This is a genomic window from Arthrobacter sp. SAFR-179 (assembly GCF_059414945.1).
Genome location: NZ_JBPFDM010000006.1, coordinates 1 through 57671, shown reverse-complemented (window position 1 = coordinate 57671; position 57671 = coordinate 1). Strand labels below are relative to the sequence as shown.

Sequence of the window (57671 nt, the reverse complement as noted above, 5' to 3'; positions counted from 1 at the left end):
GTCATAGGCGAAGGCCAAACGCTCGGCTTTGCGCTGGTTCCGGGTGGTGACGTCGGAGCGGGTCAGGCGGTGCAGCCGTTCCAGCAGCGGGCCGGCGTCGGTCACATACCGGCGGACGGCGGAATCGCTCCAGCCCGCATCGCCGTAGCCGTAGAAGCGCATATGGAGCTCCACCAACCGTGCAACGGCCTTGATGGTGTCATTGTCGAACCGCAGCGCCTTCATCCTCTTGCTGGTGAGCTTGGCACCCACCATGTCGTGATGGCGGAAGCTCACCGCGCCGCCCGGTTCGAAGCGGCGCGTCGCCGGCTTCCCGACGTCGTGCATCAATGCTGCGAAACGCAGCACGAAGTCCGGGCCGGGCACGGGCCCCTCCGCGTCGGTTTCAAGCTCTGCCGCCTGTTCCAGGACCTGGAGGGAGTGCTGGTAGACGTCCTTGTGCCGGTGGTGCTCATCGGATTCGAGCCGCAGGGCGGAAACCTCGGGCAGCACATGCTCAGCCAGCCCGGTGTCCACCAGCAGGTCAATCCCCACGCGTGGCCGGGCTCCGCAAACCAGCTTGACCAGTTCATCCCGCACGCGCTCGGCGGAAATGATCCTGATCCGGTCCGCCATGCCCGTCATGGCCTCCCGGACGTCGTCGGAGACCGAAACTCCCAGCTGCGCGGCGAACCTGGCGGCCCGCATCATCCGGAGGGGGTCATCGGAGAAGGACGCTTCCGGCGCGCCCGGGGTAGCCAGCACGGAGGCGTGGAGGTCGCGGACGCCGCCGAAGGGGTCCACCAGCTCCATGGAAGGCAGCTTCAAGGCCATGGCGTTAATGGTGAAGTCGCGGCGCAGCAGGTCATCGGTCAGGGAGGAACCGAAGGCCACCACGGGCTTGCGGGAGTCGGGATCGTACGCCTCGGCCCGGTAGGTGGTGATTTCGATCTGGAAGCCGGCCTTACGCATGCCGATGGTGCCGAAGGCCCGGCCGATCTCCCAGAAGTTGTCCGCCCACTTCTTGATCAGCGCCACGGTCTGGTCCGGGGTGGCATCGGTGGTGAAGTCCAAGTCGGGGGAGGTCCGGCCAAGGAACAGGTCGCGCACCGGACCGCCCACCAGGGACAACTCGTGGCCGGCGTCCACGAAGCGCTGCCCGAGCTCCAGGACCACCGGGTCCACCTTGAAGTCGACAGTGTGGGAATCAATCTTGTGATGTGCGTGCGACATAGTTCCTTAAGCTTGGCAGAAACCAGCGCCGCGGCAGTCCAAAAAAGCGTCACGATCCGCGCGGATTGAGGTTCCCCGCCGGAAAGTGCGTCATATCCCGTCCATGTTGGTGTCATGTTCCGGTCATCACGGGAGGGCAACAGTCGTTAGAGTGGACTCCATGGCCCATCCAGTACCGAGCGCTCCCGGCAGGAGGACGAACGCACCATTGCCGTCGGCAATTGGGGCGCACGTTGCCCCTGCCCAGCAATCGGCACCGGCGTCGCTGCCCACAGTGGAGGAAGTTTCGGCCGGCGGCGTTGTGGTGGATACGTCCGACGCCGAATTGAGGGTTGCGATCATCGCCCGCCTTAACAGGGGCGGACGGCTCGAGTGGTGCCTGCCCAAGGGGCATCCGGAGGGCAAGGAAAACAACGAAGAGGCCGCGGTCCGGGAAATTGCCGAGGAGACCGGCATCGAGGGCACCATCCTGGCGCCGCTTGGCAGTATCGACTACTGGTTCACCGTCAGCGGGCACCGGGTCCACAAGACCGTGCACCATTACCTCCTGCGTGCCACGGGCGGCGAACTCACCATCGAGAACGATCCCGACCAGGAAGCCGTGGATGTGGCGTGGGTGCCCATCCAGGAACTTGCGCGGAAGCTGTCCTTCCCCAACGAACGCCGCATCGCCGACCTCGCCCGCGAGGTCCTGCCCGGGCACCTCTAAGCCCGGACGCCGCCGTCGCCATTGCGGCGTTAAGTGCCGGTGGGTGAGACGATGAAGTCGATGTCAGCTACCAACTTTCCTTCAGACCGGTCCGGCCGGCCCGATGACGCCGCACCCGACGGGGTGCCTCCGGAGCCGGCGGCTCCGGACCTGGCCCAGCCCGCAGCAGCGGGGGCCAGTGAGACCCGTTCCAGCGCCATCATGGCTGCCGGGACCCTGGTGTCTCGTTTCCTGGGCTTCGGCAAGACCTGGATGCTCGGTACCGCCCTGGGCCTGGGCTCAACGGTCAATGACACGTTCATCAACGCCAACAACCTGCCCAACCTGATCTTCCTCCTGGTGGCCGGCGGCGTTTTCAACGCCGTACTGGTCCCGCAGATCATCAAGGCCAGCAAGGCCCCGGACAGGGGAGCGGACTACATCAGCCGGTTGCTGACGCTGGCTGTCCTGCTCCTGTTCGGCCTGACGGCGCTGGTCACGCTGGCGGCCCCGGGCGTGATTGAACTGACCACCCAGGGGTATTCACCCCAGCAGAAGGCCCTGGCTGTGGCCTTCGCGTTCTGGTGCCTGCCGCAGATCTTTTTCTATGGCCTCTATGCCCTGCTCACCCAGGTCCTGAACGCCAACGGAGCCTTTGGCCCAGCCATGTGGGCTCCCATCCTGAACAACCTGGTGGCCATCGCCGGCCTGGGCATGTTCATCTGGATCTTCGGCGAGAACAAGGTGAACCCCCACACCCTGGACAACTGGGGCCCCACCCAAACGCTCCTGGTGGCCGGGTTCTCCACCATCGGCGTGCTGTCCCAGACCGCCATCCTGCTGGTGCCGGTCTTCCGGCTCAAACTCGGCCTCCGTCCCCGGTTCGGGTGGCGGGGCGTGGGACTGGGCCACGCAGCCAAACTGAGCGTATGGACGCTGCTGACGGCCGCCGTCGGGCAGCTGGCCTTCCTGTACGTCATGCGCATCGCCACCATCCCCGGTGCCGAACGTATCCGGCTGCAGCAGGCCGGCGACGCCTCCGCTGACACCCTCCCCGGCAACGCGGTCCTGGAGGTGGCCAGCCAGCTGTACCTGCTGCCGCACTCGATCATCGCGCTGTCCCTGGCCACCGTGCTCTTCAACCGCATGACCAGGGCGTCCCAGGACGGCAACCGCGCTGAACTGCGCGACGCCCTCTCCCACGGCCTGCGGACCATGGCCGTAGCCACCGTCTTCGGCGCCCTGGCGCTGTTTGCCCTCGCCGGTCCGCTGGGGATGTTCTTCTCCGGCGGCTCGCGGCAGGACGGCGTCATGCTGGCCCAGACGCTGACCATCCTGGCCCTCAGCACCCCGTTCATGAGTGCCAACTTCATGATGTCCCGCGTGTTCTACGCCAACGAGGACGCCCGCACGCCGTTCTACGTCCAGCTGCTGCTCGCGGTGGTGTACGTGGCCGGCGCCTTTGCCATCCAGTTCCTGCCGGTGGGCCAGATCATCTACGCCATCGCCGTCCTCTACATGGTGGGCAACATCCTCTCCGTGGTCATCAGCGCGTTCTTCCTGCGGCGCATGCTGGGCCACCTTGACGGCCCGCGGATTGCCAACTCGTACATTCGGATGGGGTACGCGGCCCTTGGCTCGGCAATCGCCGGTGCGGGCGCCCTGTGGCTCATGGGCAGCTACAACCCGGACGGTTTCGCCTGGCAGAACCGGCTCACCGCGCTGGTAACCGTCGTTGTGGTGGGCCCCGTCATGCTGGTGGTCTATTTCTTCCTGCTCAAGCTGTTCCGGGTCTCGGAGCTCACCGACATGCTCCGGCCCCTGCTGGGCAGGTTTGGCCGCGGCGGCCAGGCCGCTGCTCCGGAAGCCGGGGACACGCCGTCGCCCGCTCACGGTGAAGGTGCTGAGGGGGAGCGCAGCCACCGCCCGGAGCGTGCCACCACGTCCGTTGACACCGGCCTTATCCCACGGATTTCAGGCGAATTTGACGCCGTCTCCTTCCGTGCCGGCCCCGATCCGGAGCACGGTTCCCGGCGGCAGGAAACGTACGACGACGGCGCGCGGCAAGGTGCCGAAGGCGCCTACCTGCCGGGTGAGGACCAACCGGGCACCGCCCGGGGCGGCCTGCTCAAGGAGCAGATCCCGCTTCCCGGCCGCCGCACCTACCAAGGCAAGCCCGGCGAGAACCCGTATTTCAAGACCCGGCGCAAGCGGAAAAAGTGAGCCCCATCCGGTCCGGCTCACGTCTTCTCCACGGCCGTTTGGGGCGGATCGGCTAGGATCGAACAGGTACAGGGGTAGTTGCATTCGGGGTTTTGCCATGCGCGGCACCCGAACGGCGGTTGCGTCACCAGACCGGCAATCCCGGACAGTCTAGGAGGAACACGTGTCCAACCCGATCGATGTCGGATCAGTACTGGGCGGCCGCTACAAGGTCACCGCCACAGTGTTGGCCTCGCACGACCACGATCTGGTGCTGGACGGTGTGGACCAGGTCCTCAACCGCCCGGTCAGTATCCTGGTAGCCGGACCGGAAAACACCGAACAGGTTGCCCAGAGTGCCCGCGAAGTCGCCACGGGCGAACGCCCCGGCACCGTGCAGGTACTGGACCTTGGCGTCACCGAGGACGCCACCTACCTCATCACCAACCACACTTCTGCCGCAGACCTGCTGGACCTGGCAGTGGCGCCCAACCCGCCCTATGTGGAACCGTTCTTCACGGACACCCTGGGCAGTGAGATCTTCGGCCAGCCGCGGTCGCACGAACCCGAGCCGTACGACGAGGAAGACCACGTCGACGCCGGATACATCAACTACGCCGATGCGCACCCCAGCCAGGTTGATCCCTACCGTTCCGCTCCCGCAGTACCGCCTAGGCCTCCTGCCCGCCCCGAGTCCCAGCAGCCCGCTGCGCCCGGACGCAACGGCGCAGCCGCTGCGGGTTCCGGTAAAGGTTCCGGTGTCGGGACCGCCGCTGCCGGTGGGGCCGCTGCCGGTGGTGCGGGTGCTGCAGGTGCGGCCGCTGCTGGTGCGGCGGCTGCTGGTGCGGCGGCCTCGAAGGCGGGTGGCGGGGCCTCCCGGATCGATCCGGATGCCACTGCCGCACAGCCTGTCGCCCCTCATGACCCATCCCTGCAGGCGCGCGCCGGCTCCGCGGACGCAGATACGGGTCCCAACGATACGGCTGCCACGAGCACACCCCAGCCGCGGGTCCAGCCCTCCGAAGAGGACCGCACGCCAAAGGTTTCCCTGTGGTCCGATGACGACTATGCGCAGGCAGAGGACAAGGACCACTACGAGGACACTCACGAATCCCCGCGGGAACAGCCTCCCGCAACGGGCAAGCCGGCCTTCTTCGCCCGTGCGGCGGCACCCGCTGCCGCCGGCGTGGCGTTCGCCGACCGTGACGATGACGACGATGACCGTGATGAGTCCGAAAACCAGCCCCGTTCAATGCGCTGGTTGGTTGGCGGCCTCCTGGCCGTCGTGCTGATCGCAGGCCTGATCTTCGCCGTAACCAACCTCGGCAGCCTCTTCACCTCCGAGCCGCAGGCCAAGCCGACAGCCGCCCCGGCGACCACCAGTTCCCAGGCGTCAGCACCTGCAACGCAGGCAGCACCGTCTGCCCCGCCTGCAGTTCCTCCGGCCATCGAGAGTGTCAGCCGGCAGGGGAACTTCGACTTTGCCGCAACCTTCGACCGCGATCTGGTCAAGGCCTACGACGGCAACGCCGCCAGCTACTGGTCCGACATGGAATTCGCCACCGAGAACTGGGGTGGCTTGGCGCCGCAGGGCGTTCCCCTCGTGGTGAAGCTCAAGGGGACTGCCACTGTCTCTTCCATCACGCTCTCCCAGCTTGGCGGGTCGGGCGGCAACATCACCGTCTACACCAATGACCGGCCTTCCATGGACGGAGCCAAGGCGGTAGGAACCAACAGCTTCACCTCCACTGACCTGAACATGCCGCTCCCGGAACCGGTCCAGGCACAGTACGTGATTGTCTCCATCAATTCACTCCCCAAGCTGGCGGCTCCCAAGACCCGCTACGGCTACGGCCTCCGGTTGGCGGAGATCAAGGTCCAGTAGCAAAGATCTCACCAGCAAGGGCCGTAACACGCGTCGTTACGGCCCTGGGTGTTACTGCTGCTGTTACTGCTGCCCGCCGCGCAGCCGCAACGGGAAGGTAGTCTGGAAAAAGCGCCCTGTGACGGCTGGTCTCCCGTCTTCCCCGATGGTTCACCTTGCCCGGGCGCTGGAATATTCAGCACGCGCGCACAGTTGTGCCATGTGGCCGGCCTCCACCGGGAGGCGAGTCGAACAAGGAAGAGGTTCACGGTCCAGTGACCATCGAAGAGAAGACGGCGTCCGACGTTCGCGACGTCATCATTGTGGGCTCAGGCCCGGCGGGCTACACGGCAGCCGTCTATACAGCCCGGGCGAACCTCAAGCCTCTGCTGCTAGCAGGATCGGTCACCGCCGGCGGTGAGTTGATGAACACCACCGACGTGGAAAACTACCCCGGCTTTCCTGAAGGGATCATGGGGCCGGACCTCATGGAAAACTTCGAGAAGCAGGCGGCGCGCTTCGGGACCGAGATTCAGTTTGAGGACGTCACTGCACTGGAGCTCGAGGGTCCGGTCAAGACAGTGACCATCGCCACGGGGGAGACCTTCCAGGCGAAAGCCGTCATCCTCTCCACTGGCTCTGCCTACAGGGAACTTGGTCTGCCTAACGAGAAGCGTCTCTCGGGCCATGGTGTTAGCTGGTGTGCAACCTGCGATGGTTTCTTTTTCAAGGACCGGGACATTGCGGTTATCGGCGGCGGTGACTCGGCCATGGAAGAGGCCCTGTTCCTCACCAAGTTCGCGAAATCAGTAACGGTTGTCCACCGCCGTGATTCGCTGAAGGCCTCCAAAATCATGGCGGACCGCGCACTCGCCCACGAGAAGATCAAGTTCGTCTGGAACAGCACCGTGGACGATGTCCTGGGAACCGATAAAGTGAGAGGTCTTCGGTTGAAGAACCTGTTGGATGGTTCGCTCTCGGAGCTCGCAGTCACCGGTGTCTTCGTCGCTATCGGCAATGATCCCCGTACCGACCTCGTCAAGGATGTCCTCGAGTTGACCCCCGAGGGAACCATCGCCGTGGAAGGTCGCAGTTCCAGGACAAGCCTCCCCGGCGTATTCGCAGCAGGTGATGTCGTGGACCCCACGTACCGTCAGGCCATCACTGCTTCCGGTTCCGGCTGCGTGGCGGCCATTGACGTCGAACACTACCTCGCAGACCTGCCGGCATAATCTGCGCCCATTGATATCCGAAGAGAAAGATAAGGTTATGAGCAACGCTAAAGATGTAACTGACGCAAGTTTCGGCAACGACGTCCTGTCCGCCGATAAGCCGGTAATCGTGGATTTCTGGGCCGAGTGGTGCGGTCCCTGCCGCAAGCTCGGCCCCATTCTGGACGAAATCTCTGTCGAGTACAGCGAAAAGGTGGACGTCGTCAAAGTAAATGTTGATGACAACCCTGCCATTGCCGCTGAATACGGAATCACCTCTATCCCGGCCGTCTACCTCTTTCAGGGCGGCGAAGTGAAAAGCACTGTCATCGGTGCCAAGCCGAAGCAGTTCTTTGAGAAGGAATTCTCTGACGTTCTTTCGTAAGTGATTGACCCTGGTACGAAGCAGGGGAGTGTGACATAGAAGAATGGCCACCGCCCCGCAGCGGTGGCCATTCTTGTTTCTGCCATGCGCGCGCTCGGTTGCCAGTGATGTTTCACGTGAAACTAGCGCGGCCTTTAGCCTTCTCCCTACTTCGAGTTGGCAGAACCTGTGTTTCTCGTCCGAGCTAAGGCCACCAACACGGTCAATGGGGAACGGGCGCTGCCTGGGGTGAAGAATGGGATGAGTGTCAGCCCCATCCGACCCCGGGAAACTAGCCGAAGGATCAAGGCAAGTGGCACGAGCTACTCAGATTCTCGATCGATATCTACTCCGGCCGCGCTACTACGTGGCCTGCGGTTGGTTTTGCCGGGCTAAAGCTCCAACAAAGCGATCGGGGATGGCATCGCTGTCGGAATGGTTTCACGTGAAACAATGCCCACCGCGTCCAATCGGAACGGGGAGCCGGTCCGCTCTGTAGCTCGTGGTTCGCAAGGCATGCTCCGTGAGAATGATAAGAAGAGGACACAAAGGGAAAGCACCCTAATCCACGGTCAGCTGCCCATCAAGCCAGTGTACAGGCAATTGCGGTTCGGCATGCCACACGCATAGGCTCGAAACCATGGGCCTCGGCAAGCCAGGGAGTCCCGGGCTAGCGCCGCTGGCTGGCCATGGAGGTAGCGGACGCGTGGGGATGACTATTTCAGCCGCTGCTCCGCAACGTTGTCCGGCACACCTTTTACCGCCTGACGTGGGTGCCTTGGCTGTCCGGGAACCTGCGGTGGACCAAAGTCGATGTGGAGGAAATCGAGACGACGGAGGATCTATGCCGACAACTCTCTTTTATGGAGACCACGGACTGCTGCAGTGTCTTGACGCGCCAGGAAACGTCGTGCCTACGATGCTGGGCGCAGCCGAATTCGGCAGGGACCAAGGCCACTCCACATACTCTTTCAGCCATTGATGCGGAGGTTGTCCCATGAACTTCCCCACGGCCAATAGCCAATTCTAAGTGGACAGTTGGCATGCACAGTCTGACGTGCGGTAAGCGATGAAGGGCTTGGCGCCAGCAAGCCATAGTCCGCGCGGATGCCGAGGCGTTTGGGGGAGGACGTCCTCCTGGCCTCGACGTTTGCCTCTGTGCTTCGTCAGCGCGCTACCCGCCATCCCGATCATCGGCCGTTTCACGTGAAACATCGACGCCTAACGACATGTTTCACGTGAAACGCTCGCGATGGATTGTAGCGCCGATACGGCGGAGCCCAAGCGCCTTCCCTCAGCGGCCACCCACCACAGGCTATACCAATAGCTCCCGGCAACCCCATGGGGAAGAAGGACATGCCCACTTCCAAGCGGGGCACGTCATGAAATTCCGCATAAGGACAACCCTGCGCGGTGCAATGACGAGGGGTATGTCTTTTCCGCAACACACATACCGGTGCGGGCAAAGGCGCGAGATCTGCAGCTAAGAAGGAAGCTTGCAGGATCCCGCGGCCCTCAGCTGATCTATGACACGAGGGTCTCAGGGCAAGGCCAGCACTGCTGACGCCGATTGAATGAATAGAGGTTTGGAGGCCGCTACATGATCCCGCCATCCGTCCAGAGGGATATGCGGGTCTTCCCAGGGACGTGCAATGAAGCTCGACGCTTCTCGAACTGTAGGCTTCGGGATGGTCCTTTAGGATCAAGGACGCATCTACCGGTATCCCCTAGCCGGCCCCGTCCACTTCGAAGGAGCACCGACTATGGCCGGGATGGCAATCCATATCCACACCGTTATCCACACTGCAGCGTAAAGATGTCCACAGACTTATCCACATACTGCCGCAGCAGGCCGTCATTGTGGCTACGTTGAAGCTTTGGCAGAAATCCGAACAGCACCAGACACTCGGTGGACAGTGGAAGACGTTGCTCGGTGATCAGTGCCACACCAATTGGTCACCTCAACCTATTCCGGCCCGAGAAACGCCCATTTGCGGTTGCGTCGAAGCCGAGGAGCACCCTGCGCTGTGCCTGCAATCGCGTTTCACGTGAAACGTCGCGTCGGTTGGAACATCACGGAGTACCCGCACGCGACAGCGCTGCGCTCATAGCGGCCGAGGGCGGTCGGTCCTTTGACGCGTGCGTTGGGTGTTATGCACATCCTTGTCCACAGCACTATCCACAGGGATATCCACTGGTGACATTGCACACGCGTCCGGCGCTTCGGGGTGCTCGCATACTCATGAACGCATGTCCAGGGAGGGGAACCAGACGTTGCGTCCCCTAAACCCACCGACAATCTTCTACAGCTGCGTCCGCTGCTTTCAAGCCCGGACCTGATGAGGTCGACGCCGCCCACGGGAGATCAGGCCGAAGCACACTAGCACCAACTACGCCGTTGGCTGCTCACTGGACAGAGTCACTACCACCTCCCTGCCCTCTGCGCCTCGCAGTTCGATTACGCGGTGGACCGATGCAAACGAAGGTGTCGCTGCACGACGCAGCCACTTGGCTGCCACAGTCGCCGGACATGGCGCATACCCGGCGAGGAATCATGCTCTGCTGCCACACGACCGCCAACCGCGGTCCCACCGCAAGCGAAGGTCTCGCACCATCGAGGCCAGCTGCCGGCCCAACACCTTTATCAGGGGCTGCTAAACCAGGGGACAGGCGAATGGATGAGCAAACCTTCTGTGGCTGGGATGTAAGAGAGCACGACAAGCGCCGGACAAGCCGAGAGCTATAGTCGCGATGGAATCAAGTGCATCAAGCTACTGAGAAAATCTTCCTTGCCCACCAAGCAATCCCTCCCGTTCAAGATCACCATCGCAGTACACGCCGTTTCACGTGAAACAATTGCCAGTCCCGACGAACGCGCCACCGATTGCTTCGGCTATCGCAAGTGTGGAAAGCCGCTCTCGGCATCGTCGTTTCACGTGAAACGAGAGTCTGCGGGCCGGATTCGCCGGGCGCCGGTATCTTTGCCGGTACCAGCGCCCGCGCCGCGGTGATCATCGTCAGTAAAGGCCCACATCTCTTCTGGCTCTGCGGCAAGCCGTAAATCGATCCTACGAACGTGCCATAGCCGATCATTCGGACCCCGGTCATCTGCACCTCGGGCGCAGAGGTGAGTCGGCTTAGTGATTACTTGTACCAACAGGACCTGAGCATCAGTGTAGATCCAAGGGAATCGCGGACACGTCGGAGCACAGCGTCGGGAACAACAGCCCCGTCACACGGAGGCGGGAAGTTCTCCAGTGCCCGTCCCCTTCAGCCACACATGTCATCGACTGCCAAACCTGCGCCAGTTAGTTAGCCCGCAGGACCCTCAATCGCCTCCGTATGCACCTGGTGCGCCCGGGAGCGCTATGTCGCCCTGGCCCTGCGAGTAGGTGTTAGAACGGCGCGCACGCCTGTGAGAAGGCAAGAATAGATGCAGCATTCGCAGCGCGGGCAGAAGATGAAGGCTGTGTGGGGCGTATTTGCGATACAGATGAAGTCTTGGTCAAGCCCCTTGCCGAAGCATCAATACGCCGAGGCCCGTTCTGATTTGGGTACCAGCACGGACTGATCCCATCGGCTTGGCCAAATGCCGGGGAATGACACATCGATCCCGCTGCCGCCGTCTGCCTGGGGTGTCCAGGACATTGGTTTCACGTGAAACAGGAACCACACACGTTGGTCCTAGCGGGCTGCTCTGGACTGCAACTATAGAGGCGTGACCATAAAGCAGGCCGTAAATCCATCATAGGGGATGGTCAAGCTCTGATATGAAGAGGCCGCGCAGGTATAAGATCAGTGCCGACGGCCACGGAAGCGGCAGTGAGGACCGCTCATTGGCCAAAGCGAGGCATTCTGAACGCACCCGTTGTCTAGTTGAGGCTGCCCGATAGAGCCTGGAACCCAAAGGTTCCACGGACGAAGACGCGTAGTTGACCAAGGTTTCGTTGTTCGACACGGATGCCGGCCCAAGGAACTACACGAGCGTGGCAAGAACACGACACCAGCGGCACTCGGACGGGCTTGGTGACAACACCAAAAGAAAAAGACCCGATTCATAATGAATCGGGTCTTTCGCGGGGGAGTTAGTTGGTGGAACCAGGTGCAAGTACATCCATGATTCGGTTTAGGTCCTCGACGCTGGCAAACTCAATGCTGACTTTCCCCTTCCTCACCCCGAGGGAAATCTTGACATTGGTATCAAGGCGGTCAGAGAGCGATGATGCGAGGTAGTCCAGGCGCTCATGCCGTGCACCGGGCCTCGGAATGTTGTTCTTTGCCGGCTTGGCAGGATCCTGGTAGAGGGTCACCGCCTCCTCCGTGGCGCGGACAGACATCCCCTCGGCAACAATCTTCTGCGCAAGACGCTCCATGGCAGCAGCATCCGGTAGGGAGAGCAAAGCCCGGGCGTGGCCCGCTGACAGCACACCTGCAGCAACACGCCGCTGCACCAGCGGCGGAAGCTTCAACAGCCGGAGCGTGTTCGATACCTGGGGACGGGAACGCCCGATGCGGTCTGCCAGCTGCTCATGGGTGGTGCCGAAGTCCTCCAGGAGTTGCTGGTAGGCAGCAGCCTCTTCGAGGGGATTCAGCTGGCTGCGGTGAAGGTTCTCAAGCAGCGCATCCCGCAGGAGATCGTCATCCGTCGTATCGCGGATGATGGCAGGAATGGTATCCAGCCCCGCTGCCTGCACGGCGCGCCAGCGGCGCTCACCCATGACAAGTTCGTACGGTTCACTATCGTTTTCGGTTGATGTGCGAACAACAATCGGCTGTAGGACACCGATCTCGCGGACAGAGTGCACCAGCTCAGCCATGTCATCTTCATCGAAGACATTTCGGGGCTGTTTGCGGTTCGGATGGATATCGGACACGGGAATCTCTGCGAACCGCGCACCGGGAACCTCCACCAGCTCAACGCCGGAGTCTGACCGCGTGTCCGCAGGGTCGGTCTTGGCAGGCTTCCGGTTCTCTGCCGCAGGAGCCCCGTTCACCTCGGTGGCAGCGGCGGATTCCACGTCAGGGGAGGGTTCAGGCTTCTCCTTGGAGCCCGCAGTGGCCTTCCTGGCAGGAGCCTTCTTCGCCGGAGCCTCATCAACTGCAGGAGCGGACTTCTTATCGTTACTAGTCTTGTCCGAATCCGGCTTGGCAGAAGCTGCTTCAGCTGCGGACGACGGTCGCGTCCCCGCGGCAGCGACGTCCTTGTCCTGTACGTTGGCGCTGTTGACTGCAGGTTCTTCCAGCGGCTCGGTCTTCTTACGGCCTTCCGGAAAGAACAAATCCACAGGCCGGGATACCGCACCACCGTTGCCGGCCCCATTAGTTGCGGCGGAACTCGGAATCAGCGCGCCAAGACCGCGGCCTAGGCCCCGTCGCTTCTCGCTCATGGGTAAATCCCTCCAGTGGTAGAGCCCCGGACCAGCCTGGCTCCGTGCGTTGCGGTAATGAAGATTTTAGCGTTCCGCTATTTCAGCAGCGGCTTCCAGGTAGGACAGTGCACCACTCGAGGACGGATCGTATGTCATGACCGTCTGCTGGTAACTGGGCGCCTCAGAAATGCGCACCGACCGCGGAACCACGGCCGAAAGAACCTGGTCGGGGAAGTGCTGCCGTACCTCCGCAGCGACTTGTGCCGCAAGGTTGGTGCGGCCGTCATACATCGTCAGAAGGATGGTGGAAACAACGAGGTCAGCGTTGAGGTGCTTCTGGATCATCTCGATGTTCTTGAGGAGCTGGCTCAGGCCTTCCAAGGCGTAGTACTCGCACTGGATGGGAATCAGCACTTCACTGGCTGCACAGAACGCGTTGACCGTCAGCAGGCCCAGGCTGGGCGGGCAGTCAATGAACACGTAGTCCAGGCGCTCTTCACCGTTCTTCTCGCGGGTCTTCGCGTAGACGTCGATAGCGCGGCGCAAGCGCTGTTCGCGGGCCACGAGCGACACCAGTTCGATCTCGGCACCCGCAAGGTGGATGGTGGCCGGGGCGCAGATGAGCTTCCCTATATCGGGGCACGGGGCAACAACATCGGCCAGCGGGACGTCATTGATCAAAACATCGTAGATGCTGTCCACGTCGGCATGGTGTTCGATTCCCAACGCGGTGGAAGCGTTGCCCTGCGGGTCGATATCGATAACCAGAACGTTCAGTCCAGCCGCCGCCAGTGCCGCGGCAATGTTCACGGTTGTGGTGGTCTTGCCGACGCCGCCCTTTTGGTTTGAAACGGTGAAGATCCGCGTTTTATCGGGCCGGGGCAGTTGGCGGCCCACCAGCCGTTCGCGGCGCTTGGTCTCGTGTGCAAGTTCGCGCGCGATGGGGCTTGAGTCATCAATGGCATCAATAACGTTTGAACGAGCGCCAGAGGTTGTTTCACGTGAAACTGCTCCAGCAGAGGCGGCTGAACCAACCGTTTTAGGGTGATTTCCGCCGCGTCCGGGAGCCATGGCACTCCCCGCCAACCCCGACCCAGCGACAGAACGTGCCGACCCCAAAGACACAAACGGTGGGATCCGTTGTGCGGAGGCTTCACTACTGGTCACTGGGGCACACTCACTCTCGTTCAGCCAATTTTGCTGCCGTTGTCTAGCCTAACCGCTCCGGCCTGCTGACAGCCGTCAGCAGGCCCGCATTAGGACTTCTTTTGGGACTTGTTCACCACGATGCGGACCACCGTGGTGGGCTCCTCCAGGAGATGGTCGCCGACGGTCAGCACGGAGGTCTCGACACCACCCAGCTTGCGGATGGTCTTGGCCGCCTTTTCGATCTCCTCGCCCGCACTCCGGCCCTTGATGGCCACCACTTCACCGTGGCCGCCAAGAAGCGGGATGGTCAGGCCGGCAAGGTTGGACAAAGCGGATACGGCCCGGGCCGTCACCACGTCAGCCTCCACCTGCCCGACCGCCAGCTCAGCACGAGTGCGCATCACGGTGACATTGTCCAGGCCGAGATCATCGACCACTTCCTGGAGCCAGATCACGCGGCGCTCCAGCGGTTCGATGAGCGTCAGCTCAAGGTCGGGACGGGCGATGGCAAGGCAAAGCCCCGGCAGTCCGGCGCCGCTTCCGACGTCGGCAACGTGGCTTCCCTGGGCAATCTCGCTTTCAATGACAGCACAATTGAGCACGTGGCGGCTCCACAGGCGCGGAACCTCACGCGGCCCAATCAGGCCGCGCTCCGTCCCGGACGTGGCCAGGTGCTCCACGTAGCGCTTGGCCAGTTCCAGGCGGTCGCCGAAGATCTTCTCAGCAGCGCGAAGCTCTGCTGCCGTGATGTCAACCATGGTTATCGGGTCAGCATTCTCTAGTCTGCGGAAACAACAATGTGGCGTCCGGCGCCTTCGCCCTCGGACTCACTCACGAAGCCGAGGTCGGCTACGGCGTCGTGCACGATCTTGCGTTCGTAGGCGCTCATCGGTTCCAGCGCCACAGACTTGCCGGTCTCCTTGACAGACGCTGCAGCATCCTCGGCGATCTTCTGCAGATGGCCGGTGCGTTCCTGCCGGTAGCCGTTGATGTCCAGGACAAGCCGGGAACGGTTCTCCGTGGCGGACAGGACAGCCAGCCGGGTGAGCTCCTGGAGGGCCTCAAGGACCTCGCCGTCTTCGCCAACCAGGCCTTCGAGCCCAACGGACTCCTCTTCGGCCACGATGGAGATGTACGTCCTGCCGTTGCGGACCTCAATGTCGATGTCGCCGTCGATGTCGGCGATGTCCAGCAGTTCCTCCAGGTAGTCTGCAGCCACGTCCCCCTCTTCCTCGAGGCGGCTGGCGGCGGAGCCCTTGGGGGACGAAGCATCCTGGTTCACGGACTCGTCCTGATCTTCGATCTCTTCAGAGAAGGCGTGCTCGGTGCTCTCGGCTGACATTACTTCTTCTTCCTGTTCTTGCGCTGGGGCTGGACGCGCTGTCCCTTGATCTCAACTGCGGAGGAGCCAGCGGTGTCGGCTGCTTCGTCCCGCTTGCCGGTAAGGACGGACAGGGCCGGCAGGCCCTTGGCGGCACGGCGTTCGGCGAGGGCCTTGGCTGCGGGGGATCCCGGCGTCGGCATGCGGCGGATGACGAAGAACTGCTGGCCCATGGTCCAGAGGTTAGTGGTGGTCCAGTAGATGAGGACACCGATGGGGAAGTTGATGCCACCCACGCCGAAGACGAGGGGCAGGATGTAGAGCATCATCTTCTGCTGGCGCATGAAGGGGCTGGCCATGGCCTCTTCGGACATGTTCTTTGCCATGATCTGCTTCTGGGTGATGAACTGCGACGCCGTCATGGCCAGGATCATGATGATCGAGAGGATCCACACAGCAACCTGGTTACCGCCGCCACCATGCAACAGGGATGCGGAGAGTGGGGCGCCGAAAATGCTGGATTCATCGAACTGCACCACCTGCTCGTGGCTCATGGCACCGATGCCTGCACCAGTCTGGCGCGCTGCAGTGATTCCTGACAACACCTGGAACAGTGCGAAGAAGAACGGCATCTGGATCAGCATGGGCAGGCAGGCCGAGAACGGGTTGGTCCCGTGCTTCTTGTACATGGCCATCTGTTCCTGGGCCATGGCCTGGCGGGACAGTTGGTCGGTCTTGCCCTTGTACTTGTCCTGGAGCTTCTTCAGGTCCGGCTGCAGCAGCTGCATGCCACGCTGGGCCTTGATTTGCTTGACGAATACCGGAATCAGTGCGGCACGGATCACCAGCACGAGTCCAATGATGGACAGCGTCCAGGTCCAGCCGTTCGCAGCAGGCATCCCGATGGCGCTCAGGCCATCGTGGAATCCGATCATGATGATGGAAACCAGCCACTTGAACGGGGCCATGATTGTTCCAAAGAAGTCCATACTTATCCCTATTCGTCAGGCCGCACTGCGGCCTTCTTCATCAGTCCGAGCAATCAGGTACCTGTCCGGATTGTTCAGCACAACAATTTTGGGGGTCTGGCCTGCGGGCCATTCCCTGTGGCCGGCGGGGACGTGGTCCACTCCGCCGGCGTTCCATGGATGGCAGTGGCCCAGGCGCCGGACCGCGAGCCAGCTGCCCTTGACGGCTCCATGGACGGTGACCGCTTCAAGGGCATAGGCCGAGCATGAAGGGAAGAATCGGCAGACCGGCCCGTACAAGGGAGAAACCACCTTGCGGTAAGCCATCAGCAGAAGGATGAGGATGTTCCGGGGCAGGTTCCAGAAGAACCTCCCGACGGCGGCGGCCAGGTTGCGGAAAAGGGCGACGACGGCGGTGGCGTTAGGCACGCGTTGTCCCCTTCTGTGTTGTACCGGCTGAACCTGTCGCGGCAGCCCGTGGAGGGCGGCCAGCCAGCCGGTTCAGCGTAGATTCCAGTGCAGCGTTGTAGTCCGACAACAGCTGGTCCCAACTGGCGGACGCGGACGCCGGAAGCGCCCGGACCACGATAGCCAGTCCCGTACGGTGCTCGCCCAAGGAGGCAGCAGCTGCTTCTCTCAGTCTCCTCTTAACGAGGTTCCTGACCACAGCGTTCCCTACACTTTTGGAAACAATGAACCCGATCCGGCTGGGTTCGTCGGCAGCAATGGCTGCCGCATATAACACTACGTTCCGGCGCCCATTGCGGACACCGGAACGTACAGTTGTTGAAAAATCGGTTGAGGTCCTCAAGCGGTTGCGGGCGGCCAGCACCTTAAACTCGCAAAGGGATGTCTACCGACAAGCCAGTTATTTAGGCCGACAGTTCGGTGCGGCCCTTGCCACGACGGGCTGCCAGGATGGCACGGCCGGCACGGGTACGCATACGAAGGCGGAAGCCGTGCTTCTTGGCTCGACGGCGGTTATTCGGCTGAAAAGTCCGCTTGCTCACGTTAGTTACTCCAGTGGATCAAAGGTGCGCCCACCCGATCAGTATGGGGAAGAACTGGCCGACGCTAAGTTTTGTATATGCACGCTTCCCCCGGCTGCCCTGACGCACTGCGCCTGGGGAGTTCAGATGGGGCCAAAAAGCGGACACAAAGGACTTCACAACGTTAGGGCAATTTACGGCCCCGAGTCAAACCCGAAGGGTCCTCCCGGGCTGTCCCCAGCTGTGCCTAAGTATCCCCAACAGCCTGTGGATGAAGTGGCTCACAGGGCCGTTTGAAGAACCACACTGGTGTAATTATCCACAGCCGGATCCCCAGCTATCTTCTAGGCTTTTCATCCCCTAGAGTGTCCCAGTAGCCGATTATCCACGCACTGTGCATAACCCTGTGGATTAAGTGGGGCCAGCACCCTGGTTCCGGACTTGGGCTGCAGGCAATGCAGGCAAAGCAAGTTTTGAGGGAACCGATTGATGACAGTAGACGAAGCCAACCACGCCAATACTGTCGGAAGTTCCTGGCGCCGGGTTGTCAGCCTGCTGGAACAGGACCACCGTGTATCCCCACGCCAAAGGGGCTTTGTCATCCTCGCCCAGGCACAGGGCCTCATCGGTTCCACCCTCCTGGTTGCCGTCCCCAACGAACTCACCAGGGAAGTGCTGCAGACCCAGGTCAAGGACGCCCTGGACGATGCCCTGCACAACGTGTTCTCCGAGGACATCCGCTGCGCGATCGACGTCGACACCGATCTGGTTCCCATCCACGAAGAGCCCGAGCCCGTCGTCGAACCGGCTTACGCGCCTGACCAGCTGATCGAGCAGAAGCCGCAACCCATGCTGCCCAGCACTTCGCATGAATTCGGCCGGCTGAACCCCAAATACGTCTTCGATACCTTCGTGATCGGTTCCTCGAACCGCTTTGCGCACGCCGCCGCCGTCGCCGTCGCCGAAGCGCCGGCCAAGGCCTACAACCCGCTGTTCATCTACGGTGACTCCGGGCTGGGCAAGACCCACCTGCTGCACGCGATCGGCCACTACGCCCGGCGGCTCTACAGCGGAATCCGGGTCCGCTACGTCAACTCCGAAGAATTCACCAACGACTTCATCAACTCCATCCGTGATGACGAGGGCGCCAGCTTCAAGACCACGTACCGGAATGTGGATGTGCTGCTCATTGATGACATCCAGTTCCTGGCCGGCAAGGACCGGACGCTGGAGGAGTTCTTCCACACCTTCAACTCGCTGCATAACAACAACAAGCAGGTGGTTATCACCTCGGACCAGCCGCCCAAGCTGCTGGCAGGCTTCGAAGACCGCATGAAGTCCCGGTTCGAATGGGGCCTGCTGACAGACATCCAGCCGCCGGAACTCGAAACCCGTATCGCCATCCTCCGCAAGAAGGCGCTGAGCGAGGGCTTGTCGGCACCGGATGATGCCCTGGAGTACATCGCTTCCAAGATTTCAAGCAACATCCGCGAACTTGAAGGCGCGCTGATCCGGGTGACGGCCTTCGCAAGCCTGAACCGCCAGCCCGTGGATGTAGCCCTTGCGGAGATGGTCCTGAAGGATCTGATCACCGACGACGGCGCACAGGAGATCACATCCGCCCAGATCCTCCAGCAGACCGCTGACTACTTCAAGCTCAGCATGGAAGAACTGTGCAGCAAGTCCCGGACCCGGACGCTGGTTACCGCACGGCAGATCGCCATGTACCTCTGCCGGGAGCTGACTGACATGTCGCTTCCCAAGATCGGACAGGAACTTGGCGGCCGCGACCACACCACCGTGATCCACGCTGACCGCAAGATCCGCGAGCTGATGGCCGAGCGCCGTGTGATCTACAACCAGGTGACAGAGCTGACCAACCGGATCAAGCAGCAGCAGCGGGACTCCTGAATCCACATTGCGGCCGCCGCTCTATACCTTATTAACAGGAGCATGTGGATAAGCCTGTGGATACTTAAGGGGACAAGCGCGGTTAATGGGCTTAAAACCCTTAAGGCACCTGTGGATCGTTAAAAACCGTCCTTCACGTTGTCCCCATCCACACCCTGTTTAAAACCCAGTTAACGCACACTCCGTGAACAGGGCTTAACCGCGGAACGGTGGGGCAGGACCGGGTTATCCACAGTTTCCACAGCAGTTATTAACACTACGAATCCCAAAAAATTGAATTCCCTCAAACAACAAGATCGATGCGCGTGTTCGACCACGGGGCCTGAAGGCCCCAAAGCGGGCCGGGCCTGATCATGGGGGATGGGTTAATCCAGGATCTTCCGGCTAAGCTGTCAGCAGCGCTCCCATCCCTGGGTTTTTGTGTGGTTTCGGTCTGAACGGACCATGCACCAGCCAGGGTGCGCCCAACTTCTTCCGGAGTTTCCCCTCGAAATTCCCGGGTTTACATGGCAGCAGCAATGAAAGGCGGCACCCTTCCGTGAAGTTCAGAGTCGATCGGGACGTCCTGGCAGAAGCCGTCACCTGGACAGCCCGTTCGTTGTCTCCGCGGCCGCCAGTGCCTGTCCTCTCCGGCCTGCTTTTGAAGGCTGAAGCAGGAACCGTCAGCCTCTCCAGCTTTGATTACGAGACCTCGGCAAGGCTTGAAATCACGGCGGACATCAGGGACGAAGGAACCATCCTTGTTTCGGGCCGGCTGCTCGCCGACATCTGCCGCAGCCTGCCTTCCGCGCCGGTCGACGTCGAAACGGACGGCAACAAAGTCACGCTTACCTGCCGCCGAAGCAGCTTCCATCTGGCAACAATGCCGGAGGCCGAATACCCCCCGCTGCCTGCCCTGCCGGCCATCAGCGGAACCGTTCCGGGTGACGCCTTTGCACAGGCCGTATCGCAGGTCATCATCGCGGCCAGCAAGGACGACACCCTCCCCATCCTCACCGGCGTACGGATGGAGATCGAAGACGACCTGATCACCCTTCTTGCCACTGACCGCTACCGGCTGGCCATGCGGGAAGTACCGTGGAAGCCGGTGACTCCCGGCATCTCCACCAGTGCCCTGGTCAAGGCAAAGACACTCAACGAGGTCGCCAAAACCCTGGGCAACAGCGGTGACATCAATCTGGCCCTGTCCGACGACGACAGCCGGCTGATCGGGTTCGAAAGCGGTGGCCGCACCACCACGTCGCTGCTGGTGGACGGCGACTACCCGAAAATCCGATCGTTGTTCCCGGAGTCCACCCCCATCCACGCCACGGTCCAGACCCAGGAACTGGTGGAAGCCGTGCGCCGTGTCTCCCTCGTGGCTGAACGCAACACCCCGGTCCGACTCGCCTTCACCTCAGGCCTCCTGAACCTGGATGCCGGCACGGGTGAGGACGCCCAAGCCTCGGAAGAGCTTGAAGCCCAGCTTTCCGGTGACGACATCACGGTGGCTTTCAACCCGCACTACCTGATCGAGGGCCTCAGTGTCATCGAGACCAAGTTCGTCCGCTTCTCCTTCACCACGGCACCCAAACCCGCCATGATCACGGCGCAGGCGGATGCCGACGGCGAGGACCAGGATGACTACCGCTACCTGGTGATGCCGGTCCGCCTTCCCAACTAATCCCCATCGGCTCCCAGCCTTCGCAAGCTCAGGCCGGCCCCTCGCCGATGGGGCCCCACCCACCGCCACCCTCCCACTAGCGCAGAAAAGAGTTCCACGTGCACATTGGACTGATCGGCCTCGGCAAAATGGGATTCAGCATGCGCGAGCGGCTGCGCAAGGGCGGCATCGAGGTCACCGGCTATGACCGGAACCCCGACGTCACCGATGCCGCCAGCGTCGATGACCTGATGGCCGCTGTCCCGGCGCCCAGGATCATCTGGGTCATGGTCCCGTCAGGGGCCATCACGGACGCCGTTATCACCGAACTCAGCGAAAAACTGGAGCCGGGCGACCTGGTCATCGACGGCGGCAACTCCCGGTTCACGGAAGACCAGAAGCACGGCGAAGTGCTTGCTGCCAAGGGGATCCGCTTCGCGGACTGCGGTGTCTCGGGTGGCGTCTGGGGCCTCCAGAACGGCTACGGCCTGATGGCCGGCGGTGACGCCGCCGACATCGAACGCGCCCTGCCGGTCTTTGACGCGTTGCGCCCGGAAGGTGAACGGGCGGACAGTTTTGTGCACGTGGGCGGCGTCGGTGCCGGCCACTACGCCAAGATGGTCCACAACGGCATCGAGTACGGCCTGATGCAGGCGTACGCCGAGGGCTACGAACTGTTGGCCGCCAAGGACATCGTCACCGACCTGCCCGGCACGTTCCGGGCCTGGCAAAAGGGAACTGTGGTCCGCTCGTGGCTGCTGGACCTCATGGTCAAGGCCCTTGACGAGGATCCGGGGCTGTCCTCGATCGACGATTACGTAGAGGATTCGGGCGAAGGCCGCTGGACGGTGGAGGAGGCTATTGCCAACGCCGTCCCCGCTCCGGCCATTACCGCCGCGCTGTTCGCCCGGTTCGCCTCCCGGGAAGACACCTCTCCTGCCATGAAGATGGTTTCCGCTCTGCGCCACCAGTTTGGCGGCCACGCAACCCGTCCCGCCAAGTAGCACCCACAGGGAACCAGCAGCGTTCCCAGAATTGCCGAAAACCGCGTGTATCTGGAACACCTTTCACTGACCGACTTCCGCAGTTACGCCCAGGTTGACCTCGCGCTGGGCCCTGGTGTCACCGTCCTGGTGGGATACAACGGCATCGGCAAGACCAATCTGATGGAGGCCATCGGCTATCTGGCCACGCTCAGCTCTCACAGGGTGAGCTCAGATGCGCCGCTGCTGAGGTTCGGCACCGAGCGCGCCCTGGTGCGTGCCCGGCTGGTCCGCGGTACCCAGGTCACTGTGCTGGAGCTGGAAATCAACGCCGGCCGCGCCAACCGTGGCCGCATCAACCGCAGTAATCCGGTCCGTGCCCGGGACCTGCTCGGCATCTGCCAGATCGTCCTTTTTGCGCCCGAGGACCTGGCCTTGGTCAAAGGCGATCCGGCCAACCGCCGCCGGTTCCTGGATGAGCTGCTGGCAAGCCTTATCCCGCACCATGCCGCCACGCGCAGTGACTACGACCGTGTCCTGAAACAGCGCAATGCCCTGCTGAAGTCGGCGCGCGCCGGAAAGTTCACGGCCGCACATGAATCGACCCTTGACGTCTGGGACCAGCACATGGCGCGGGCCGGAGCGGAGCTGCTGCATGCCCGGCTCGAACTGGTGGAACGCCTTCGTCCGCACCTCGCCCGGGCCTACGCGGAGCTCACGGACGCAACGAAGCCCGCTGACGCCACCTACCGTTCAACGCTGCAGAACCAGATGGACGACGACGGCGTCCCGGCCGGAGGCATGCAGGGTGCCGCAGCCGGAACTACTTCGGGCGGCCCGGAAGACCTGCGTCTTCTGTCGGTGGATCAACTCACGGAACAGTATGTCCAGGCCTTTGCGGAGTCACGGAAAAAGGAACTGGAACGGGGCATATCGCTCGTGGGTCCGCATCGTGACGAACTTGAGCTGATGCTGGGCCAGGCGCCGGCCAAGGGGTATGCCTCGCACGGGGAAACATGGTCCATGTGCCTGTCCCTCCGACTGGCCTCGTACTATGTGATGCTTGACGATGCCCGGACCGGCGGTTCGGCTCCCATCCTCATCCTGGACGATGTTTTTGCTGAACTGGATGTCCAGCGGCGGCGTAAACTTGCGGCAATAGTCTCCGGCGCGGAACAGGTCCTGGTGACCGCCGCCGTCGACGCCGATATTCCGGAAGAGCTGTCCGGGCGGCGGGTGAAGGTCATCCCGGGAGGTATCGATGAGCAGTGACCAGGGCGGCGGGCCCCCACCCGGCCGCGAGCCTGACAACATCGATGCCCCCCAGGCCGCGCTGAACAGGATGCGCGAAGCCGCCGCTGCACGCGGCGAAGTGCGCCGCAAGGTGGCACGGCCGGGTTCCCAAAAGGCCAAGGGCAGCATCCGTGACACCCGCGGCTTCAGCCAGTTCCACGCCACGGGCCGCGATCCCCTGGGCCTGGGAAAGGTTGTTGGCCGCCTGGTGGCAGAGCGCGGCTGGACTTCACCCGTGGCTGTGGGCTCGGTGATGGCGGAGTGGGCCACGCTGGTGGGACCGGAGATCTCGGCCCACTGCACGCCCGAAAGCTTTACCGACACCACGCTCCACGTCCGTTGTGATTCCACTGCCTGGGCCACCCAACTTCGGCTTTTGAGCAGCAGCCTCCTCGAGAAATTCCGCCGGGAACTGGGCGACGGCGTGGTGACCAGCATCCAGGTGCTTGGCCCCTCAGCGCCCAGCTGGCGCAAGGGTGGACGCAGCGTCAACGGCCGTGGGCCGCGGGACACCTACGGATAGCCGGGCCGGCAGCTCTTGAAACTGCGCCCGAGGGCGTGTAGGGCGCTGTAAGGACCGAAGCGTGTATAGGCACCCGGAGGGGGTACCGCTGGGCCGCCCTAGGCGGGGCCAAGTGCCTTGCAGAGCCATATTCCGCCACTGGCGAAGGCCCTGGAATGCGGGGATATGAGCCTGTTCGCGGTAGAATTGGGGCAGATAACTGGGCGCGGATGAAACGTTGACATCAGTCCGTTCTCCGCGCGCTCTCCGCGTGCGGAGCGTGGATCACCGACCGTCAGCAAGTCACCGGCGCCATAAGTTTGTGCCTGTTGGCGGGTGGCTTTTCCCTGGGGAAGAGAAACCGGCCGGCCATCATCGAGAACAGAGGAGTCGCAGCGCCTGTGGCTAACGACAATACAGATATTCTGGCAGCAGATACCGCAGTCGAGGATGGCCGCACCCCTGATACCCCGGCCGCGCCAAGCACCCAAAGGGAATACGGCGCCAGCGACATCACTGTGCTGGAAGGCCTGGAAGCTGTCCGCAAGCGTCCCGGCATGTACATCGGTTCCACCGGCCCCCGCGGCCTTCACCACCTGGTCTATGAAGTGGTGGACAACTCCGTGGATGAGGCACTGGCCGGCTACTGCAGCCACATCGAGGTGGTCCTGCAGGCTGACGGCGGCGTGAAGGTAGTGGATGACGGTCGCGGCATTCCGGTGGACATGCACCCCACCGAGCACAAGCCCACCGTCGAGGTGGTTATGACCATCCTGCACGCCGGCGGTAAGTTCGGCGGCGGCGGATACGCGGTCTCCGGTGGCCTGCACGGTGTGGGCATCTCCGTGGTCAACGCCCTCTCCAGCCGGGTGGACACCGAAGTGCGGCGCCAGGGGCACGTTTGGCGGATGTCTTTTGCCGACGGCGGCAAGCCGCAGGGCAGCCTGGTCAAGGGTGAAGAGACGGATGCCACCGGCACCACCCAGACCTTCTACCCGGACCCGGCGATCTTTGAAACCACGGAATTCGATTTCGAGACGCTGCGCGCCCGTTTCCAGCAGATGGCCTTCCTGAACAAGGGCCTGCGGATCACCCTGACGGATGAGCGCGACGCGGCCACCGACGAGGCAGACGCCGATCTCGATCTCGACGAGCTGGTTACCGAGGGTGAGGTCAGCGCCGAGCACCGCACTGTGGTGTACCAGTACAACGAAGGCCTGCTGGACTACGTCAAGCACCTGAACTCGGGCAAGAAGGTGGAGGTGGTGCACGAGGACGTCATCGCCTTCGAAACCGAGGACACCGAACGCCGCATCGCCCTGGAAATGGCTATGCAGTGGACCAGTGCGTACTCCGAGAGCGTGCACACCTACGCCAACACCATCAACACCCATGAAGGCGGCACGCACGAAGAAGGTTTCCGCGCTGCCATGACATCCCTCATCAACCGGTACGCCCGGGAAAAGGGCATCATCAAGGAGAAGGACGACAACCTCACGGGTGACGACATCCGCGAGGGCCTCACCGCCGTCATCTCCGTCAAACTGGCAGAGCCCCAGTTCGAAGGCCAGACCAAGACCAAGCTGGGCAACTCCGAGGTCAAGGGCTTCGTCCAGCGCGTTGTTACCGATGGTCTGGGTGACTGGCTGGAGCGCAATCCCGGCCCCGCCCGCGACGTCATCCGCAAGGCCATCTCCGCCGCGCAGGCCAGGATGGCAGCACGGAAGGCCCGGGACAACGCCCGGCGCAAGAGCCCGCTGGAATCCTTCGGCATGCCGGGCAAGCTGTCCGACTGCTCCTCCAAGGACCCGGAAAAGTGCGAGGTCTACATTGTGGAGGGCGACTCCGCCGGTGGTTCCGCCAAGCGCGGCCGCAACCCCGAGACCCAGGCCATCCTGCCGCTGCGCGGCAAGATCCTGAATGTGGAGCGCGCCCGCCTGGACAAGGCCCTGGGCAACGCGGAGGTCCAGTCCATGATCACCGCTTTCGGTACCGGCATTGGCGAGGACTTCGACCTCGCTAAGCTGCGGTATCACAAGATTGTCCTCATGGCGGATGCCGACGTGGATGGCCAGCACATCACCACACTGCTGATGACCCTGCTGTTCCGCTACATGCGGCCGCTGATCGAAAACGGCTACGTGTACTTGGCACAGCCCCCGCTGTACCGGATCAAGTGGTCCAACGCCCCGCATGATTACGTCTACAGCGACCGTGAACGCGACGCCAAGCTGGTGGCGGGACAGGCTGCCGGGCGCCGGATCCCCAAGGACAACGGCATCCAGCGCTACAAGGGCCTGGGCGAGATGGACTACACCGAGCTGTGGGACACCACCATGGATCCTGATCACCGCACGCTGCTGCAGGTCACCATGGACGATGCCCTGGCCGCCGACCAGATCTTCTCCGTCCTCATGGGCGAAGACGTCGAATCACGCCGCAACTTCATCCAGCAGAACGCCAAGGACGTCAGGTTCCTGGACATCTAAGGACCCGCTCCAAAGTATTCAGAACCAGACATATACCTGAAACGGAAATTAAAGAATGAGCGACGAAACCCCCGAGATTCCCGCCCCCGAGGCCGGAGCTCCGGACACCGTTCTTGAAGGCGACGTGCTGATCGACCGCGTGGAACAGGTGGACCTGCAGACGGAAATGCAGCGTTCCTATCTGGACTACGCCATGGCCGTCATCGTGGGCCGTGCCCTTCCGGACGTCCGTGACGGCCTCAAGCCTGTGCACCGCCGGGTGCTGTACGCGATGTTCGACGGCGGCTACCGGCCCGACCGGTCCTTCAACAAATGCGCCCGAGTGGTGGGCGAGGTCATGGGCCAGTACCACCCGCACGGTGACACCGCCATCTACGATGCCCTGGTGCGCCTGATCCAGGACTGGACCATGCGTTACCCGCTGGCGCTGGGCCAGGGCAACTTCGGCTCGCCCGGCAACGACGGCGCAGCGGCACCGCGGTATACCGAGACCAAGATGGCCCCGCTGGCGATGGAAATGGTCCGGGACATCGACGAGGAAACGGTCGATTTCCAGGACAACTACGACGGCAAGAACCAGGAACCCACCATCCTGCCGGCCAGGTTCCCCAACCTGCTGGTCAACGGTTCCTCCGGCATCGCCGTCGGCATGGCCACCAACATCCCGCCGCACAACCTCCGCGAAGTAGCCGACGGAGTGCAGTGGTACTTGGCCAACCCCGGCGCCACCCGCGAGGAACTCCTCGAGGAACTGCTGGTGCGGGTCAAGGGTCCGGACTTCCCCACCGGTGCCACCATCCTGGGCCACAAGGGAATCGAAGACGCCTACCGGACCGGCCGCGGATCCGTCACCATGCGGGCAGTGGTTGCCGTGGAGGAACTGCAGGGCCGCACCTGCCTGGTGGTCACGGAGCTTCCGTACCAGGCCAACCCGGACAACCTGGCCATCAAGATCGCCGAACTGGTCAAGGACGGCAAAATCTCCGGTATCGCCGACCTCCGTGACGAGACCTCCGGACGCACTGGCCAGCGCCTGGTCATTGTGCTGAAGCGCGACGCAGTGCCCAAGGTGGTGCTGAACAACCTCTACAAGCACACCGAACTGCAGAGCAACTTCTCCGCAAACATGCTTGCCATTGTTGATGGTGTGCCGCGGACCCTGAGCCTGGATGCGTTCATCCGGCACTGGGTGACGCACCAGATGGACGTCATTGCGCGCCGCACCCGGTACCGCCTGCGCAAAGCGGAGGAAGAAGCCCATATCCTCCGTGCCCTCCTCAAGGCACTGGATATGCTCGACGAGGTTATCGCCCTTATCCGGGCTTCCAACACCACCGAGGCCGCCCGCGACGGGCTGATGGAACTGCTGGACATCGACGAGCTGCAGGCCCGGGCCATCCTGGACATGCAGCTGCGCCGCCTGGCCGCGCTGGAACGACAAAAGATCCAGGACCGGCATGCCGAACTCGAAGCCCTGATCGAGGAGTACAACGCGATCCTGGGTTCCGAGCAGCGGCAGCGCGAGATCATCAGCGTCGAGCTGGGCGACATCGTGGACAAGCACGGCGACGACCGGCGGACCAAGATCCTCATGGGCTACGACGGCGACATGTCCATGGAGGACCTGATCCCCGAAGAGGAGATGGTGGTCACCATCACCCGCGGCGGCTACGTCAAGCGCACCCGCAGCGACAACTACCGGTCGCAGCAGCGCGGCGGCAAGGGCATCAAGGGTGCCCAGCTCCGCGGTGACGACGTGGTGGAACACTTCTTCGTAACCACCACCCACCACTGGCTGCTGTTCTTCACCAACCTTGGCCGCGTCTACCGTGCCAAGGCATACGAGCTCATGGAAGCAGGCCGGGACGCCAAGGGCCAGCACGTGGCCAACCTGTTGGCGTTCCAGCCGGATGAGCACATTGCCCAGGTCCTGGACCTGAAGGACTACCAGCAGGCGCCATATCTGGTGCTGGCCACCAAGAGGGGCCTGGTGAAAAAGACCAGGCTGGAGGACTACGACACCAACCGTTCCGCCGGCGTGATCGCCATCAACCTGCGCGACGGCGATGAGCTGGTCTCGGCCCAGCTTGTTTCGGAAACCGACGACCTCTTCCTGGTGTCCCGCAAGGGCCAGTCGATCCGCTTCACTGCCACCGATGACGCACTGCGCCCCATGGGACGTGCCACCTCGGGTGTTACCGGCATGAAGTTCCGCGAAGACGATGAATTGCTGGCCGCCGACGTGGTCACCGACGGTTCCTTCGTGTTCATCGTGACCGAGGGCGGTTATGCCAAGCGCACGGCTGTGGAGGAATACCGCCTTCAGGGCCGCGGCGGCCTGGGCATCAAGGTAGGCAAGTACCAGGAAGAACGCGGGCACCTGGTAGGGGCACTCATTGTCCAGGAAGAGGATGAAGTCCTGGTGGTTATGGAGGGCGGCAAGGTTGTCCGCTCTTCGGTTGCCGGTGTTCCTGCCAAGGGTCGTGACACCATGGGCGTCATCTTCGCCAAGCCGGACAAGAATGACCGGATCATCGAGGTGGCGCGCAACAGCGAACGCGGTCTCGAGGACGAGGAATCTTCCGGAGATGACGTAACGTTGGCTGAAGATGGCGGGCCCGCTGGGGAATCCGCCGTGCCAGCAATGGCAGAAGAATCACCGGCCGTTGAGTCAGAGGACGCCTCGGGCGACGCTGAGCCGAACGAAGACAACACGGAGGTAACGAGTGAGTAATTCCGACTCATTTCCCAAGCCGAACAGCACTGTTCCCGACGGGAACCGGCCTTCCGGGGCACCCCGGGTAAACGCCCCCGTACGTCCGCAGCAGCGGCCGGCAGCTCCTGCCGGGGCTCCAGGCCAGCGCCCTGCCGTGCCGGGCCAGCGTCCGCAGCAGGGTGACCGCCCCGCCCAGCCCGGCCAGCGTCCCTTCCAGGGACAGCAGGGCCAGCAAGGGCAGCGCCCGGCACCGGCGGGACAGCGTCCCGGGCAGGGGGCTCCCGGACAGGGGACGCCTGGCCTGGTGAAGCCGGCGCCCAAGGCAAAGGTCCGCCGCGCCCGGCTGCTGATCAGCAAGGTGGACCCGTGGTCCGTCCTGAAGATGGCATTCCTGCTTTCCGTGGCCTTGGGAATTGTCACCGTGGTTGCCGCCATTGTCCTTTGGACAGTTCTGGACCTGACCGGAATCTTCGACCAGGTGGACAGCCTGCTCGGTACGCTCGCGGGCTCTGAAAGCGGCGGCTTCGAACTGAAGAAGGTGGCCTCGCTGGGACAGGTGGCCTCGTTTGCCACCATCATTGCCGTGGTCAACGTTGTCCTGCTGACGGCGCTGTCCATGCTCTCCGCCGTCCTCTACAACATTTCAGCCACCCTCGTGGGCGGCATCGGCGTTACCCTCACCGACGATTAGGAAGCCATTTCCGCCGCCCGAAAAGCGGCGGAAAGGCCCGATTTGAGATCGGGCCGGGATGTGCTGTAAAGTCATGTCTCGGCCCGATGAGGCATCGGGGCGTATAGCTCAGGCGGTTAGAGCGCTTCGCTGATAACGAAGAGGTCCCAGGTTCAAGTCCTGGTACGCCCACGGAACCTGTGCAGGTTTCACAATAGGTCTGGTCCGGATCCATCCGGAACTTGACTGGAACGGGGAGCACGTGAAGAAGTTGCTTGTATTGGCAGCCGCAATCGCAGGCGTCCTGGTCTACCGGAAAGCACAGGAATCCGAAGCCCAGAAGACGGTCTGGAGTAAGTCAACCGATACGGTGGACTAGCCCGGACACCCACTCCGGGAGCCTGTCAGGGGCTCTGCGGTTCTAGGGTATGATGGACGGGTTGCTTCTTATGGGGGCATGGCGCAATTGGTAGCGCACCTGCTTTGCAAGCAGGGGGTTCGGGGTTCGAGTCCCCGTGCCTCCACCATAAGAAAGTCCCGGTCAGCGGAAACGCTGGCCGGGACTTTTCGCTTTCCATCTCCATTAGGAACGAGCTTCAGGGGTGCGCCATGAACTTCTTCTTCGCCGCCTTGGGCGTCCTGGGTGTCGCCTCGTCCGGCCCCTTGATTGCAGCCACGCTCGGTGCCACCAGCGTCAGCGCCCTGGCAATTGCCTTTTGGCGCAACGCCATCGGAGCAGCCGTCATGGCCACCCCCACCCTGGTTCGTGAACCCCGCCAGTTCGGCCGCATAACCCGCCGCGAGTTCCGCTGGTCGTCTCTGGCCGCCGTCGCCCTTGCACTGCACTTTGCCTGCTTCATCACCTCCTTGCAGCTCACGTCCGTAGCCGCCGCCACGGCCCTGGTTTGCCTTCAGTCAGCCTGGATTGCGGTCTTCCAGCTCTTCCGCGGCACCCGTCACCGCTGGCAGGTCCTGGCCGGGCTGGGCATCGCTTTTGGCGGCGTCGTTGCCATTACAGGCTTTGACCTGGGAACCTCATCGCAGGCGCTCACGGGAGACCTGCTGGCGGTGGCCGGCGGTGCGCTGGCCGGCCTCTACACGCTGGCCGGGGGCAAGGCGCGGCAGAGCATGACCACGGGTACCTACACCACGCTCTGCTACGGGATGTGCGCCGCCCTGGTGGCCGTACTGGCCCTGTTCGCGGGCCAGCCGCTGGCCGGGTTCGAGCCCGCAGGATGGCTGGGCATCGCTGCGATCACCGTCTGCGCGCAACTGGTGGGCCATACTGCGTTCAACCACCTGTTGGCCACCATGAGCCCGCTCTTGGTCTCCATGATCATCCTCCTGGAGATCCCGGGCGCTGCGCTGCTGGCGGCGGTGTTCCTGCACGAGACCCTGCCGGCCGGCACCTACGCCGGACTCGGCCTGATTCTGGCCGGACTCGCCGTCGTGGTCCTGGGCCAGCGGAACGCGGGCAGGCGCGGAAGGGCACCCAAGGATGAACCGCCGTCGGAACTCGCCGAGCTCGGGGCCGACTGAAGTTATTGGCCGCCGCGGCGGATGGGTTGGGCTGTGTTGACCGTGTGGATGGCCCTGAGGAGCTTGGCCGGGAAATACACCGAAAAGAAGACCACCATGGGGGCCTTCAAAGCCATTTTCCTGACGTTGTGGGCCTTATAGGTCCGGTCGAAACGGGTGACGTAGTAGCGGTAGTCGCGCGGTGAATCCTCCAGCCGGCGCGCGGACATCCCCGACACCATTTGAGGCCAGTAGCGCACCGGAAGGTCATGCTCGGCCAGGTGCAGGGACAAATCGATGTCCTCGTGCATCTCGTCCTTCTCGTCCCGGCACGTTTCGGAGCGGATGGTCTCCCAGGCGGTGGCGCGCAGGGCCATGTTGGAGCCGAACAGGAAATGGTACTGGTGCTTGGCCAGCTTGAGCATCAACTGGCGCATCTTGTCGTCTGCCTTGAGCCCAAAGCGCCGCATAGGCATGTCGTAGTAGACCACAGGGCCGGTGGCGGCCTGGACGGACGGGTCCGCGAAGGCCTTCTGCACCTGCTCCACCCAGTCGGGTTCCACGATGGAGTCCGAGTCGATGCGCCCCAGGATGTCCCCGGTGGCATTGTCCAGCCCGAAGTTGCGGGTGGGGATGAGTCCCTGCTCCCGGTCCTGGCTGAGCAGGATAATGGGGCTTTCCGGATACTCGAGCTGCATCTGGCGGACGATGTCAGCGGTCCGGTCTTTGGAAAGGTTGTCCACCACGATGATCTCGTGGGCGGGAACAGACTGGTAAATAGCCGCTATGAGGCATTGCCTGATCACGCTTTCCTCGTTGTATGCCGGGATGACGATGGACACGCGGAGCTGTACGGCTGCGTCGTTCACGGCATCCCCAGAGGATTGATTGGCTGGCATCACTATAAATCTAGCATCCGGGCCATGGCCTGCCCCCAGCGGTGGCCCCGCTTCTGAAGCGGGCTCGTGCGGATGTGGACGGCCCGGCAGGAAGGTTTGCGGCAAGGCGTGGAGCGGTACGCAAAAGGGGCCCCGTCGTGTAACGGAGCCCCTTCGAGTGCGGGATGGAATCTAAGGAAAACTAGGCCTGGTTGCTGCCTTTGTCGTCCCCGGTGGCCGTCTTGGCGTCGTCGTTGGCGGCGCTCTTTGCACCCTCAGCGGCGTCTGCGGCCACGTGCTTGGCCTTTTCAGCGGCGTCCGCGGTCTTTTCCTTGACCGCATCGGCTGCGTCGCCGGCTTTGCCTGCAGCGGCAGCCGTGGCGGATCCGGCAGCAGAGGCAGCACTGCCGGTGGTGTCCGCGCTGCTGTCCTTGACATCGCTGACGGTGGTGGCGGGAACCGGAGCAGGAGTGGGTGTCACCGGCGAGGGAGTCTTCCAGGGGTCCTCCACCGGCTTGGATGCCTTCCATGCGGCGACACCCGCGGCCACGGCAGCAGCAATAACTCCGAAGACCAGCCATCCGCGCTTCTTGGGCTTTTCCGGCTGCGCGAGCTGAACGTCTACTGCCCGGCTGGCGCCTGCTGCGGCTGCCTTCAGCTGCGTGCCGGTTGCCTGGGCCTGTTCCTGGATGGCGTGGATAATTCCCACATCGCCCAGCTTCTGGGCCACGGCGTCCACCCGTGCCGGGGTGTTTTCCAACGTGCGGTGAACTGCACCGGAGGCCACGCCGATCTGGTCCGAAAGCCTGGGCAGGTATTCCACTACTACCCGGTCACGGGCATTCAGGACAACGGGGGTGGCCTTGTCCAAGGCTTCGTGCAGCCTGGGTGAGGTGCCGTCGACGACGTCATTGATCCTGGGGGCCAACTGGGCCAGACCGTCCTGAATCCGGGGAGTTACTGTGGCAACACCGTCGGCCAGGCTGTGCGCAGCCGTCTTGAGGCCCTCCTGGATCTTGGGAGATGCGGTATCCAGGCCATGCTGGAGACGGGGAACAGCCCAGTCAACAGCAGCTTCCACCCGGGGGGCGGCCCAATCCTTGGCGTTTTCCACCGCACTGGTGACCGACTGCTCAAGGTCACGGGCAATACGATCCGATTTCTTCACAACTACCTCCCGATTAATGTGACGGTTCTGTCGTTAGCCTACGTGCCCAGATCACCACGGGCTATTCACCCTGCGGATTTTAGGGCGATTTCACCCAGCGCGGAACTGTGCCCGCAGCCGTGGCCGCCCATAACCGGCGTGGAAGAATGGGGCCTATGACTGCCATCGCAACTTCAAAAGCAACCATCCACACCAGCCTCGGCGACATCGTGGTTAACCTGTTCGGCAACCACGCGCCCAAGACGGTCAAGAACTTCGTTGGCCTTGCCACCGGCGAGCAGGCCTGGACCCACCCGGAAACCGGTGAGGACAAGACGGGCACCCCGCTCTACAACGGAACCATCTTCCACCGCATCATCAAGGACTTCATGATCCAGGCGGGCGATCCCCTGGGCCGCGGAACCGGTGGCCCCGGTTACCGCTTTGACGACGAGATCCACCCCGAAGTCAGCTTCAACCAGCCCTACAAGCTGGCCATGGCTAACGCGGGCATCCAGATGGGCAAGGGCACCAACGGTTCCCAGTTCTTCATCACCACCATCCCCACCGACTGGCTCCAGGGCAAGCACACCATCTTCGGCGAAGTGGCCGACGACGAATCCAAGAAGGTCGTTGACGCCATCGAGGGTGTGCGCACGGGCATGGGCGACCGCCCGGTGGAAGACGTGACCATCAACAGCATCGACATCGAACAGCTGTAACGCTCCACCATGAGTTACGGAATTCCGTCGGCCGAGCCGTCCGCCCAGGTTCCGGTCTGCCCCCGGCACCCGGACCGGCCGTCCTACGTACGCTGCCAGCGCTGCGGGCGCCCGGCGTGCCCCGACTGCCAGCGGGCGGCCGCCGTCGGATTCCAATGCGTTGACTGCGTCAACGAAACAAGACGTACGACGCCGGAGGTACGGACCGTCTATGGCGGTGCCGTTGCCACTGGCAGGCCATTGGTGACGTTCGGCATCATCGCCGCTTGCGCTGTGCTGTACGTGCTGCAGTGGCTGGTTCCCAATGACCTGATTTACCAGAGCCTCGGCTTTGCGAACGTTTACGCGGAGCCCCGCTGGGGTGAGTTTGAACCGTGGCGGATGCTCACTTCCGCCTTCCTGCACTCGCAGGGCTTCATCCTGCATATCGCCCTTAACATGTACATGCTGTGGGTGTTCGGACAGGCCCTGGAACCGCTTCTGGGACGCATCCGCTTCCTGGTGCTCTACCTGGTTTCGGCGTTTGGCGGCTCTGTGGGCTATTTGCTCCTGACACCCCTGTATCTGCCCGGTCAGCCGTTGTATGGCGTGGTGGGTGCTTCCGGGGCAATCTTCGGACTCTTTGGAGCGATGCTTCTCATTCAGCGCCACCGCGGCGGGGACACGCGCCAACTGTGGGTGCTGATCGCCATCAACGGTGTCATCGGCTTCGTGATCCCCCAGATTGCGTGGCAGGCACACCTTGGTGGCCTCGTGGCCGGCGCCCTGTGTGCTGCAGTTTTCGCCTACACCCCTCGCGGCCGCCGGCAGGGTCTGATCCAGGCCCTTGGAGTAGCAGCAGTGCTGGCGCTCCTCATAGCAGTCAGCTGGGTCCGCGTGACGCTATAGCCTGCCGGCGCCTGTAGTTACCGATGCCCCCGACACCTTGCGGTGTCGGGGGCATCGTCGTTTTCCACAGCGGTTATCCACAGTGTTGGTAACTTACACGCCTGTAGTTCATCTGTCGGCCTCACCATTCCCGGCCCTCTCCAGGCCCTCGGCCGGAAGCTGGCCCGCGTTCTCCACATCTGTGGATAACCTGTGGGGATATCGCTGTGTGTAAGTGGATAAGCCGGAGATCTTCCCGCTTTTTGTGGATAAGGACATTGCAAACAGCGTCAGAGGGCTTGTCCCCGGGTGCCGCCTGCATGTTATCGACACCCTTATACACAGTGTTAATAACTGACAGGTGTGTAGTTCAAGCAATGGAAATCCCGCAGGAGTAAGCCGCGGCGGCCGTAGACCGAAGATTTCCACGGCTTTACCCACAGCTGTGGATAACTTGTGGGTATTGCGATGTTGGTAAGTGGATAAGTGGGCCGGTTGCCCGGTCGACTCCTGCCTATGATGGTTGCCTGCCAAGCCTTTCAAGCGACAAGGATCCCCGTGGGCGTCACCGAGCACCTGTACCTGGACAAACAGCATCCGGCCCTTTGGAAGGCGATCAGTGGCCTGGGCCTCAAGGTGCAGGAAGCAGCAGAGGAAGCCGGAATCGGACGGGGCCTGCTGGAACTCCTCAACGTCCGGATTTCGCAGATCAACGGCTGCGCCTACTGCTTGGACCTCCATGTGCGAAAGGCGGTCGAGGCAGGGGAAAGCGCGCAGCGGCTGGCGGTCCTGCCGGCTTGGCGGGACACCGCGCTCTTCACCGGCAAGGAGCGGGCAGCACTGGCACTGGTGGAGAGCATCACCGAGCTCCCGGACCAGGACTCACGCGAGCATGCCGAGGCCGCCTCGCGGGAGTGCCTGACGGCAGAGGAATTTTCAGCGGTAAGTTGGGTTGCGGTGACCATGAACGCGTTCAACCGTGTCTCCATCACCAGCCACCACCCCGTGAAGCGGGACCGCTGACAGCGCTCCGGTGTTCAGGACAGGAATCCATAGGGCTCCAGCTGCCTTTTATCCACAGGTATTCCACACTGTTAATAACGGCATCTTCCCGGCCGGTTCAACTGGACCAGCCTTGCCCGGCGGGCCAAACGCTCTATCCTGAACCCTTTGACGAGCTTTTCCACATTGTGGATAACTTTCCCAACAGCTGGGGATAACCGGCTTCGTACCGGGAGGTGCTATCCGGGCCAGATGCCGGAGGATCCACGCCGGTGGCTGCCCAGGAGGTGGGTGTCCACCATTCCCACAGCCTCCATCAGGGCAAACATGGTGGTGGGTCCCACAAAGGAAAAGCCGCGCTTCCGCAGTGCCTTGGACAAGGCAACCGATTCCGCGGACTGCGTGGGGATCTCGGCAGCCACCCTCGGCCGCGGGGTGCTATCTGGGGCGAAACCCCACACAAAGTCCACCAGCCCGCCGTCGTTCCTTAACTCCAAGGTTGCCTGCGCATTCCTGATCGTGGCCAGGATCTTCAGCCGGTTCCTGATGATGCCCGGATCCTGCATCAGCCGGTCCACGTCCGTGCTGCCGAACAACGCCACGGCTTCGGGATCGAACCCTGCGAAGGCGGCACGGAACGCGGGACGCTTGCGCAGGATGGTGGCCCATGAAAGTCCTGCCTGGAAACCCTCCAGGCAGATGCGCTCGTACAGGCCCTGCTCGTCAGTGACGGGCAAGCCCCATTCCTGGTCGTAATAGTTCCGCATCAGCGGATCCGAGGCAGCCCACGCCGGCCGGGCCAGGCCGTCCTCGCCGATAATTACTCCGGCGGAATCGGGAGCCAGTGCGTCCTCCTTGGAAGGTCCGCGGGCGCCGCTAGGAGCGCCAGCGGGTAGTCATCAGGAAGCCCACGATCGCAATGCCAAAGCCGGCTACGATGTTCCACGACTGCCAGGCCTGCACCGGGAAGCGGCCCTCACTGATGTAGAAGGTGATGATCCAGAAGAGGCCGATAATCATCAGGCCAAACATGACCGGCTTGAACCACACGGGGTTGGGCTTGTAGGCCTGGGGGGAAGCCGGCTGGGCGGTGCTGGCGGTCTTCTTGCGAGGCTTTGACTCGGGCACTGGCTCTCCTTGGCGGGCTGGGCAAGCTCGGCGGTCCGGGCTTGGTATCCTGCAAGAAGGAAGTTGCCAGCGGTCTGCGCGATCTTGGTCAAATCTGGATTCTTACTAGCAGCCAATTCTAGCCGCAGTTGATGGGCAGCCTGTGCCCAGGGCGGACGCCCGGAGGAGAACGCGTGGTATTGCAGGAGAAGGCGGGGCCCGCCACTGCGCCCGCGTCCCGCCGTGCCCTGCTGCCTGGCATCATCCAGGTTCTGGGTGAGCTGTTGATAACCGCCGGCGTCATCCTCCTTCTCTTTGTGGCATGGCAGCTGTGGTGGACCAACGTCGAGTCCGACGCCAAGCAGAGCCAGGTCATCAAGGAATTTGCCCAGGACCTCAGCAGCGCCGCTCCCGCACCAGCAGCCCCCTCCGCGCCGCCGGCTGCAGCTGAAGATTTCGGCAAACCGGTGGTGGGCACCGCCCCGGGCCATGCAGGAACGATCGGAATCATGTACATCCCGCGGTTTGGCCCCGGCTACACCCGTCCCATCGTCCAGGGAACCAGCCAGGACGTCCTGGACACCCTGGGCCTTGGCCACTACAGCAACACGGCCATGCCCGGAGCCGTGGGCAACTTTGCCGTCGCGGGGCACCGGCAGACGCACGGCGCGGTGCTGGACAACATCCACACGCTGGTGCCCGGTGACAAAATTTACGTCCAGACAAAGGACGGCTATTACGTCTACGTTTTCCGGAACAACCAGATTGTGATGCCCTCCCGCACCGACGTCCTGGAGCCGGTCCCCACCAAGCCCGGTGCCACGCCCACCGAAAGCTACCTCACCATGACGAGCTGCAATCCCCGCTTCGGCGCGGAAGAACGCATCATCGCCTACGCCCTGCTGGACAGTTGGCGTCCGGCTGCGGCCGGATCGCCGGCCGAGATCGCCGCGCAGGTTGCAGCAGCCACCGGAAGGAGCTGACCGTGTACGCCTGGATTTTCCGCCACCTTCCCGGACCGCTTTGGCTCAGGATCACCATCTCGCTGGCACTGGTCTTCATTGCCCTGGTACTGATGGTCCAGTTCCTGTTCCCCTGGATGTCCCATTTCACCCAATTCACCGACTCGACGATTGGTTCCACAGACCAGCCATGACCACAACCAAGATCCTTGTAGTGGATAACTACGACAGCTTTGTCTACACCCTGGTGGGCTACCTCCAGGAGCTGGGCGCCGAAACCACTGTTGTCCGCAACGACGACGTTACGCTGGAGGAGGCAATTGAACTGGCCGGTACGCGCGACGGTGTCCTCATCTCACCCGGCCCGGGCAACCCTGCCGAGGCAGGCATCTGCATCGAGCTGATCAAGTGGTGCGGTGAAAACAGCGTGCCCATGTTCGGTGTATGCCTGGGTCACCAGGCACTGGCTGAGGCCTTCGGCGGCAAGGTGACCCACGCCCCTGAACTCATGCACGGCAAGACGTCCCAGGTGGAGCACATTGGCACCAGCGTTTTCGCTGGGCTCCCCTCCCCCGTCACGGCCACCCGCTACCACTCGCTGGCCGCGGTCCGGGAATCCATTCCCGATGTCCTGGAAGTCACCGCGCAAACTGCGTCCGGTGTGGTCATGGGCCTGCAGCACCGGACGGCGCCGCTCTGCGGTGTGCAGTTCCATCCCGAGTCGGTCCTCACCGAAGGCGGGTACCAGATGCTGGGCAACTGGCTGGAATCGCTGGGCATGAAAGGCGCAGCGGCCCGGGCGGCGAAACTGAGCCCCCTCATCCAGCACTAGCCGCCAGTAAAGCTGGCGGGAAGCGACCCGGCCCACCAGGGTGAGGTCAGCCCTTCCTGGTGGGCGTCGGCGTCGGCTTCGGTGTGGCCGTGGGGGTCGGCGTCTCCGTGGGTGACGGCGGTGGCGGCGGTGGCGGCGGCGCCTTGGCCACAACGATGGTGATGGTCTTTCCCTGGACGACGGCGGCATTGGCAGGATCGCTCTGGTCCGTGACCCTGCCCGGCTCCACCTGCGAGTTCTCCGCCTCGACCACAGAAGGCACCAGGCCAAGCTCCTTCAGGGCCGCCTCCGCCTCTTCACGGGCTAGGCTCCGCAGCTCCGGGACCACCACCTTGCCGGTGGAAACGATGAGCTCCACGCTGGTGCCCACGCCAACGCTCTGGCCCGGTGCCGGGTTGGAGGTGATGACGATTCCAGCCGGAACAGTGGCGCTGTTGGCCGTGCTGGTGGTCGGCGCGCCGGCCAGTCCCGCCTGGCGGAGGATGTCGCGCGCGGCAGCCTCAGTCTTGCCGGGGAGGCTGTCCGGGACCTTCACCGAGCTGGGGCCCTCGGAAATGTTGAGGATGACGTCCGCCCCCGGATCCAGCGAACCGCCTGCCGCTGGATCAGTCCCGATGGCGGTTCCCTTGGGCACCGTATCGTTTGCAGCCCGTGCGATCCTGGGACGCAGTCCCGCGTCATACAGTGCCTGAAGTGCCGCGCTCTCCGTCATGGACGCGACGGCGGGTATTGGGACCTTGGGTGGAGCGGGGGCCGGCCGGTTGACCGTTTGGTAAAGCCACAGGCCGCCGCCCGCGAGTACCAGCAGGGTGAAGATCACCAGGGTGGCGATCCAGGCACGACGGCGGGACTTCTGCCGGGTGCTCGGCTCACGTTCCGGAGGGAAGCCAAGCGGGAGCGGCGCAGCCGCGCTGTACCCGTCTGCCCGGTACCCGTTCGGCCTGTATTCGTCCGGCCCATCCTCATCCGCAAGTTCAAGCGGAACGCCCGGTCCGCCTTCGCCATCAAGCGTGGTTGCTGCCAGGCGGCCGGTGGGGGCGTCATCAAGGAAACTTGCGCCCGTTGCCGTGAAGGCTTCGGTGGGCGGGGCCGCTTGCGGGACGTGGTCGTTTGGATCGGTAGGCGCCTCGGACGCCGGCACGGCAGGGACAGGCACGCCGGCCTTCGCAGCCCTCAGGGCGCGCCGGAAGGCTGCAGCATCCTGAAACCTGTCATCCCGGTTCTTCTGCAGGGCCTTGGCGAGGACGGTGTCCAGGGCCGGTGACACCTTCGGATTCAGGCTGCTGGCAGGGTCCGGAATTTCGCGGACGTGCTGGTACGCGACGGACACCGGGCTGTCTCCGACGAACGGAGGACGCGACGTCAGCATTTCGTAAAGCAGGCACGCGGCGGAGTAGAGGTCACTGCGGGCGTCGACGGATTCGCCGCGCGCCTGCTCCGGTGACAGGTATTGCGCCGTTCCCACCACTGCCTGGGTCTGGGTCATGGTCGCCGAGGAATCGGCGATGGCGCGGGCGATGCCGAAGTCCATCACCTTTACCGAATTGGTGCCGGGGCAGTACATCACGTTGGCCGGCTTGATGTCCCGGTGGACGATTCCGGCCTTATGGCTGTACTCGAGCGCGCCCAGGACACCCAGGCAGTAATCGATGGCCTGGTCGATGCCGACCTCATTTGCGCGGATCAGGTCACGCAGGGTCCTGCCCTCGACGTACTCCATCACGATGTAGGGCACCCGGACGTCTTCGCCAGTGCCGTCGTGGACCAGGTGTTCACCGGTATCGAAAATGGCCACAATGGAGGGATGGTTCAGGGCGGCTACTGCCTGCGCTTCACGCTTGAACCGTGCCTGGAACTGCGGGTCCCGGGCCATATCCGGCCGGAGCAGTTTGACGGCCACTGTCCTGCCCAGGCGGGTATCGGTCCCGCGGTAGACATCCGCCATGCCACCCCGGCCAATAAGGCTGCCCAGCTCGTAGCGGCCGCTCAGGACACGCCGGTTATCCACCGGCAGGCTGTCCTCCCGGTGCAACGGTGTGCGTGGTGACTCATTCACTGGTGGCCCCAACGATTACGGTGCGCAGGTTGCCGGCGTTCCGGCGGTTTGGCCGGCCGCGCAGGTTGCCAGGGGCGAGATGGGCGTGGGACCTGCAACGGGCGAGGACGTGGTGGGGGTAGGCGTCGGCTTGGGTGCCGTGGTTGTTGTGGGGGCCGGGGATGGAGCGGTTGCGTAGATAACGGTGATAAGCGATCCCTTTGGCACCGGGCCCGTGGGATTCAGTTCCAGGACGGTGCCGGGCGCGGCCGTTCCGCTCTCCTGCGGCAGGACGGTCACTTGGAGTCCAAGGTTCGCAAGGGCAGTCTGGACCTGGCGGTAATCCTTGCCGAGGTAAGCGGCCGGTATCACGTTGACCGTGTCCTGTGTGGGCTCGGGCGTGGGAGTGGGCATCGGTGTGCTTCGGGTCTGCGTGGGAGTGGCCGACGGGGTCCGCGTGGGTGTCGCCGATGAAGGGGCCGCGCTGCTGGTGGTGGTGCCCGACGTCGGGTTGCCGGACGGCGAGAACAGGCCCATCTGGTTCAGCAGGAAACCCACCAGCGCAAACAGGAGCAGCAGGATCAGGGCCACCAGGGGCCATGTCCATGGACTGCGTCCCTTGCGCCGGGGCTCATCGGAGGGCACGTCGTCGTACGTTTCCTCCTCCTGGTCCCAGTTCCGTTCCGCGGCCAGCGCGTTGGCGCGGGCAAGCGGGCCCTTGGGCGTGTCCCCATCGGCGGCGGCGCCTGCGGCCATTCCGGCGGCTGCCCCGGCACCGAGTACCGGCAGGGCGGACGTGGCTGTGGGGGTGGAATCGTGCTGGGTGCCAATGACTCCGGTGGGGGCAGTGGCGGTGTCAACGGGGGCCGTGATGGGCCCGGTATCGGCGTCGAAAAGAAGCATGCCGGGCACCGCGGCGCGTGCTGCGCTGATGTCACCGTTGCGGATAGCCTCGGCTGCTTCGGCCAGCTTGATGGCGTTCGCCGGGCGGTCCTTGGGGTCCTTCGAAAGCATGGACATCAGGAGGGCGCGCACTGGGGCCGGCAGGCTCTCCGAAAGGGGAGGCGGAGCGTCATTCACCTGTGCCAGGGCGATGGCGATCTGCGATTCCCCGGAGAACGGGCGGTGCCCGCTGAGGCACTCGTAGCCGATGACACCCAGCGAGTAGATGTCCGAGGATCCCGTGGCGGTCTGGCCCGTGGCCTGCTCCGGTGAAAGGTACTGGGCGGTTCCCATGACCTGGCCGGTCTGCGTGAGGGGCACCTGGTCGGCGAGGCGCGCGATGCCGAAGTCGGTGACCTTGACGCGGCCGTCAGGAGTGATCAGGAGGTTGCCGGGCTTGACGTCGCGGTGGACCAGGCCCTGCGCGTGGGCAACGGCCAGAGCGCGGGCGGTCTGCGCGATGATCGAGAGCGTACGGTCCGGTGACAGCACCTGTTCGTGCTCGATGATGCTGCTCAGCGGCTGGCCGGGGACCAGTTCCATGACCAGGTACGCCGAGCCTTCTTCTTCGCCGTAGTCAAAGACGTTGGCGATCCCCACGTGGTTCAGCAGGGCAGTGTGGCGGGCCTCCGCACGGAAGCGCTGGAGGAATCCGGGGTCCCCCGTGTACTCCTCCTTCAGCACCTTGATGGCGACGATGCGGCCCAGGACGAGGTCTTTGGCTTTCCAGACTTCCCCCATGCCGCCGATCGCAATCCGGGTGGTCAGCTGGAATCTGCCGCCGAGGGTGATTCCGGTTGTAGGCCTCACTTATTCAACACCGCCTCAAAAATCTTCTTCGCGTTAGGACTGGTCAGCTGTGCGCCGGTGGTGATGTTCACGCCTTCCATGACGATCGTGACACTCACCTGCGGGTTGTTTGCGGGGGCGAAGCCGGTGAACCAGGAGTTGTTGGTTCCGTTCCCGAGCTCTGCGGTCCCTGTTTTGCCGGCCACCTGGACGCCGGGGACCGCGGCACCCTTGGCAATGCCCTCGCTGACGGCGCTTGCCATCCATTCCGTGATCTGGCTGGCGATCTGCGGGGTAGTGGAGGTGCGCAGCTGCTGCGGCTGCGGTTCGTCGATCACCCGAAGGTCCGGGGAGCGCAGGGTCTTGATGAGGTTGGGCTGCATCTGCTTTCCACCGTTGGCAATGGCGGAGGTCATCATGTTGATCTGCAGCGGCGTGGCGCGGACGTCCTTCTGGCCGATGGCCGATTGTGCCAGGCCGGGTCCGTCCAGGTTCTCGGGGAATCCGTTGCCCAGCGCGTGGCCCAGCTTCAGCTGGTCCCCGACGTCCTCGCCGAAGCCGAACTTCTTGGCCTGTTCAGCGATGGCGTCGCGGCCAAGATCCAGCGCGATGCTCGCGAAGGGAGTGTTGCAGGACTGTTGCAGTGCGAAGGCGAAGCTGGCCGTGTCCCTGGTGTAGCAGTTGCCGCCCGCGTAGTTGGGCAGCTTGTACTGGATGCCCGGGAAGGGCATTTCGGCAGGGTTGGGAAGTTCGCTGTCCTTGTTGTACTTCCCCGAGGCAAGCGCGGCGGCCGTGTCCACGAGCTTGAAGACGGAGCCCGGCGCCAGCAGCTCCCCGGTGGGGCCGCTGACGTTCTGGTTCAGGTTAATGCCCGGGACCTTGACCAGTTCATTGATGTTGGCCCGTTCCGCGGCGGCGTCCTGCGTGGCCACTGAGTTGGGGTTGTAGGAAGGCTTGGAGGCCATGGCCAGGATGGCACCGGTCTTGGGATTCGTCACCACAATGGAGCCGCGCTGGCCATCCGGAATCAGGCTGTAGGCCAGCTGCTGGATCTGGGGATCAATGGTGAGCTCCACTGAGGCGCCCTTGGGCTGGTTGCCAAGGAAGAGCTGGCCCACCCGGTCCAGGAAGAGCTGGTCGGAGTTGCCAGCGAGTTCGGCGCCCATGGACTGCTCCAGTCCGGTGGCACCGTAGTTCTTGGAGAAGTAGCCGGTGAGGCCGGCATAGAGCTCCGGCTGGGTATAGGTGCGCTGGAACTTGCAGGTCTCCGAACCGGTTTCCACCGACTCGGCAATGGGGGTGCCGCCAACGATGATGGCCCCGCGGTCATTGCAGTAGTTCTGCAGGATGGCGCGTTGGTTCAGGGGGTTGGTCTTGAGGTCGTCCGCGCCCACCACCTGCACATAACTGAGGGCCCCAAACAGCAGTGCAAACATGGCCACGGCGGCCACCCATGAGTGCCGGATTGCCTGGTTCATGCCTGCTTCACCGCCTCGGTTGGAGTGTCAATGCCGGTTGCTGCTGCCGCGCCGGCCGGCGGAAGCGGTGTGGTGTCCACCGGGCCGCGGGCTGCATGGGAAATCATCAGGAGCAGTCCCACGATGATCCAGTTGGCCAGGAGGGATGATCCGCCGGCGGCGAGGAACGGCGTGGTGAGCCCCGTCAACGGGATGAGCCGGGTGACGCCACCGATCACGACGAAGCACTGAAGGGCCACCGCGAAGGACAGGCCACATGCGAGCAGCTTGCCGAACGCGTCGCGGGTACCCAGGGCGGCGCGGAATCCGCGGGTGACCAGCAGCAGGTACAGCAGGACGACGGCGAACAGGCCGATCAGCCCCAGTTCCTCGCCCAGGGACGCGATGATCATGTCGCTGTTGGCGAAGGGGACCAGGTCCGGGCGTCCCTGGCCAAGGCCGGTTCCCACCAGGCCGCCGTTGGCCATGCCGAACAGGCCTTCGATGACCTGGCGGCTGCCGTTTTCATAGACGTCGGGGGAGAAGGCGTTGAGCCAGCCGTAGACGCGCTGTTGGACGTGGGAGAACACCTGGGCCGCCACGAAACCGCCGCCGAGGATCAGGGCCAGGCCGATGACCACCCAGCTGATCCGGCTGGTGGCCACGTAGATCATGACGATGAACAGTCCGAAGAACAGCAGGGAGGATCCAAGGTCCCGCTGGAAGATGAGGACACCGATGCTGACCAGCCAGGCCGTAATCATGGGGCCCATGTCCTTGAACCGGGGGAACTGCAGGGGACCGATCTTGCGGCCGGCGAGCAGGATGAGGTCACGGTTGGAGGAAAGATACCCTGCGAAGAATATGGCGAGGGTAATCTTGGCTACTTCGCCCGGCTGGAACGTCATGGGGCCGAACCTGATCCACACCCGTGCGCCCAGGATTTCGCCGGCGCTGATTCCCGGCACAAGGGGCAGGATCAGCAGCAGGGCCGACGCAGCCAGGGAAATGAAGGTGAACCGGCGCAGGATCCGGTGGTCCTTGAGGAAAAACACCACCGCGATGGCCACAGCCATGGCGATCAGGGTCCACCGGAGCTGGTTGTTCCCCGTATCCTCGCCGGGAGCATCGAGGCGGTGGATCATCGCCAGGCCCAGACCGTTCAAAGCAACCACAATCGGAAGTATTACGGGATCGGCATACTTTGCGCGGAAGCGCAGGACGCCGTGGAACACCAGGGCTGCGACCGCCAGCAGGCTGGACTGGAACCAGAAGTCGGAATCGAAGGCCTTCTCCTGGTCCACGCCCACCAGCATGTTCGCGCCGATGCCCACGGCAAGCGCCAGCAGCAGGAGCGCGAGTTCGACGTTGCGGCGAGGCTTGGGCAAAGTGCTTACCTGGCTCATTTGGCAGCCTCGCAGGTGATGGTCGGAGTGGGGGAAGGAGAAGCTCCCGATGGTGCAGGTGAAGGCGCCGGTGCCGGGGCGTCCGATGCGGACGGCGGCGGAGCGGGCGCGCTGGCCGGGGGTGCTGCGCTTCCCGAGGGGCTCGGGCTTCCCGTGGGGCCGGCCGAAGGCTTGGGGCATTCGTCCTCGGGCGAGGTGGTTCCTGTGAGTTCCAGGTTCTTGACGATCCGCTGCGCGTCGTAGAGGTCGTTGGCGGGGACGGTCTGGCGCACCCGCTGCTGCGAGAACGGCGGGAGGGAGTCCATGCGGATCTCGGTCACGGTTTCAAGCGAGGACAGCTGGATGGGGCCCAGCCGCTGGGACACGCCGTTGTAGATGGCCACCCGGGAATCGAACTCGCCCACGTAGTAGCGGGTCTGGGTCCACGCGTACCCGAGCCAAAGGCCAACGGCCACCACAACCAGGACGGCGGCTGCGACGGACCAGGCCACCCAGCGGCGGGGACGCAGTGCCGGCAGGGTGTCCTCCGGCTCACTGGCCGGTTCCGCCTTGTGGGTGAGCAGCGTGGCCGCCCGCCGTGCGACGGTACGCCCCGCCACAGTTGGAATGGAGCCGGATTCGGCGGCTGCGGCCGCTGCACCCACGAGTTCATGCGGGCGGGAGGCAAGTTCTTCCCTGAGGACTTCCGCCGAAAGATGCTCGCCGAGGTGGGGATCCGTGCTGCCCGGCTCGGGGGAAGCGGCTTCCGCGTCCTTCAGGCCGTCGTCAACCGGGTCTTTTTCCGGGCGCGGCTGTTGGTTGGCATCGTTCGGGGCGGACCCGCCCTTGCCGCCGCTGTCCGCTGCCGCGGCAGCGGGCTTGCTGCCCTGCACCGGCGGAACGATTTCGACGGCGGCGGTACTAACGTCGTCGGGCGTTTCCTCCACGATGTCCACCATGACCACGGTGACGTTGTCCGGCGAACCGGCCTCGAGTGTCAGCTGGACAAGGGTTTCGGCGCACTCGTGCAGGTTGTGGGTCTCCCGGACGGTCCGCTCCACGGCGTGGGCAGCTACGTAGTTCAATCCGTCCGAGCACAGCAGCCAGCGGTCGCCGGACCGGGCCTCAAGGGTGTCCAGATCGAGTTCGGGGCTGGCGTCCACGTCGCCCAGGACGCGCATGAGGACGTTCTTGTGGGGGTGCGTTTCAGCTTCCTCGGGACGCAGCCGGCCTTCGTCGATAAGCCGCTGGACGAAGGTGTGGTCCACGCTGATCTGCTTGAATTCGCCGTCGCGGAGCCGGTAGGCGCGTGAATCACCGATATGCGCGAAGTGCAGTTTGCCGTCAGCGAGCAGGAGCGCCGTCACAGTGGTGCCCATGCCCGCCAGTTTGGGGTTGATGTGCACCAGTTCGGAGAGCAGAGAGTTGGCGGTCTGGATTTCATCGGCGAGGATCGTGCCGGCTTCGTCGCCGTGGTCCGGACTGTCCAGGTGGATCATGTCCAGGACAGTTGCGGCTGAGGCAACGTCACCGCCCGCGTGCCCTCCCATGCCGTCTGCGACGACGGCGAGGTGGCGCCCGGCGTAGGCGGAATCGTCATTCTTGGAACGGATCCGGCCGACGTCGGACCGCGCCGCGAAGCGCATGATGAGGGGCCGCTGCGCCGGGCTGGAGCCGGTTGCGGAGTTTTCAGCCTCGGCCACGGTTACGGCCTCAATTCAATGACCGTCTTGCCGATCCTCACGGGTACCCCTGGCTCGACGGGCAGGGCACGGGTAAGTTGCTGGTCTCCCAGGTAGGTTCCGTTGGTGGAGCCGAGATCCTCGATGAACCAGCGGCTGCCCTGGGGGAAGAGCCTGGCGTGGCGGCCGGAAGCGTAGTCATCCTCAAGTACCAGGGTGGCTTCCTGGGCGCGTCCCAGCAGGATGGGGCTGGCTGCCAGGGGCAGGGTCCTGCCCTTGAGCGGTCCTTCGACCACTACCAGTTGGCGGGCCTGCTGCTTGACGGACTGCTGGTTCTCCGCCAATTCGGGGTTTCGGCGGACCTGGCGGGCGGTGGGGACGCCCGATGCGGCTTTCCGGCCCAGCATGAGGTCCCGACGCATGGCGGAGACGATGCTGAAGATGAGCACCCAGAGGAGCAGCAGGAAGCCGAACCGCAGCGCGGTGATGGTCAGGTCGCTCATGCGTGGCCACCCGGGTTGGCAGGAAGCAGGCGGAAGATGATCTTTGTCCGTCCCATCGTGATGGTGGATCCGTCTGTGAGTTCGGTGCTGCCGGAGACCTTTTGGCCGTTGACGTAGCTGCCGTTGGTGGACCCCAGGTCCACGGCGCTGGTGACGCCGTTGGCGGTGCGGATTTCCAAGTGGCGCCGCGATACGCCGGTGTCCTCAATGTGGATATCTGCCTCGGATGACCGGCCCAGGATGATGGACGGGGCGTTTAGCGAATAGCGCTGGCCCTCGATGTCCAGGACAGGCTGCAGCCTCACGGGCGCGCGGCTCGGTGCTGCCGGGACGTTCGGCCTGGGCTGGTTTCCGCCGGAGCCTTGGGACTTCTCGGTGGAGGAGGCAATTTCGAAATCACCGGCGCGAAGTGCGCTCTCGCGGCGGAAGGAAATCCGGACCGGCCCCTGGAGAATGTAGCCCTGGCTCCGGACGTGGTTGATGACCACGTCGCAGAGTTCTTCGGCCAGCGGCGTGCCCCACTCCTGGGCGCGACCGAAGTCGTCGTCACTGAGTTGGACGTCGAAGACGTTGGGAACCAGAGTCCGTCCCGCCGCCACGGTGATCGCTTTGTGGTCCACCTCGCGGCGGAGCCTGCTGGCGATCTCCACGGGTTCGACCTGGGCCTTGGAACCGGTGGAGAAGACGCCGCGGACGGCCTTTTCAATGCCACGTTCAACCTTGTCCAGCAGACCCATGGTTCTTCTCCTTTCCCCCCGGCTCCGGGGCAGTAGTTGTTGCTGACCAGCACCTGCAGGGCGGTCCGGCACTGCGTGGCGTGCCCGCCGGCAGCGGCCACTCCTACACCCGATACTACTGGCCACCCCCGCGAATGACCTTAATCCACAACGGCCGGGCGCCGGCAAAAGTTCAGATCCGGCCCTGCCCGGCACGGTCTTGCCGCGGCTCCGGCGGGCGGTTTTGGGCTGGTATTGCGGCTCATTTGAGCCGCTGTTCCGGGCTTGTAGAAGGGGCAAGGGCGGCCAATTGGTAATTTGCGGCATCTGTCCGTTATGCTTGATCTCGCTGCTTTTACGAGGCGCGGAACGGGAAACCGGACCGGCCGAGTGGAAGAAGTTGCGCGCGAGTGGCGGAACGGCAGACGCGCTGGCTTCAGGTGCCAGTGTCCGAAAGGGCGTGGGGGTTCAAATCCCCCCTCGCGCACGCAATGGAAAGAGCCCCGGTCTTACGACCGGGGCTCTTCTGCTTTCCCGGGGCCCGGCGGCATGCGCCTTCTCCCCGGCATATGGTCAAATCCCCTTGGAACGCGGAGGGGAGTAGTCCGTGCGAGGGGGAAAGTTAGCTGGACGGGCGCGCCGAAGCCTTGAACCGGCGTCGTGAGTTGGCCAAATGGCTGCGCATGGCGGCCTCCGCGGCAGCCTGGTCGCCGTCCGCGATCGCGTCCCTGATGGAGCGGTGCTCCAGCACCACCTGCTCGAAGTGGTCCCGGGCGTAGTGCTCGACGCCGGTCATCAGCCGGGTGCGCGGCATTGCGATCATCGTCTGGCCCAGGGCAGCGAGGCAGTCGGAGTAGTAGGGGTTGCCGGATGCGGCCGCCACGGCCCGGTGGAACTCGAAATCCGACTTCATGGCATGGGCGGGATGGTCCGCGCTTTCAGTGAAGGCGTCCAGCGCCGCGCTGACGGCCCGCAACTGCCGGTCGGTGCGGTTCTGCGCGGCCAGTGCGGCAGCTTCGCTTTCCACTCCCATACGGAAGGCCAGTAGGTGCAGCCTGTCTTCGGTGGTGGCCACCGGACGGCCGCCCGCCACCGCGTTGGGCGCGTCCGTGGGGGGAGTGAGGGCGAAGCTGCCGCGCCCCCGCTCGGTTTCGACAAGCCCCTCAGCCTGGAGCCGGGTGAGGGCGGCGCGGACCACCGTACGGCTGACACCAAAATCGCTGATGAGCGTGTTCTCGCTGGGCAGCTTCTCGCCGGGCTGGATCACGCCGTCGACGATGCGGGTGCGAAGGTCAGCGGCAAGGTCTGCGGTGAGGTTCCGGCTCATGGCTCAAGATTACGCGCCGAACTCCACGCTCTCGGTGGTCCAGGCACGTGCCTGCTCGCTGAGCGTGACCCCGAGTCCGGGGCGGTCCGGGACGATCATGCGGCCGTCCTTGGTTTCGAGGCGCTCGTTGAACAGCGGGTCCAGCCAGTCGAAGTGCTCCACCCACGGTTCGCGGGGGTGGGCCGCCGCGAGGTGGAGGTGGATTTCCATGGCGAAGTGCGGTGCCAGGCCCAGCCCGCGTTCGTCCGCGAGGGCGGCCACGCGCAGGAATTGGGTGATGCCGCCGACGCGCGGGGCATCCGGCTGGATGATGTCGCAGCCGTTGGCGTTCATGAGGCCCTTGTGCTCGGCGACGGAGGCGAGCATTTCACCGGTGGCAATGGGCGTGTCCAGGACCTGCACCAGATGGGCATGGCCTTCGAAGTCGTAGGCGTCCAGCGGTTCCTCGATCCAGACCAGGTCGAATTCCTCGAGGCGGCGTCCCATGCGGAGGGCGGTGGCGCGGTCCCATTGCTGGTTGGCGTCCACCATGAGCGGAACGTCCCAGCCGATGTGTTCGCGGATCCCCGCGACCCGGCGGAGGTCTTCCTTGCTGTCCGGCAGGCCCACCTTGATCTTGATCCCGCCGATGCCTTCCTCGATCGATTGCGTGGCCCGTGCCTTCACTTCGTCCAGGGTGGCGTTCAGGAAGCCGCCGGACGTGTTGTAGGTCCGCACCGAATCGCGGTAGGACCCCAGGAACTTCGCCAGCGGCAGCCCGGCGCGCTTGGCCTTGAGGTCGTACAAAGCGATGTCGACGGCGGCGAGGGCCTGGGTGGCGACACCGGACCGGCCCACGGAGGCGCCTGCCCAGAGCAGCTTGGTGTAGATCTTCGCAATGTCATTGGGGTCCTCGCCAATGAGGCCTGCGGCGACCTCCTTGGCGTGGGCATACTGCGCGGGGCCGCCTGCGCGCTTGGAGTAGCTGAAGCCGATGCCGGAGTGGCCCAGCTCCGTGGTGATTTCCGCGAACAGGAAGACCACCTCGGTCATGGGCTTCTGCCGGCCGGTGAAGACCTTGGCGTCGCTGATGGGAACGGCGAGGTGAAGGCGGGCGGTGGACAGCTTAACGTGCCGGATCAGATCGACGGTGCTCATGGATTCTCCTGGAAGCGGGGGCTGGGCTCCTTCGCCCACACCCTTAGGATATAAGTTCAGTACTTGTATTACAAGTGTGAGTGGCCGGTGTCATGAGCCACTCCTCCAGGGGAGCTGGAATAGCGGCGTCCCATTGCGCCGTTATCGAAGGCATGAAGGCAATTACCTACAGTGAATACGGAACCCCGGACGTCCTCGAACTGACCGATGTGCCCCTGCCCAAGGTGGGGCCGGGCATGGTCCTGGTCAAAGTAAAGGCGGCCGCAGTTAACCCAGTGGACTGGAAGATCATGGCCGGCTACCTGGATGCGGCAATGGACCTGCAGTTTCCAGCGATCCCCGGATGGGACGTGGCGGGGGTTGTTGAATCCGTGGGTATCGATGCACGGCAGTTCCAGCCCGGCGACGAGGTCATAGCCTACGGCCGCAAGGATTATGTCCATGGCGGAAGTTTTGCCGAGTACATCGCCTTGCCGGAAAGACTGCTTGCCCGCAAGCCCGCCTCACTTGGCTGGAATGAATCGGCGGGGCTTCCGTTGGCCGGGCTGACCGCTTACCAAGTCCTGAACCGGCTGGGCCTCACATCCGGTGAGACTGTCCTGATCCACGGGGGTGCCGGCGGGGTGGGGTCGCTGGGCATTCAGATCGCGGTGGCACTGGGTGCGAAGGTTATTGCCACGGCCTCTGAAAAGAACCACGAATTCCTCCGCTCCCTGGGAGCCGAACCACTTGCATATGGGGAGGGCCTTGCTGACCGCGTACGCGCGCTGCGTCCCGGCGGCGTGGAAGTGGTTGCCGATTTCGCCGGGGGCAATCTCGACGCGACCCTGGCGGTACTGGCCGAAGGCGGGAGGCATGCATCCATCGCCGACAGCGAGGTGGAGGAGCATGGCGGCACCTGGATGTGGGTCAGCCCGGTCGGAGTGGATCTGCAGGAACTCGCCGAACTGGTGGACCAGCGGAACATCCGGGTGGAGGTTGCCAAGGTGCTCCCGTTGGCCCAGTCCGCCGACGCTTTCCGCCTGAACATGGAGGGGCATACCCGGGGCAAAAACGTGGTCACCGTGGACGCCTGATTCGGGCCTTCCCGGTCTCCTACTTCCGCAGCGCGCCCAGGCCGGAAATCAGCGCATCAAGCCCCAGGCTGAAGGCCGTATCGGCAGGCCGTCCACGCTCCTGGCCGGCCGCCGAACTGCGCACCGCCGCGGAGAAGTTGGGGGTGGACCCGGCCATGGAGCCGGAATCGAAGATGTCCTCCGGAGCGGTGACGTCGTACGCCGACCCAAAGATAAAGGACTCGAGTGCCACGATGGCGGGGATGATGCGTTCCTGGGGGAACCCGGCGTCGAGGAACCCCTTGCTCACGGTTTCGTACATGGCAAGGGTCTGCGGCGCGTCTGTCACGGGCAGGACGGCGATCACGGGGATCAGCGGAGTGTGCTTGGCGAACACATCCCGGTAGCTCCATGCCCAGGCCCGGACGGCGTCCTCCCAGCCCCCGCTGCCGAATCCCGAGAGGTCCACCAGGGACATCAGGTGGTCCTCGACCAGGAGCAGCACGTCCTGCTTTGAGGCCACGTGGTTGTAAAGGGCGGAGGGTGCTACCTCCAGCACCTTTGCCAGCGCTGCCATGGTCAGCCCGTCGTAGCCCTTGAGGCTGATGAGTTCCAGCGCGGCTGCCGTGATTCCGGCCTTGTCCAGTACCGCCGCGGACGGTCGGCCTGCCCGCCTCCTCTGTGCTCCGCCGTTGCTGGTGGAGCGTCCCTGTGCGGCTGATACTGCCGGCATTGCTGCCCTTTCGTCGGTGTCCACTGCATTATTCCATCCGGATCTTCCGCTCCCGGCTGTCACCAGCTATAGTTCTAGTAAATGAATGGCATTCATTTAGTGGTCCCCGTCACCAAGGGACGCAGAGAGGACATCATGCTGAACCTGAACCGCGACGTCGTGGTCGTAGGAGCCGGGCCGTCCGGACTCACCGCTGCCCGTGAACTGAAGAAAGCCGGCCTCACCGTCGCTGTGCTGGAGGCCCGCGACCGCGTGGGCGGCCGCACCTGGACCGACACCGTGGACGGTGCGATGCTCGAGATCGGCGGCCAGTGGGTCTCCCCGGACCAGACCGCCCTCCTGGACCTGCTCCAGGAGCTGAACCTCGAAACCTATCCGCGCTACCGGGACGGCGAGTCCATCTACATCGGCGCGGACGGCACACCCGTGCGCTACACCGGCGACACCTTCCCCGTGGACCCGGACACCGCCGTCGAGATGGACCGCCTGGTGGCCCTGCTGGATGGCCTGGCCGCGGAAATCGGCCCGACGGAACCGTGGGCCCATCCCAAGGCGCGGGAACTGGACACCGTTTCCTTCCATCACTGGCTGCGGCAGAACTCGGCCAACGAGGAAGCGTGCAGGAACATCGGCCTCTTCATCGCCGGCGGCATGCTCACTAAACCCGCCCATGCCTTCTCCGCCCTGCAGGCGGTCCTCATGGCAGCTTCCGCAGGTTCGTTCACCCACCTGACGGACGAGGACTTCATCCTTGACCGCCGCGTGGTGGGCGGGATGCAGCAGGTCTCGCTGCTTCAGGCCCGGGAACTGGGTGACGACGTGATCCTTGACTCCCCGGTGCGCACCATCAACTGGGAACCTGATTCGGACGGCGGCCACCGCGTCTCCGTGATATCGGACCGCGCCACGGTCAATGCCAGGTTTGTGATCATGGCTGTTCCGCCCAACCTCTACTCCCGGGTCTCCTTCAACCCGCCGCTGCCGCGCCGCCAGCACCAGATGCACCAGCACCAGTCCCTGGGCCTGGTCATCAAGGTGCATGCCGTCTATGGCACGCCCTTCTGGCGGGACAAGGGACTCTCCGGCACCTGCTTCGGGGCAGACGCCCTGGTCCAGGAGGTCTACGACAACACCAACCATGGCGACCCGCGCGGCACCCTGGTGGGCTTCGTCTCGGACGAGAAGGCGGACGCCGTCTTCGAGCTCAGCCCTGATGAGCGCAAGAAGGCCATCCTGGAATCGATCGCCGGCTACCTCGGCGACGAGGCCCTGGCCCCGGAGGTGTACTACGAGTCCGACTGGGGCTCGGAGGAATGGACCCGCGGCGCCTACGCATCCAGCTACGATTTGGGCGGACTGCACCGCTATGGCAAGGACCAGAACACGCCCGTGGGCCCCATCTACTGGTCATCCTCCGACCTTGCGGCCGAGGGCTACCAGCACGTGGACGGCGCCATCCGGATGGGCCGCATCACCGCTGCCCGCATCGCCGAGGTCGCTAAGGTGCCGGTGACTGCCGGCTGGTAAATAAGCATGCTTACTAATAGGCTGGCGGCGGGGAGCGTCCCCGACTTCAGACGAACGAGGTGAGGCATGACTGACGCCCAGAGCATCAGCAAGGTTACGGAGATCATCAACGATTCCAAGATCGGAATGGTCACCACCATCAACGAAGAAGGCGCCCTCGTCAGCCGGCCGCTGGCTGTCCAGGAGGTAAAGGACGACGGCGACATGTGGTTCTTCACAGGGCTCGGCACATCCCAGGTTGCGCATGTCCGGGCTGATCCGCGCGTCAACGCCGCCTTTGGCAAGAACACCGAATGGGTGTCCGTGGCCGGAACCGCCGAGGTGGTCACTGACCGGGCCAAGATCCACGAACTCTGGAACCAGGCGGTTGAAGCCTGGTTCCCCGACGGCCCGGATACTCCCGAGGTGTGCCTGCTGCGCATCGATTCGGACTCCGCCGAGTACTGGACCAGCCCGGGCGGCACGGCCGCCACGGTTCTGCAGTGGGTGAAGTCAAAGGTCACCAACAGCCGGATGAGTGTTGGCGAAAGCGGCACCGTGGAGTTGTAAGGCGCAGCTTGTAAGGCCGGATATCGAACGGGGCGGGGCGGCTAAGGCTGCTCCGCCTCTTTCAATGCCACGAGCACTGCCGGCAGCAACACGTCATTGCGCCCCCACACCGGATCCAGGATTTCCACGTACCAGGAATCCGCGAGCAGGAGGGCCAGGGCATCGTTGGTCTCATCCGCCCAGTCCCGGATCTGATCCTCCTCCACGGGATTCTCGCTGGAGCCGAGCACCGTGGTGATCTCCGGTCCAGCGAGCGTCACGGGAATGGCAGCGCTGCTTGCCTCGCCCGGCGCGTGGGCTACGGTCACCAGTTCCGTGCGGGTGGACAGCGCCAGCAGGCTGCCTGCAGTGCCGGCGCTGCAAAAGCCCGTCACGTACTGCCGCTGTGCAGCATCGCCAACCCGTATTCCCGGCTGGGATTCCCTGGTGAACAGTCCGTTCCGGTTCAGTTCGGCCAGGGCTGCGGCGATGGGTTTGGTCTCGTCGTCGGAGCCGGCGGCAAAATGGCCCGGCTGGTACGAACTGCCGCCTTCCAGCCAGCGGGCCGTCAGTTCGCCGGCGGCCTCCAGGGTGGTGGCCTGGCGCCAGACTCCGCGGTCCTCCAGCAGCCGGCCGTACTGATCGTGGACAGGAACTTCTTCAGGCTTCATCTTCGGATGCTATCGCCGGGCCTGCCTGCCGGTGCAACACCTGCGACACAGCAGTTAACGTCAGCCCGCCTGTTCAGCGGGCAGCCCGGCGGGAATCCCCGCCGCCCGTTCCGCTGCAGCCAGCGATGCTGCCAGGCTTCCGACGGCGTCCGGGTAACCCTTGTGCGTGGCAGTCCGCAGCTGGTCCGCTGTCCGCATCGCCTTGATGAGGGCGGACGTTTCCGGCAGCCGGACGTCCGTCAGGGCCGGATAGTCGATGCTGCACGCCGGGTCCAGTTCGTAGCGCCGCCACCGGCGCATGAGCTCGTCATGCCGGACCCCGGCGGCCTGATGGGCGGAAAGCCGCTGCCGCTCTTCCCGGCGCGCGTTGCGCCAGGCCAGGAACCGTGGGCTCCCGCGGTACGCGGCGACGCCTGACGCAGCAGCCGCCCCTGCCAGGACCAGTCCAGCCCATGGCGATACCAGGGCGGGGATCAACAATGCAGGAAGGGCCACGCAGGCGCCAAGGAAGAGATCCCAGAAAAGCTGGTCCCCGCCTTCGGGTGCGCTGCCCGTGGCCCCACTGCCTGTGGAAGCCAGGGCCCGGCGTCGTACGACGAAAACGGTGGCGGCCACGCTGGCCACCAGCACGGGGCCGCACAGCAGGACCGCCCACGCACCCTGAAGCAGACCGTGCATCAAGGACTCCACCACGACGGACATCCTGCACCTCCAGCATCCAATCGAAGGACCAGGCCCGGCCGGTAAGCCAGGGCTGGTCCTTCCATTGGACCGTCTTCCGGGCAAAGCGTCAATGGCGGCCAAAAAGGGGAGTCAGGCTGTGCCACGGACCCGCGGGTGGGAGGTAGCGTGAAGGCATGCGACTCAAGATGTGCAGCATCCACGTCCAGGACCCCGCCGCGGCCCACGCCTTCTACACGGGCACGCTCGGCTTTGACACGCTCATGGCGATGCCGGAGTACAACCTTTACATCATCAAGGATCCGGGAGCGCCGGACAGCAGCTCAGCAGGCCTTCTCCTTGAACCCAGCGACAACCCGATCGGGGCGGACTACATGAACGCCGTGCGCGAGGCAGGGCTTCCGGCGATCGTCTTCGGGGTTCCCGATGTGCAGGCGGAGTACGAGCGGCTCATGGCCGCCGGAGTCAGTTTCAAAACCCCGCCCACTACGGATCCGTTCGGCACCAGTGCGGTGTTCGACGACGGCTGCGGCAACTACATTCAGATCCACCAGGACTGACGGCTATTCAGCCTGTGCCCGGTCCTTCTTGGCCTGCTTCTTCGCAGCCTCTTCCTTGACCCTCTGCGCCTCGGCGCGGACGGCCGCGTGCGTGGCGCGTTCGGTGACCAGCCACTGCGGCGGAGCCTGCAGCAGTGCGGTGATTTCCGCCGTCGTGAGCGCTTCCTCCACACCGCCGCGGGCCAGGCCGCTGATGGACACGTTCAGCTTTTGCGCTACCACAGGGCGGGGGTGCGGGCCGTTGCGGCGGAGCTCGGCGAGCCATTCCGGCGGGTTGGCCTGAAGCTCGGCGAAGTCCTCGCGGCTGATGGTCGAATCCTGGAACTCCTGCGGCGTGGCCGGGAGATAGATGCCAAGTTTCTTGGCAACGGTGGCCGGCTTCATGGACTGGGAGTTTGCAGAGGTCATGCTTCAAGGGTATCCGGGCGGCGGGTACTGTGAAGACGTGCCCGCCGACAATGCCCCCACGCCTGACGCCCACGCCGCTCCTGACGGGGCGGCGCCACGCGTGCTTCGCATCGCTTATGTAGCCGGGGTTACCCCGGGCAAATGGATCCGCCGCTGGGAAGAGCGGATGCCACATATTCCCCTTGAAGCATTTATGGTCGACGACGACGGGCAGCTTGGGGCGCTCCGGGAGAGCCAGGCGGACATGGCCTTCGTCCGTCTGCCCATCGACCGGGACGGGCTCAGTGCCATACCCCTCTACGAGGAACAGCCCGTGGTGGTGGCGCCGAAGGGTCACGAGATTTCCGTGTTCGAGGAAGTGGCCCTCGCCGACCTCTCGCAGGAATCGTTCCTCGACGTTGCCGCCCTGGGCGGACCCGAGGCCGCGCTCCAGGTGGTTGCCGCCGGCGCCGGCCTGGTGGTCCTGCCCATGTCGGTGGCCCGCCACTTCAACGTCAAAGACACTGTGGCGCGCAGGCTCAGCGGGGCGGACGGCACCGAAATCGCGCTGGCCTGGCCCACCGAGGCAACGGATGAGGTGCTGGAGGAATTCATCGGCATCGTTCGTGGCCGCACCGCCCAAAGTTCACGCCAGCCATCCGCGCAGCCTGAGAAGGTGAAGAAGGAGCCGAAGCCGGACCGTCGGGGGACCGGCGCCAAGAAGGCGCCCAAGGTGGCCCAGCGCTACGCACCCAACCCGGACAAGGGCCGCGGCCGCGGCTCACGCAAGAAGGGCAAACGCTAGCGGAAGCTTTGCGGCCCGGCACTTAGGCCCGGCAGCAGCAAAGCCGGTCCGCGGGGTGCGGATCCGGCTTTGCCATGGTGCGTGGTTACCCACGGGGTTTAGGTGTTTTGGACGTTGTCTTTGGCGTCGGTGGCGCGGTCCTTGACGTCGGCGGCGGCCATTTGGCCTTCGGT

Annotated in this window: 52 protein-coding genes and 3 tRNA genes (1 of these 55 running past the window's edge); 29 read left to right on the top strand and 26 right to left on the bottom strand. The window is 63.9% G+C overall.

Translation table 11 applies throughout. The features are described from left to right. Positions 1-1212: the 5' portion of a CCA tRNA nucleotidyltransferase gene (locus tag ACR65K_RS11605; RefSeq protein ID WP_056335970.1), read on the bottom strand. The gene continues 297 nt to the left of window position 1, outside the view; the window shows 1212 of its 1509 coding nt (coding positions 1-1212); its start codon is at positions 1210-1212; its stop codon lies beyond the left edge, outside the window. 208 nt (positions 1213-1420) lie between these two features. Between ACR65K_RS11605 and ACR65K_RS11600 the strand changes: the two genes are divergently transcribed. The 5 genes from ACR65K_RS11600 (at position 1421) to trxA (ending at position 7562) form a co-directional block, all read left to right on the top strand. Then, positions 1421-1921 carry an NUDIX hydrolase gene (locus ACR65K_RS11600; protein ID WP_056335973.1) on the top strand — a complete coding sequence of 167 codons (501 nt, stop codon included), beginning with the start codon at positions 1421-1423 and terminating at the stop codon, positions 1919-1921. Positions 1922-1981: 60 nt separating this feature from the next. Then, positions 1982-4123, top strand: coding sequence for a murein biosynthesis integral membrane protein MurJ (gene murJ / locus ACR65K_RS11595; RefSeq protein WP_440152929.1), 2142 nt, complete (start codon positions 1982-1984; stop codon positions 4121-4123). 163 nt (positions 4124-4286) lie between these two features. Beyond that, positions 4287-5987 carry a discoidin domain-containing protein gene (locus tag ACR65K_RS11590; RefSeq protein WP_440152927.1) on the top strand — a complete coding sequence of 567 codons (1701 nt, stop codon included), beginning with the start codon at positions 4287-4289 and terminating at the stop codon, positions 5985-5987. A gap of 254 nt (positions 5988-6241) precedes the next feature. Then, complete coding sequence (trxB, locus tag ACR65K_RS11585; RefSeq protein WP_440152926.1) at positions 6242-7198, top strand: thioredoxin-disulfide reductase; 957 nt, start codon at positions 6242-6244, stop codon at positions 7196-7198. 37 nt (positions 7199-7235) lie between these two features. Next, positions 7236-7562, top strand: coding sequence for a thioredoxin (gene trxA / locus ACR65K_RS11580; RefSeq protein ID WP_440152925.1), 327 nt, complete (start codon positions 7236-7238; stop codon positions 7560-7562). 4064 nt (positions 7563-11626) lie between these two features. On the opposite strand, the gene ACR65K_RS11575 is transcribed toward trxA, so the two are convergent. The 8 genes from ACR65K_RS11575 to rpmH all read right to left on the bottom strand — a co-directional run bounded on the left by ACR65K_RS11575 (position 11627) and on the right by rpmH (position 17358). Continuing rightward, entirely contained in the window at positions 11627-12928 is a 1302-nt protein-coding gene (locus ACR65K_RS11575; RefSeq protein WP_440152923.1) for a ParB/RepB/Spo0J family partition protein, read from the bottom strand. Between the two features lie 66 nt (positions 12929-12994). Further along, positions 12995-14077 (bottom strand): ParA family protein, encoded by a 1083-nt coding sequence (locus ACR65K_RS11570; protein WP_440152922.1) that lies wholly within the window; start codon positions 14075-14077, stop codon positions 12995-12997. A gap of 89 nt (positions 14078-14166) precedes the next feature. After that, on the bottom strand, positions 14167-14817 hold the full coding sequence (gene rsmG / locus ACR65K_RS11565; protein WP_440152921.1) for a 16S rRNA (guanine(527)-N(7))-methyltransferase RsmG: 651 nt from the start codon (positions 14815-14817) through the stop codon (positions 14167-14169). Between the two features lie 20 nt (positions 14818-14837). Further along, positions 14838-15401 carry a Jag family protein gene (locus ACR65K_RS11560; protein WP_056335998.1) on the bottom strand — a complete coding sequence of 188 codons (564 nt, stop codon included), beginning with the start codon at positions 15399-15401 and terminating at the stop codon, positions 14838-14840. Then, positions 15401-16369, bottom strand: a complete 969-nt coding sequence (gene yidC / locus ACR65K_RS11555) for a membrane protein insertase YidC (protein ID WP_056336001.1) — start codon at positions 16367-16369, stop codon at positions 15401-15403. The genes ACR65K_RS11560 and yidC overlap by 1 nt, the downstream gene beginning before the upstream one ends. 15 nt (positions 16370-16384) lie before the next feature. Then, positions 16385-16777 (bottom strand): membrane protein insertion efficiency factor YidD, encoded by a 393-nt coding sequence (gene yidD / locus ACR65K_RS11550; protein WP_440152920.1) that lies wholly within the window; start codon positions 16775-16777, stop codon positions 16385-16387. Further along, positions 16770-17180 carry a ribonuclease P protein component gene (rnpA, locus tag ACR65K_RS11545; RefSeq protein WP_082566806.1) on the bottom strand — a complete coding sequence of 137 codons (411 nt, stop codon included), beginning with the start codon at positions 17178-17180 and terminating at the stop codon, positions 16770-16772. The genes yidD and rnpA overlap by 8 nt, the downstream gene beginning before the upstream one ends. 40 nt (positions 17181-17220) lie before the next feature. Next, the gene (gene rpmH, locus ACR65K_RS11540) at positions 17221-17358 is read right to left on the bottom strand and encodes a 50S ribosomal protein L34 (protein WP_003800212.1); all 138 of its coding nucleotides are present in this window, start codon (positions 17356-17358) and stop codon (positions 17221-17223) included. Between the two features lie 468 nt (positions 17359-17826). Here rpmH and dnaA point away from each other — a divergent pair, with 468 nt between their 5' ends. The 12 genes from dnaA to ACR65K_RS11480 all read left to right on the top strand — a co-directional run bounded on the left by dnaA (position 17827) and on the right by ACR65K_RS11480 (position 31082). Then, positions 17827-19248 carry a chromosomal replication initiator protein DnaA gene (gene dnaA / locus ACR65K_RS11535; protein ID WP_018769876.1) on the top strand — a complete coding sequence of 474 codons (1422 nt, stop codon included), beginning with the start codon at positions 17827-17829 and terminating at the stop codon, positions 19246-19248. A 538-nt stretch (positions 19249-19786) separates the two neighbouring features. Continuing rightward, positions 19787-20911 (top strand): DNA polymerase III subunit beta, encoded by a 1125-nt coding sequence (dnaN, locus tag ACR65K_RS11530; protein ID WP_018769877.1) that lies wholly within the window; start codon positions 19787-19789, stop codon positions 20909-20911. A 98-nt stretch (positions 20912-21009) separates the two neighbouring features. After that, complete coding sequence (gene gnd, locus ACR65K_RS11525; protein WP_440152918.1) at positions 21010-21894, top strand: phosphogluconate dehydrogenase (NAD(+)-dependent, decarboxylating); 885 nt, start codon at positions 21010-21012, stop codon at positions 21892-21894. Positions 21895-21939: 45 nt separating this feature from the next. Further along, positions 21940-23145, top strand: a complete 1206-nt coding sequence (gene recF, locus ACR65K_RS11520) for a DNA replication/repair protein RecF (protein WP_056336009.1) — start codon at positions 21940-21942, stop codon at positions 23143-23145. Next, positions 23135-23689 (top strand): DciA family protein, encoded by a 555-nt coding sequence (locus tag ACR65K_RS11515; protein ID WP_056336012.1) that lies wholly within the window; start codon positions 23135-23137, stop codon positions 23687-23689. Before recF ends, ACR65K_RS11515 begins: the two co-directional genes overlap by 11 nt. Before the next feature lie 380 nt (positions 23690-24069). Next, positions 24070-26157, top strand: a complete 2088-nt coding sequence (gene gyrB / locus ACR65K_RS11510) for a DNA topoisomerase (ATP-hydrolyzing) subunit B (protein ID WP_056336014.1) — start codon at positions 24070-24072, stop codon at positions 26155-26157. A 55-nt stretch (positions 26158-26212) separates the two neighbouring features. Beyond that, positions 26213-28891, top strand: a complete 2679-nt coding sequence (gene gyrA, locus ACR65K_RS11505) for a DNA gyrase subunit A (RefSeq protein ID WP_440152917.1) — start codon at positions 26213-26215, stop codon at positions 28889-28891. Further along, entirely contained in the window at positions 28884-29564 is a 681-nt protein-coding gene (locus tag ACR65K_RS11500) for a DUF3566 domain-containing protein (protein ID WP_056336020.1), read from the top strand. The genes gyrA and ACR65K_RS11500 overlap by 8 nt, the downstream gene beginning before the upstream one ends. A 97-nt stretch (positions 29565-29661) precedes the next feature. After that, positions 29662-29735: transfer RNA gene (locus ACR65K_RS11495), tRNA-Ile, on the top strand. Between the two features lie 70 nt (positions 29736-29805). After that, positions 29806-29922: a DLW-39 family protein gene (locus ACR65K_RS11490; RefSeq protein ID WP_268760612.1), complete on the top strand. Its 117-nt coding sequence runs from the start codon at positions 29806-29808 to the stop codon at positions 29920-29922. A 72-nt stretch (positions 29923-29994) separates the two neighbouring features. Continuing rightward, positions 29995-30070, top strand: a tRNA-Ala gene (locus tag ACR65K_RS11485). 82 nt (positions 30071-30152) lie between these two features. Beyond that, positions 30153-31082, top strand: coding sequence for a DMT family transporter (locus ACR65K_RS11480; protein ID WP_440152915.1), 930 nt, complete (start codon positions 30153-30155; stop codon positions 31080-31082). Positions 31083-31084: 2 nt separating this feature from the next. Here the strand turns inward: ACR65K_RS11480 and ACR65K_RS11475 are convergent, their stop codons facing one another. Next, on the bottom strand, positions 31085-31960 hold the full coding sequence (locus ACR65K_RS11475; RefSeq protein WP_440152914.1) for a glycosyltransferase family 2 protein: 876 nt from the start codon (positions 31958-31960) through the stop codon (positions 31085-31087). A 181-nt stretch (positions 31961-32141) separates the two neighbouring features. Further along, complete coding sequence (locus ACR65K_RS11470; RefSeq protein WP_440152913.1) at positions 32142-33107, bottom strand: hypothetical protein; 966 nt, start codon at positions 33105-33107, stop codon at positions 32142-32144. Between the two features lie 155 nt (positions 33108-33262). Here ACR65K_RS11470 and ACR65K_RS11465 point away from each other — a divergent pair, with 155 nt between their 5' ends. The 3 genes from ACR65K_RS11465 (at position 33263) to ACR65K_RS11455 (ending at position 35698) form a co-directional block, all read left to right on the top strand. Beyond that, on the top strand, positions 33263-33808 hold the full coding sequence (locus tag ACR65K_RS11465) for a peptidylprolyl isomerase (RefSeq protein ID WP_440152912.1): 546 nt from the start codon (positions 33263-33265) through the stop codon (positions 33806-33808). A 9-nt stretch (positions 33809-33817) separates the two neighbouring features. Continuing rightward, positions 33818-34696 carry a rhomboid family intramembrane serine protease gene (locus ACR65K_RS11460; RefSeq protein ID WP_440152911.1) on the top strand — a complete coding sequence of 293 codons (879 nt, stop codon included), beginning with the start codon at positions 33818-33820 and terminating at the stop codon, positions 34694-34696. 537 nt (positions 34697-35233) lie between these two features. After that, positions 35234-35698 carry a carboxymuconolactone decarboxylase family protein gene (locus ACR65K_RS11455; RefSeq protein ID WP_440152910.1) on the top strand — a complete coding sequence of 155 codons (465 nt, stop codon included), beginning with the start codon at positions 35234-35236 and terminating at the stop codon, positions 35696-35698. Positions 35699-35916: 218 nt separating this feature from the next. Here the strand turns inward: ACR65K_RS11455 and ACR65K_RS11450 are convergent, their stop codons facing one another. After that, positions 35917-36522, bottom strand: a complete 606-nt coding sequence (locus ACR65K_RS11450; RefSeq protein ID WP_056336034.1) for a DNA-3-methyladenine glycosylase I — start codon at positions 36520-36522, stop codon at positions 35917-35919. Between the two features lie 31 nt (positions 36523-36553). Next, positions 36554-36805 carry a cell division protein CrgA gene (locus tag ACR65K_RS11445; protein ID WP_018769892.1) on the bottom strand — a complete coding sequence of 84 codons (252 nt, stop codon included), beginning with the start codon at positions 36803-36805 and terminating at the stop codon, positions 36554-36556. Between the two features lie 173 nt (positions 36806-36978). Here ACR65K_RS11445 and ACR65K_RS11440 point away from each other — a divergent pair, with 173 nt between their 5' ends. From ACR65K_RS11440 to ACR65K_RS11430, 3 genes are read left to right on the top strand one after another with little or no spacing between them, the layout of a single operon-like run. Continuing rightward, positions 36979-37767: a class E sortase gene (locus tag ACR65K_RS11440; protein ID WP_440152909.1), complete on the top strand. Its 789-nt coding sequence runs from the start codon at positions 36979-36981 to the stop codon at positions 37765-37767. A 2-nt stretch (positions 37768-37769) separates the two neighbouring features. Then, positions 37770-37940, top strand: a complete 171-nt coding sequence (locus ACR65K_RS11435) for a hypothetical protein (protein ID WP_200946274.1) — start codon at positions 37770-37772, stop codon at positions 37938-37940. Next, complete coding sequence (locus ACR65K_RS11430; RefSeq protein WP_440152908.1) at positions 37937-38578, top strand: aminodeoxychorismate/anthranilate synthase component II; 642 nt, start codon at positions 37937-37939, stop codon at positions 38576-38578. The genes ACR65K_RS11435 and ACR65K_RS11430 overlap by 4 nt, the downstream gene beginning before the upstream one ends. 46 nt (positions 38579-38624) lie before the next feature. On the opposite strand, the gene pknB is transcribed toward ACR65K_RS11430, so the two are convergent. The 7 genes from pknB to ACR65K_RS11395 are packed head-to-tail and all read right to left on the bottom strand — an operon-like array spanning position 38625 to position 48108. Then, on the bottom strand, positions 38625-40634 hold the full coding sequence (gene pknB / locus ACR65K_RS11425) for a Stk1 family PASTA domain-containing Ser/Thr kinase (RefSeq protein ID WP_056336043.1): 2010 nt from the start codon (positions 40632-40634) through the stop codon (positions 38625-38627). Positions 40635-40649: 15 nt separating this feature from the next. After that, on the bottom strand, positions 40650-42365 hold the full coding sequence (locus tag ACR65K_RS11420; RefSeq protein ID WP_440152907.1) for a protein kinase domain-containing protein: 1716 nt from the start codon (positions 42363-42365) through the stop codon (positions 40650-40652). After that, a complete protein-coding gene (locus ACR65K_RS11415; protein ID WP_056336049.1) occupies positions 42362-43822 on the bottom strand; it encodes a penicillin-binding transpeptidase domain-containing protein in 1461 nt (486 codons plus the stop codon). The genes ACR65K_RS11420 and ACR65K_RS11415 overlap by 4 nt, the downstream gene beginning before the upstream one ends. Beyond that, positions 43819-45207, bottom strand: a complete 1389-nt coding sequence (locus ACR65K_RS11410; RefSeq protein ID WP_056336053.1) for an FtsW/RodA/SpoVE family cell cycle protein — start codon at positions 45205-45207, stop codon at positions 43819-43821. Before ACR65K_RS11410 ends, ACR65K_RS11415 begins: the two co-directional genes overlap by 4 nt. Next, a complete protein-coding gene (locus ACR65K_RS11405; RefSeq protein ID WP_440152906.1) occupies positions 45204-46889 on the bottom strand; it encodes a PP2C family protein-serine/threonine phosphatase in 1686 nt (561 codons plus the stop codon). Before ACR65K_RS11405 ends, ACR65K_RS11410 begins: the two co-directional genes overlap by 4 nt. A gap of 2 nt (positions 46890-46891) precedes the next feature. Next, positions 46892-47371: an FHA domain-containing protein FhaB/FipA gene (locus tag ACR65K_RS11400; protein ID WP_440152905.1), complete on the bottom strand. Its 480-nt coding sequence runs from the start codon at positions 47369-47371 to the stop codon at positions 46892-46894. Continuing rightward, positions 47368-48108, bottom strand: a complete 741-nt coding sequence (locus tag ACR65K_RS11395; RefSeq protein ID WP_440152903.1) for an FHA domain-containing protein — start codon at positions 48106-48108, stop codon at positions 47368-47370. Before ACR65K_RS11395 ends, ACR65K_RS11400 begins: the two co-directional genes overlap by 4 nt. Positions 48109-48491: 383 nt before the next feature. Between ACR65K_RS11395 and ACR65K_RS11390 the strand changes: the two genes are divergently transcribed. Beyond that, a tRNA-Leu gene (locus tag ACR65K_RS11390) sits at positions 48492-48574 on the top strand. 135 nt (positions 48575-48709) lie between these two features. Here the strand turns inward: ACR65K_RS11390 and ACR65K_RS11385 are convergent. Both ACR65K_RS11385 and ACR65K_RS11380 read right to left on the bottom strand, forming a co-directional pair. Continuing rightward, positions 48710-49414, bottom strand: a complete 705-nt coding sequence (locus tag ACR65K_RS11385; RefSeq protein ID WP_440152901.1) for a FadR/GntR family transcriptional regulator — start codon at positions 49412-49414, stop codon at positions 48710-48712. A gap of 9 nt (positions 49415-49423) precedes the next feature. Beyond that, entirely contained in the window at positions 49424-50551 is a 1128-nt protein-coding gene (locus tag ACR65K_RS11380) for an L-talarate/galactarate dehydratase (protein ID WP_440152900.1), read from the bottom strand. A gap of 152 nt (positions 50552-50703) precedes the next feature. Between ACR65K_RS11380 and ACR65K_RS11375 the strand changes: the two genes are divergently transcribed. Then, positions 50704-51627, top strand: coding sequence for an NADP-dependent oxidoreductase (locus ACR65K_RS11375; protein WP_440152898.1), 924 nt, complete (start codon positions 50704-50706; stop codon positions 51625-51627). A 19-nt stretch (positions 51628-51646) separates the two neighbouring features. Here the strand turns inward: ACR65K_RS11375 and ACR65K_RS11370 are convergent, their stop codons facing one another. Continuing rightward, on the bottom strand, positions 51647-52339 hold the full coding sequence (locus ACR65K_RS11370) for a TetR/AcrR family transcriptional regulator (protein ID WP_440153084.1): 693 nt from the start codon (positions 52337-52339) through the stop codon (positions 51647-51649). An 81-nt stretch (positions 52340-52420) separates the two neighbouring features. On the opposite strand from ACR65K_RS11370, the gene ACR65K_RS11365 reads away from it, so the two are divergent. Both ACR65K_RS11365 and ACR65K_RS11360 read left to right on the top strand, forming a co-directional pair. Next, positions 52421-53866 carry a flavin monoamine oxidase family protein gene (locus ACR65K_RS11365; RefSeq protein WP_440152896.1) on the top strand — a complete coding sequence of 482 codons (1446 nt, stop codon included), beginning with the start codon at positions 52421-52423 and terminating at the stop codon, positions 53864-53866. A gap of 66 nt (positions 53867-53932) precedes the next feature. Beyond that, positions 53933-54415 (top strand): pyridoxamine 5'-phosphate oxidase family protein, encoded by a 483-nt coding sequence (locus ACR65K_RS11360; protein ID WP_056336078.1) that lies wholly within the window; start codon positions 53933-53935, stop codon positions 54413-54415. Between the two features lie 41 nt (positions 54416-54456). Here the strand turns inward: ACR65K_RS11360 and ACR65K_RS11355 are convergent, their stop codons facing one another. Further along, a complete protein-coding gene (locus ACR65K_RS11355; RefSeq protein WP_440152894.1) occupies positions 54457-55065 on the bottom strand; it encodes a DUF6919 domain-containing protein in 609 nt (202 codons plus the stop codon). Positions 55066-55125: 60 nt separating this feature from the next. Then, complete coding sequence (locus ACR65K_RS11350; RefSeq protein WP_440152893.1) at positions 55126-55743, bottom strand: hypothetical protein; 618 nt, start codon at positions 55741-55743, stop codon at positions 55126-55128. Positions 55744-55922: 179 nt separating this feature from the next. On the opposite strand from ACR65K_RS11350, the gene ACR65K_RS11345 reads away from it, so the two are divergent. Continuing rightward, complete coding sequence (locus ACR65K_RS11345) at positions 55923-56306, top strand: VOC family protein (protein WP_056336088.1); 384 nt, start codon at positions 55923-55925, stop codon at positions 56304-56306. A gap of 3 nt (positions 56307-56309) precedes the next feature. Here ACR65K_RS11345 and ACR65K_RS11340 read toward each other — a convergent pair whose 3' ends face one another. Beyond that, entirely contained in the window at positions 56310-56714 is a 405-nt protein-coding gene (locus ACR65K_RS11340; RefSeq protein WP_056336091.1) for a DUF5997 family protein, read from the bottom strand. Here ACR65K_RS11340 and ACR65K_RS11335 point away from each other — a divergent pair. Then, positions 56677-57498 (top strand): LysR family substrate-binding domain-containing protein, encoded by an 822-nt coding sequence (locus tag ACR65K_RS11335; RefSeq protein WP_200946275.1) that lies wholly within the window; start codon positions 56677-56679, stop codon positions 57496-57498. The genes ACR65K_RS11340 and ACR65K_RS11335 overlap by 38 nt on opposite strands. The last annotated feature ends 173 nt before the right edge of the window (positions 57499-57671 follow it).

Excerpts from the sequence above, each read along its gene's own strand:
- rsmG (WP_440152921.1), bottom strand. The coding sequence starts at position 14,817 with ATGGTTGACATCACGGCAGCAGAGCTTCGCGCTGCTGAGAAGATCTTC.
- ACR65K_RS11360 (WP_056336078.1), top strand. The coding sequence starts at position 53,933 with ATGACTGACGCCCAGAGCATCAGCAAGGTTACGGAGATCATCAACGAT.
- ACR65K_RS11370 (WP_440153084.1), bottom strand. The coding sequence starts at position 52,339 with ATGCCGGCAGTATCAGCCGCACAGGGACGCTCCACCAGCAACGGCGGA.
- yidC (WP_056336001.1), bottom strand. The coding sequence starts at position 16,369 with ATGGACTTCTTTGGAACAATCATGGCCCCGTTCAAGTGGCTGGTTTCC.
- ACR65K_RS11515 (WP_056336012.1), top strand. The coding sequence starts at position 23,135 with ATGAGCAGTGACCAGGGCGGCGGGCCCCCACCCGGCCGCGAGCCTGAC.
- ACR65K_RS11340 (WP_056336091.1), bottom strand. The coding sequence starts at position 56,714 with ATGACCTCTGCAAACTCCCAGTCCATGAAGCCGGCCACCGTTGCCAAG.
- ACR65K_RS11395 (WP_440152903.1), bottom strand. The coding sequence starts at position 48,108 with ATGGGTCTGCTGGACAAGGTTGAACGTGGCATTGAAAAGGCCGTCCGC.
- ACR65K_RS11355 (WP_440152894.1), bottom strand. The coding sequence starts at position 55,065 with ATGAAGCCTGAAGAAGTTCCTGTCCACGATCAGTACGGCCGGCTGCTG.
- ACR65K_RS11380 (WP_440152900.1), bottom strand. The coding sequence starts at position 50,551 with ATGAGCACCGTCGATCTGATCCGGCACGTTAAGCTGTCCACCGCCCGC.
- gyrA (WP_440152917.1), top strand. The coding sequence starts at position 26,213 with ATGAGCGACGAAACCCCCGAGATTCCCGCCCCCGAGGCCGGAGCTCCG.
- ACR65K_RS11375 (WP_440152898.1), top strand. The coding sequence starts at position 50,704 with ATGAAGGCAATTACCTACAGTGAATACGGAACCCCGGACGTCCTCGAA.
- ACR65K_RS11385 (WP_440152901.1), bottom strand. The coding sequence starts at position 49,414 with ATGAGCCGGAACCTCACCGCAGACCTTGCCGCTGACCTTCGCACCCGC.
- ACR65K_RS11465 (WP_440152912.1), top strand. The coding sequence starts at position 33,263 with ATGACTGCCATCGCAACTTCAAAAGCAACCATCCACACCAGCCTCGGC.
- ACR65K_RS11460 (WP_440152911.1), top strand. The coding sequence starts at position 33,818 with ATGAGTTACGGAATTCCGTCGGCCGAGCCGTCCGCCCAGGTTCCGGTC.
- trxA (WP_440152925.1), top strand. The coding sequence starts at position 7,236 with ATGAGCAACGCTAAAGATGTAACTGACGCAAGTTTCGGCAACGACGTC.
- ACR65K_RS11480 (WP_440152915.1), top strand. The coding sequence starts at position 30,153 with ATGAACTTCTTCTTCGCCGCCTTGGGCGTCCTGGGTGTCGCCTCGTCC.
- ACR65K_RS11575 (WP_440152923.1), bottom strand. The coding sequence starts at position 12,928 with ATGAGCGAGAAGCGACGGGGCCTAGGCCGCGGTCTTGGCGCGCTGATT.
- ACR65K_RS11350 (WP_440152893.1), bottom strand. The coding sequence starts at position 55,743 with ATGCACGGTCTGCTTCAGGGTGCGTGGGCGGTCCTGCTGTGCGGCCCC.
- ACR65K_RS11400 (WP_440152905.1), bottom strand. The coding sequence starts at position 47,371 with ATGAGCGACCTGACCATCACCGCGCTGCGGTTCGGCTTCCTGCTGCTC.
- ACR65K_RS11415 (WP_056336049.1), bottom strand. The coding sequence starts at position 43,822 with ATGAACCAGGCAATCCGGCACTCATGGGTGGCCGCCGTGGCCATGTTT.
- ACR65K_RS11345 (WP_056336088.1), top strand. The coding sequence starts at position 55,923 with ATGCGACTCAAGATGTGCAGCATCCACGTCCAGGACCCCGCCGCGGCC.
- ACR65K_RS11430 (WP_440152908.1), top strand. The coding sequence starts at position 37,937 with ATGACCACAACCAAGATCCTTGTAGTGGATAACTACGACAGCTTTGTC.
- ACR65K_RS11410 (WP_056336053.1), bottom strand. The coding sequence starts at position 45,207 with ATGAGCCAGGTAAGCACTTTGCCCAAGCCTCGCCGCAACGTCGAACTC.
- dnaA (WP_018769876.1), top strand. The coding sequence starts at position 17,827 with ATGACAGTAGACGAAGCCAACCACGCCAATACTGTCGGAAGTTCCTGG.
- ACR65K_RS11560 (WP_056335998.1), bottom strand. The coding sequence starts at position 15,401 with ATGTCAGCCGAGAGCACCGAGCACGCCTTCTCTGAAGAGATCGAAGAT.
- ACR65K_RS11365 (WP_440152896.1), top strand. The coding sequence starts at position 52,421 with ATGAATGGCATTCATTTAGTGGTCCCCGTCACCAAGGGACGCAGAGAG.
- murJ (WP_440152929.1), top strand. The coding sequence starts at position 1,982 with ATGTCAGCTACCAACTTTCCTTCAGACCGGTCCGGCCGGCCCGATGAC.
- ACR65K_RS11475 (WP_440152914.1), bottom strand. The coding sequence starts at position 31,960 with ATGCCAGCCAATCAATCCTCTGGGGATGCCGTGAACGACGCAGCCGTA.